Raw genomic sequence first — 57,671 nt, forward strand, 5'->3', positions numbered from 1 at the left:
AAACAGTTCATCGACATCAATTGCCTCAACAACAGACTTCTTACCATACCAATGCATAAATATCTGGCCTGGTAGAGTTCCGCCTTGATGACCATGTCGACCATCGTCTGTAGAACTAAAAGAAGCAAACAATGCGGGCCTATAGCCAAGTGCGCCCATTTTATCGGCAAAGAAATCCATCAACTCAGGCAACTGAGTGCTCATCTGATGTAGCAGCTTCTCTGGTAGAAGTTCATCGATCACACTAACAAAGTGATCACTCTGTATCGGTTCTCCATGACCAATATAGACCTTGCTGCCTTCATCAAAAGCCGTCCACCCAATACTCCCCTGATAGATCCTGCCATGCAAGATAATATTGTCAGACTCGGGAGCAACAATCGTCAAATACCACTTATTGAGGCTAGGTTGACAAGAATCTGCGCAGGCAAAAAATCTCCCCGTATGCAATAGATAACTTCCATCAGAAAACGGGGTGAAAGGGGCATATTCCTTGGGGAGGGCCGTATAAGTAGGGGTAAGATGAAAAGTAGCTTCTGTAAAGGCACTGCCGTCCTCACGCACTAAACTCTCTTCCTCATCAACAAACTCAAACTGATACCCGTTAGAAGTAAGAGCCCAACGCTTGCTTCTTGAGTTATCCGGAGAGCTTTTAAAGGTGAGCTTCTTTATTGGTTTTTCAGACACAAAGGTAACAAACCAGTTACCATTTCCCTTCTTTTCCAGCTTGGTGCTAATAGTATTTGCAACTGCTATAGAGCTGAATCCTAAACAGCTACATACCACAGCCATAGTAATTGCAAGGGCTATTGTACGAAACGATTTTTTTATTATCATTCTCAACCTTAATCACAAAAAGCTTGTACTCTGAGCGTTTGAATAAGCACTTAATATTTTTTTAGCATTATATCCGTGAATTACCTCTCCATTGATAAGCAAGACAGGAACACCTTTACCACCTAGGCGATCATACTGAGACCTGCCCTCCTGGGACTTCTCAATATCATACTCATAAAATGGTATATTGTACTCTCCCAGCAATTCACGTGACTTCTGGCAGTAGCCGCACCATTCGGTAGCGTAAAGAATAACCTTACCCGGCCGCAGAGAGGCGTAATCCGGAAGCGGATTGAAATACAGCTCTATCTTATCCCACTTTTGAAAAATCAACAGAACTACAGCCAAAATCAACACATTCCTCATGCAAAGCCCCTAAAACTCAAAGAATCAGGCAAATAACCTCTTAGCAACTCAACAGCTAGAAAGCAAATGAGAGGTCCGCAATATGTACCAACTTAGGTGGTTCAGTATTTTATCTATAAGGCTTACTAGGGTGGTTATGCAAGATGTTTACCTTCAACTTTCCATCCTCACTCATAACATCCTTACAAATATCAGCCCTTGAGCCATTCTTTTTTATTACATCCTCTTAACGTCCCCACCGACACACTATCAGGCGCACCAAGGGTTTCGTCTTTAATGTAGTGTTGAGCTGATGCTTTTGCTGTAATTAAGGTGATCACCCTGAGAGAATGAATTTGTCAGTAAAAATTAGCTCTTAGTTAATACAGAGGGAAGGGGAACCTGTAATTTTTCAGCCCAGGGCTGAAGATCCTTGATAATAGAGGGATATAACTCTACACCATCACGCAATTGCCGTGTTCGATTCGCCCAAGCACGCTGGCCAGGCACTCTTACAGGCTCATCGCTATCACTGCGGTTTTGCTCCCAGAGGTTACTTAAAGCAATGGTTTGACGAAGAAAGTCTGCTTTTGCCCCAAAAGCCTGGGGATCAATTATCTGTAAGAAAACCGAGTTGGCCTCTTTATCGCGCTTGGCTGAATCATCACCACGGCCATAGCCTCCAAGTGCCATCGACAACACCTCCAACATTGCACTTAGTGCCGCCCCCTTGTAACCGTGATCAGCACCACCAATCGGTAAAATACTGCCACCATTTTTGAACGCCGAGGGATCATCGGAAATCTTGCCATTATGATCTTTAAGGCAAGCTGAAGGCATTTTCCTACCCTCTCGCTTTGCACGTGACACATAGGCACCAGCTGTGATAGACATACTCACATCAAACAACAGAGGGTAATCTCCGGCCGGAGCCGCAAATGCCAGGGGATTCGCAGAGAACAATGGATCAATTCCCCCTTGAGGCGATACAGTATTTTCTCCCGGAGTTGAACAGGTTAGAATCACCACATAACCCGCTTCGATTACCTGAGGTAAATAGGCAGCTAGGCAGGCAATATGCTGGCTGCGGCGAATAGTAGCGGTAACGACACCCTGTTCAGATACTCGTGACAATGCCTGTTCAATGGCTTTGCTAAGCACCCAGGGGCCAGGTAAAAATTGTGCATCCCAGTTAAAACAGTTACCCCTATCGGACAACACTTTGGGTTCACCATTAAGCTTGGACTCACCACTTTGTAACCACTCTAAATTGCTCACAACCCGGTGCAAGCCATGGGTGGTAAAACCGAGCAAGTCTGCCTGCAAGAATACATTAGCGATTATGTCGGCCCTGTCCTTAGCGAGCCCCATACGCTGGAATAAAGCACTGGCAAAATTTCTTAATTCTGTGGAAGAGTAATAATCTTGCATCGTGACTCCATGTCATTCTTAGTTAGGACAATTAAGAACCGGCGCTTACTGTAAACCGGTTATAATTAATCCGCCTTACCACCTTAAATTTATTCTCTCTATGTAACAAACAAAAAATACATTCACATAGATTTAAACATTGCTGCGGCCCTACGGCTCACAGAAAACTTTTGCCCATCATCCATAATTACCGTAGCTGAGCCCGTCAGCCCTCGGTTAATCTTATCGATTCGCTTAATACAGACAATCGTTGATCGGTGTATCTGCCAAAAAAGATCAGGCTCCAACTGCGTCATCAATTCCTTAAGCGGTGTGCGTATAATATGCTGGCCCTGGTCTGAGTAAACAGTGGTGTACTTGTCCTCAGCGACAAAAGCCGAAATTTCATCACAGGAGATTAGGTGTACATCCTCTCCCTTACTAGCCCTGATCCAGCGTAGATATTCCGGCTTACCGACATTGAGTTGCTGCAATAAAGCCGCAATATTCGGACTCACTTGCGCCTGCTCTTCCACTCTACTTTCCAGACGCTTCTTGATACGTTCACAAGCTAGCTGAAGTCGCTCATCATCAATGGGCTTCAACAAATAATCTACGGCTTCCTGCTCAAAAGCATTTACTGCATATTCATCATAGGCAGTAATAAAGACCACTACGGGTTTGATTTCCAGCTTGTTAAGCGCGGAAGCAACCGCAATACCGTCCAAACCCGGCATACGGATATCGAGAAAAATGACATCAGGCTGTTCTTTCTGGCAAAGAGTTAATGCCTCCTGACCATCAGCTGCTTTACCAACTACCACAAGTTCCGGATAAACATCAGCCAACATTTTATCCAGATGATGACGCAACAAGGGTTCATCATCGGCAATTATTGCGCGCATGGAAACTCCAATCTAGCGGTAACCCCGCCCAGTTGATTACTACTTATCTGCAGCTTGCCTTTTTCCTGGTATAGAGTGGCAAGACGCTCCTTGATATTATTTAAAGCCAAACCATTGTGCTTGTTTGACGTTGACTTATTGGTTGCAGCCTGCAAACCAATTCCACTGTCCTCCACTTCTATGATCCACTGACTAGCTTTCGTAGCCACCCTGAGACAGACCAACCCTCCTTTCTGTGAAGGTTCAATACCATGGAAAATGGCATTTTCCACCAATGGCTGTATTAATAGGGGCGGAACTTCCGTTGAAGGGTTAACGGTTTCTGCCAGTTCGACCCTATACTGCAAGCGCTCACCCAGTCGGATTTGCTGAATAGCCAAATAGCTTTCAAGACTGCGAAGTTCATCTTTCAAGGACACATAGTCAGAACGCGATTTATTCAAACTAAAGCGCAAGAGATCGCTAAAATTGTCCAGTAATAGCTCTGCCTTCTGTGGGTCGTGCCTAATCAGCATCTTAAGATTGGCCAGTGTATTAAACAGAAAGTGAGGTTCTATTTGACTTTGTAATACTTTCAGCTGGCTTTGCACCAGAGTTTTTTGTTGCTGGGCCTGTAGTAACTCTGCTTCCTTGCGCTCAGTCTCCAGCTTGTGGGACTGTTCACGATTAAGATAAAACTGGTAGAGTAAAGTCGTCAAAAAGATAGCCAGAATTAGTGAGTAAATCAGGGCATTAACCGCAGGAAAAACTCCAAAGCCAGAGACCCACCACCAAACATTAATAGAACCCAGCACCGTCGTTGCCGAAATGGTTACTGCATACTTGAGTACATGTGGCCAGTTCGGTTTTAGGTGGAGCATAAGCTTGCGCGTAGAAAAAGCAACAAAGCCATAGGTTAGAGAAATACCAAAGTTGAGAGAGTAACTCCCTCCCCACACTTGTTTAGTGATTAGGGCCACAACAATACAAAGAATCAATATACGTAAATATTCACTGAGCAACTTCACCATGATTCCTTTTATATCTTCATGTTCGCAGTCAAAGTAACAAGGGTTTCATTAGGCAATTGTGTAAAATACGATTTTGTAGCGCCGCCAAAATACCTTACTGATGCACCCAGAGTCCAATCGCCCTTCATTTCATGGTTAATACCAGCAGTCAAAACCATGCCTCTATCGCCAGGGGAATATAAAATATCCAATTTGGGATTGTAATTGTGATTAGATAAGCTCCAGTGCATCATCAGGTTATGGCGATTGCGTGCTTCACTTAAAAAAGCTGCAGCAGAAGCATATCTGGTAGCATCCCATCCTTCCCCCTGTTCACTGTACCAGCTGGCATTGTCTGCAAGCCTTTGCCAATCGCGAGTATGCCACGCCCTGCTATCAAACCAGTATTCAGCGATGATCGTATGCCCTGCGGTATGGGTCCAGGTCATGCCCAACAGAGCCTGCCAGCCATCGCTCTGTTCTCCCTCTCGGGGTAAAGTGCCAGCTCCTGGAGAACCGGGCTTTAGCCATTGACGATAACGCTGTTGGTAACGGCCTTCGCTATGTAATTCCCATGACTCCCCATAGGTCGCAACCCAGCTGGCGCCGATATTCAAGCCACGCTGATCATCCAGATAACCGAGTAGTTGCCATTCACTCACACCTTTCAGCTGGTACCAACGTGCAGCCAAACCTCTCGGAAGCTCTTCATTAATAAGTTGACTAGCATTAGCATCTACCAACATCAGGCTCAGCTCTCCACTTTCTGTGAAGCGGCTGGCTGATACGACGGCAACTCCCTCATCAGCCCGCAGAGATACCGGGTTGCGCTCCATAGGCAGGAATAGATCCAAAGGTCTGTGAGCGTAGCTAACACCAAAATCCAGGCGACGCTTACCTGCAAGCAGGTCCCACCCGAACCTATCCCCCTGCCAAAATAACTCTTCCACAACAAGTTCTGATTCCTCACCAGCGCCACTACCTGCTTCATGCAGCATGGAAACCTGTCCTTCCCAGTCCGATACCTGCAGCGCACCTTGTAATTTAGCTTGGCGCTCATAACCTGACCCAGAATCGAAGATGGCACTTTTCGATTGATTCTTAGCGCTAACAGCCATTGCCAACTCCCACTGCTGAGTAAGTGACTGAGCATTGAGCTCACCCACCAAAGACAACATCAACAGCAGCCAAAAAGTATTCCTTTTCATCATCACCTCCAACTTGATAGAAGCAATTTAGCAACACGAGTTGTTGTCTCCAGTCCAAGTGATGAGTGGTCTCCATGATGGACAGGCCGTAGATGGTAGGGATAAATGGTGGATAGCGGCTAGTGCAGGCCAGCGAGTGACGAATAAAGCTGGCCAATTCACAGATCAGTAGTGAGGCCACCATCATCAATTCTGAACAGCAACCAAAGTGATCGGTGGGCCATAACGCTCTATATCTAAACGCTCTGTCACCCAGTGCAAAAGGTCTCTCACTTCAGGCTATCAGAAGTGTTCCTCTTGGAACCCTCCTGTGCTCACCAAACCACAAAACAGGCACATAAGAAGTGAAAATTTTTAGCTTCCCGCGACGAAATCAATAAAAAATACTCTTTAAATCACAATTGGTGGAACCGTACCAGTTGATAGGAGTCCATCTTTTAACTCATTAAACACCGGCTATGACCTTATAGAGATAAATTGGGGGAACAATGCCTGGTCCACTTAAAACGTTTAGCGCTCTCACATTAACCGTAATTCTGGCCGCTTGTAGTGGAGGCTCTGGAGGCAGTAATAATTCTGATAATAATCAGCCTAATAATGAAACAAATGGCGGATCTAACACCGGCACAGATGCCGATAACAACAATGATAATGATGGGGGCAACACCGATACTGGCGACTACAGATTCAATCCTAGCACTCCGCTAAGTACATTAGTGGTAGGAACTAGTGAATATGCACAGGGTACACTGCAATTAGAGGATACCGATAGTACCAGCCCCACCTTTCAGTCTGGGACTTATGCCGGAAAGTATGGTGACTTCAAACTATATGACAGCGGCAATTGGGAATACCAACTGAACAACAATGCCAACGATTTAAACAGCGGCGCCTCGGTAGAAGATACTATCGTTTTTTCTCTCAGTAACGGAGATCAGCTAAACATATCTTTTGCGATCCAAACGATTGAAGCCACCCAAAATAGTATCGTTTTTATATTGGTGAATTTTTCCGATGCCGCCGTAACGGATGATGTCAGCATCTCCCAGCTTGCGGATATGACATTCAACGCTACCGACTCCCTCGATAACACTTACAAAGAAAACTCACTGGGCCAGCTAAAGTTCCAGCGCCATCTCAGCAGCAATAATTCTCTAGCACAATATTGCTATGGTGAGGACAATAAAGAAGAAAGCTCTATTGACTGCTTTATATACAGCATCCCCGACAATCAAAACGGAGGGATTTTAAGTGTTCAAAATGCTCAGAACCGTGCCACAAGCTCTCAGGATGGGCAATATTCCGATGGAGGTTATACTTGGAGAGATAACGCAAGCCGCTGGGTAGAAAGCAATTTTGTCGATGCCAATAATCGCCCAGTAGACCTCAACGCATGGCGCCATCAAGTATTTATATTCCCAACCGCCGCTTACAATGCCGGGTTAGTTGGTACAGGGGTCGCGGCGGTCAATGGCCGCTGGAGTATCGTTACTGCAGATAGCGATCAACTAATTATGGGGCATGAACTGGGTCATAACATTGGTTTAGGCCATGCAGGCAATGATAACAACAACGATGGGGATACTAGCGACCGAGGGGAAAGCGAATATGGCGCTGCCGCAGCCTTCATGGGCAATAGCTGGCAGTCACGCTTATTTGGCAGCGCTCATAGGGACTTTATGGGTTGGTACAACAGCTTCCCTGGCTATTCCAAATCTGTTTCTAAAAGTATGGGGAATGCTTCAGAGGTTCAAATTCAGGCTATCGAACTTACCGCCGGCGAATTAAATAAAACAATGCCACAGATAATAAAAGTGGAGAGTAACGGTAGCAGCAATCGAGAAAATCACTATTTCGTGGAATATCATATTTCCCACCCCATCCTAAACCCTCGTTCACAGCAAGATAAGGCCGTAACTGTGCATTATCTGAAAGATGACACCGCCAACCAAGTGGCCACTCTTGAAGAGCCCGGCAGCAGCTTCACAGATTCGGCTGCTGGAGTCACCATAGAGTTTAAATCCAGAAGTGATGAAATGAATACTGCCACCATTTCAGTAAGCTATACAAATTAAAGAGAGAAATAGCAATGAGATACTTACTCACAATAATTTCGACCTTACTGTTAATTCCCACCGCCTCTGGTCAGGAAACTATAACGGGAGTACTGGAAGAAGAGGTTTCAGAAAATTTTAAAACAGGAAAAATTGATCATCGCTTTTCCATCAAAGATGAAAACACAGGGCAGTATTATTTTATAGATGCCAAGGAGATCAAAAAAAAGGGCATGAGATCTGGTGAACGAGTCAGAATACGAGGAGAAAAACAAGAGCGTCGTCGGCTTCATATCAAGGAAACCGAGAGAATCATTTACGAAGAATAAGCACGTAATATCCAGCCGCTCATAAATCTACGCCAGGGCATATACTTCATCAAAATAGCCCTGGCGACGTAAAAACCCACCGGATAGCACAACGCAATAAGCCGCCCTGTTTTTGCTATTATTTCACTGGTTATGTCTAGGAATTTGCCAACCCCTTTTGTTGGCGATACACATGCCAGGGAGTAACGGATGAAAACAGTTGTATCAATCGTTCTGGGTATCGCTCTATTTCAATCACTTTCAGCAAGTGCCGCCTGGACTGAACAGGCGCGCATTGACTATCTCAAAGTTCACAGCCAAGGAGTAGACGTTCGATTAAAAGGATTTGAAAATACCAGTGCTGAAGTGGCATGCTCTGACACTAGGACATTTGTACTAGTGAATGATGAATCTCAAATCTATGACACCAAAGTCTCTTTTTTATTGTCTGCTTTTATGTCAAAGACCCCAGTAAATCTGAGTTACTATGGATGCTATGAAGATAGAATCCGCTTGTATTCCGTCATAATCAGGGACTGAAGCGCCATCAAGCGATGTTTGGAATAACAATATTTTATCAGGAAGGATACATGGATGTATCCACTCAACTCTTAAAAAAGTATTTCACCAAATTTAATGTATAAGACCCGCCTAACATTTATGCGGATCTTATACAGGCCACTCTGACCTTAATTATAAACCTACGGCACTTAAATCACGGGATCAGAGATTATCGTGACATTTTCCAGGCCATAATACTCTACAACCCAAGAATAACTTTCATACACTTCATAGCGGTCTGGGAAAGCTTTACCCACCACATCCCAGCGTTTACGAGATTTAGAATAACTTGATCCTTTGATCACACCAGTGAAATTGAATTCGTCACCGTTATGGGGATTAGTCACAGTAGTGGTATAAGGGATTTCAACCTCGCTATTTTCTACCATCATACGTGCCACCAGTAGGCTATAAGCGGGTACACTCGCGGGCATCGCTTCCTTAACGGTTCTCTGATTACTAACCGTCGAAGTTTCTCCAACCGTAGTTGAGGCTGAAAAAGTTTCAGAAAAATTGAACGTGATCGAGCCACTATTTTCAACGGTACCCGGAACTCCAACCTTGTAACCCTCAGTCAAGCTCACGCCGGCAGTCACCGAGATGCCGAGTGTATTGGTCCAAGTATCAGTTTCGCTCTTGCCATCCGTATACCAAACTTCGGTACTATCACTCTGAGTTACGCTAGAAAAATTCTCTAACAATCTTTCACCAAAGAAGGTTTTTGTATTCTCAGGGGTTTCCACAATTTGATCCCAGTGTATTTCAACCCCACTCTCAACCAGATCAAAACGGTCAGCCACACAAGGGTAAATACTCCAAATCTTGCTATCTCCTGCGGTACCAGCAAAACCCACAACTGAACGGGTACCAATACTTAGCTGATACTCTTGCCACTTATGCCAACCATTATTACTGCCAAAAGTTATCTCTCTAGTAGAGTTATTTGACATATCTTTTAAGTAAACACGGATACGAGAAATATTGCCATCGCGTTTCTTATAAAAACGCCAACCCTGGATGTATTCCATATCTCCGAGGAGTTTGCGGAATCCTGAACCAGTCGTTTTACCCACCTCGTCATCATCAGCGTATAGATATTCAAGCTTCAAGCCTTTGATGCGTTCATCCCCGCTATAACTGGTAATAGCAGCTATTTTATCTCCCGGCACACGCTTAGTGGAATAGCTATCACACATGTCAAAGTCACTGCCATTACCACTCTTACCATAGGAGAATATTTCATCATATCGTAAGGTTCCGCCTTTATCTGCGGTATTAAAATAGAGATCCAATATATTGGTAGCTGCTAAAACTGGGGCAGAAAGAAAAAACCCGATCACCACTGTAAAGATATACCTCATGGCATTACCCTTTTATTAATTGTGCTATCAGTCCGTCATTGTTAGTTACCTCATTACCTCTACCACCTGAGTATTTTCTCTTTTCGCACCTCCTTTAATTGCTTATTAAGGGGTTCCATCCTGTGTGAGATTCTTTTAAATCAGTGAATAGCTTTTATCGGTTATATTCATTGGAACACAAACTCAACAATCACCAGAAACTGCCCACCACCAGGGCAGTAGTAATCAGCAGTAATACTGAAAGTACACGATAATTGCGCCATAGGGGCTCACTGCGCAGCGCCTCGGTTTCCGCATCAAAGTCTTTGCGAGACCAAACAAACTGCCTGGCTTCCTCACTAATCTTTGCCGGGCTTATCAAGCTGGAAGCCACCAACACCATGGAGCAGAAAACAAAGAGGATTGGCGCTATATAAAGGAAATGTAAATTAGTCCAACCCAGCACCTCATTAGCGAGGAATAGAGTTACTCCTCCGGCAGTGCCCAAAACCAAAGTGGTCATTGCACCCTTGGAGGTCGCTCCCTGCCAAAAAAAGCCAATTAGGAATAGAGCCAAAACAGGGGGTACGGCATAGGAAAGTACTTTTTGCAGATATTGGAACAGAGAACCAAAATTCTCTATCTGCGGCGCCCACAGCACAGCCAGAACCATAAAAATGAAGGTGACCAGTTGCCCCACGCGCATCAGCTGATGCTGGTTCAAAGAGGGAAAACGCTGTCGCACGAAATCCATCGTCACCAATGTAGATGCAGAGTTCAGCGTGGAGTCAATCTGAGACATAAGGGCTGCAACAAAACCAGCCAAGACCAATCCCAAAATGCCCACAGGTAACAATTCAAATAGTAAGGTTGGATAAACCATGTCTGCCCGTTCCAGCTCGGGGAACAGGACAATCGCCATAGTGCCGGGCAGGACCATAATAAACAGCACCGGCAATTTCAGAAGACCGGCAAACAACGCTCCCCAGCGCCCATGGTTAATATCTTTGGCGCTCAGCACCCGCTGTACCATGAATTGGTTGGTACACCAGAAATAGAAACCCAGTAGGGCCACTCCAGTGACCAGCCCCAGCCAAGGCACACTGGAATCTCCGATTGGACGGATCAAACTCAATTGATGGGGGGATACCTGGGAAACCACATTCTCCCAGCCACCAGCGCGATCCAGAGCGAAAATACTGATCAGAATTGAACCAAAAATTAGCAATAGAGCCTGGATAGTATCGGTGTAAATTACCGCGGCCAAACCGCCGGCAATCGTGTAAATACCTGCGATCACCGCCAAAATCGAAATGGTCACTGACATCGGCATTTCAGGAAAAATCAGCTTCATCACTAAGCCTCCGGCATAGAGGCTGCCGGCGGTATCTACCACGATATTCAGGAAAATTGTCAGACCGGAAAAGTAAGTCCTGGCGGTGCGATTAAAGCGCCGCTCCAGCATCTCGGGCATGGTGTAGATACGGGAGCGAAGTATTGTCGGCAGATAAAAAATCGCGAAAAACACCAGGATGACAGCAGCCATCCACTCATAGTTGAAGACCGCAATGCCGGTACTATAAGCATCGCCAGCCAAACCAATCAGGGTCGTGCTGGAGATATTCGAAGCGAACAGGGAAAGCCCTATCAGCGGCCAAACCATCTTTCGCCCAGCAAGGAAGTAGTCTTCAGCGGTGTCGTGGCGACGACTGAGATAGAGCCCCAGGCCAATTGTGAAAACGAAATAGACGACCAAAATGATCGCATCGATGGGGTGGAGACCAAAATCGACCGACATAACTTCCTCGTTCACCGCTAGTTGCGTATTTTTATGGTTTGCGGAACTTGCAAAAAATTAAATCACAGTGGTTTAATTAAGTAAAGCAAACCACCAAAATATAAATAAAACCTTTAAAATCAATAGATTAAGGAAACAACCGTTTATCTCACTTTCATTGCTTACGCTAGGCAAACGCAATAAAATCCTATATGGACGTATTTGTCACAAATAGTCTCAGACCAAACTCTCGGATACGCGTTTTCTACAAAAGGGGCACAGAGATGGGTAAGGGAAGTAATTCCAGCGGCCTGCGTCGCTATAACGAACGGGTTTTGCTAACCGCGCTGCGGAAAGCAGGTACTGCGTCCAAGTCTGACCTGGCGCGCCTCACCAACCTCACCCCCCAGGCCGTTACACGCATCGTGGATGAATTGGAGAGTACTGGCATGGTTATGCGTGAGGGGCGCAGGCTTGGCGGCAAAGGCCAGCCCTCCATCATGTACACCATCAACCCCACCGGTGCTTACTCCATAGGCATTAAAGTCGGGCGGCGTAATGTTGAATTATTGTTAATGGATTTTGGCGGCAATATTTTGAAGAAAATATGCCAGGAATTTGAATGCCCTGAGCCCGACTTTCTTCTCAGAAATATAGAATCGGGTATCGAAAATTTAAGTGCAGAATTAGTCAAAAAAGACCAATCCAAGCTCGTCGGCGTTGGTATCGCCATGCCCTGGTTTATCGGTGCCTGGACAAAAGAATTGGAAATGAGCGATACCCTGGCGAACGAATGGCGAGAAATTAACTTCGCAGAAGAGGTTTCCAAAGGCACCCACCTACCCGTCTTCTTTGAAAATGACTGCTCTGCTGCAGCAGTCGCCGAGCTGCAATTCGGTAAAGGCACTGAAGTTTCCGATTTTCTTTATATCTTCGTTGGCACTTTTATCGGCGGCGGCCTGGTGCTTAATAGCAGCCTGGAGACTGGTGTACATGGCAACTCAGGCAACCTGGCCACCATGCCAGTCCCTGCCTCCAAGCTCAGTAGCACCCCAGAACCCGAAGGGGCCTTCGAGACCTTACTTAATCGAGCCTCACTATTTGGCTTGCGCCGACACCTGCGCGCCAACCAAATTAATATCAATGACTCTGCTGATTTATTGTCGGTGATGGATCAGGCCCGCCCTCTCATACAGGAATGGCTGGACGACTGCGCTGATGCACTGGTTTACGCCATTCTCTCCGCAGTCAGCGTACTGGACCTTGAGGCCGTTGTTATCGATGCGCACCTCCCGCGATTCCTGCTGGAGGAGCTGGTGGAAATCATCTCCAGACGAATGCAGCAAGCAGCCCCGTCCGGAGTTTTCAAGCCCCAGATAATGAGCGGTAAGATCGGTATTGATGCCATCGCGATTGGCGGTGCCATCCTGCCCTTTTACTCCAATTTTGCACCAGATAAGACCGTGCTATTGAAGGGTGGAGTTCCTGAGCGGGTTCCGGTTTAACCTGAAATATAGCGGAAAATCAAGGCTCAACTAATTAGACATTAAAACCGTATTGGTTCGTTTTACATAATCATAACAGTGAGGTGACCAGCGAGATGGCATTTAACCTAAAAGACAAATGGGTTTGGGATTTTTGGTTCGCCGTTGATGGCGATCAATACCATATGTTTTATCTACAAGCGGATAAATCCCTCGGCGATCCAGAGCTACGCCATTGGCATGTCTCGATCGGTCACGCCATTTCCACCGACCTGATTCATTGGGCCCCAACGCAAGACGCGATAAAACCCTCCCAATATCAAGAGGGTGACATCGATGAGGCTGCAGACTCCTACACAACCTGGACCGGCTGCGTACATAAAGAGGGCGACACCTGGTACATGTTTTACACGGGTACCAAACACACAGAAAAAGGGCTTATTCAGCGGGTCTGCCTGGCTACCTCCAAAGATCTTTTAAACTGGCAAAAATGTCCGGAAAATCCTCTGGTGGAGTTAGACCCCAAGTTTTATGACGGTCTAAACCTGGAATACTGGCATGATGCCTCCTGGCGCGACCCTTGGATTGTCAAAGATCCCGATCAAGCCCTTTATCATATGTATGTCACTGCCCGTTGTAATCAAGGCAGTCCCGACGGGCGCGGCGCAGTGGGTTATGCCAGCTCCACCGACCTCCTGCACTGGAAAGTTGGAGAGCCCATACTGGCACCGGGCTGGTATGGAGAAATGGAAGTCCCGCAGATTGAAAAAATCCAGGGCCGCTACTATCTCTTCTGCTCTGTCTCCACTCAGTTTCACAGCCAAGCCCACCGCCAGTCTATGAGCGGAAAACCACTTACCGGCACCAAGTATTTTGTCTCCGATGCCCTAAATGGGCCATACACCGTTATTGGTGATGGATTCCTCAGTGCTGACGAGCAGGGCAGCCTATATTCCGGTCGGGTGATACAGGGGCCAGACCAACACTGGTATCTGCTCGCCTTTAACCGCAACGATGCACAAGGCAATTTTATCGGCGGGATTTGCGATCCCAAGAAGATCAAACTCCTTGCGGCTGGGCAACTCACATTGGCAGAGTAACGATAGATGGCCAACGGCATCTTGCGAAAGTACCGGTGCCGTGCCGCCTGCCAAATATCCACCAGGGCCGAAGACTTCACCTAACCTGTAAGCAATCAATAGCTGAAAACTTCCCACTGATTACAGTTTCTTTAGATATTTATCCCCAAGATCCCAGTAAAAACCCTTCCCTTTGCCCCACCCCCCACAATCCAAGCAAATTTTCTTCAGCACCCAAGCAGTACCCGGGCTCCCTCCACTGAAGAGTAACTCTCACTGATTGATTTAGTTAAGCTCTTAAAATCAACAAGTAAATTTTCCGAAAAATTCTATTGCCCACATTAAATCACAGTGGTTTAATAAATAAAAAATGGCCATCCCGCCATGCGAATCAAGAAAAAAGAAGAGCCCAACCTAAATGGGCCGCCAGCAAAAACTAATAACCATAAGTGATGATTGAGGAGAGCGTCGTGAAGGCAGAAGACTTTCAAGCCGATTGCAAATGGGTCAGAGGTTTTAAACCAAGTTCAATCGCCTTGGCGATAGCGGTGGCATCCAGTGTTAGCACTGCGGTAACCGCCCAAGAGCAGCTGGAGATTGAGGAAGTCATCATTACCGCTACGGCACGCCCCGTAACGAAAATGGAATCCAGCATTTCCGTCAGCGCCCTAGATACCGAAGAATTGTCTAACTACGCCCCCCGCTCAACCGCAGAAGTTTTTCGCAGCCTACCAGGTATACGCGCGGAATCTTCTGGTGGCGGTGGCAATGCCAATATCACGGTCAGGGGAATTCCGCTTGCCACTGGTGGCTCCAAGTACATGCAGATCCACGAGGATGGGCTGCCAGTACTCGAATACGGCGATATCAATTTCGGCAATACCGACAACTTTATTCGAGCTGATTCTTCCCTATCTCGAATTGAAAGTGTACGCGGCGGCTCCGCTTCCACCTTTGCCAGCAACTCCCCCGGCGGTGTGATCAATATGATCAGCAAGACTGGAGAAGAAGAAGGCGGGAATATAGGCCTCTCTTTTGGTGCAGATTACGATGAAACCCGCCTGAACTTCGGCTACGGGCACCACCTCAGCGATACCCTGCGGTTTTATGTAGGCGGCTTCCTGCGCGAGGGGGAAGGTGTTCGTGAAACCGGCTTTGATGGCGATTCCGGTGGCCAATTAAAGGCCAATCTCACCAAAGATTTTGACAACGGTTATGTGCGCCTTTACTACAAACACCTTGACAATCGGGTGACCACTTACCTACCCGGCCCGGTAACTTATAAAGGCAATGGAGAGTTCGGTACTGTAGCCAACTTCGATGCCAGCAGCCAGACCCTGCACTCCGACAATTACCGCAATATCTCCACTTTCGATGCCTATGGCAACCCGGTAAGTCGGGATCTCAGCGACGGTATTGAATCCCTGGTAGAAGCCTATGGATTTGAGAGTCAATTTGAATTTGAGAATGGCTGGACCATTACTGACAAGTTCAGAATTTCTGATATAAGCGGTAGCTTTATCTCTCCATTTACTGACACCTTTGGCAATTACGGCCCACAATCCGCACAAAGTATGGCAGACCTGATCTGTGCCAATGCCGTTAGCGGAGAGGGTTCTGCAGTGGACTGTAGTGCAGGAACCACTGTGACCTACGCCAATGGCGGAGAGGTCGATGAATTAGCCTATCTGAACTTATTGTTCGATACAGAAATCCATGACCTGGGGTTGATCGTCAACGATTTCAAAGTCGATAAACTCATTAATGACAATATTGTTGTTTCCGCAGGCTTTTATTACTCCAAGCAAAATATCAAGACCAGCTGGAATAGTTGGAATGCCCTAATCCAAAGCGTAGATGGCAGTGACTCCCAGAATCTAACCATCACAGCGAATGCCAACGGGGACCTACTAGTCGATGATGGCCTCTGGTCGGCAAGCTTCCTGTCCTATGCCTGGGATCTGGAATACGAGACCTACGCTCCTTATATGAACGTGTCTTTCGATGTTGGGGACTTCACCTTCGACGTCAGTGCACGCCACGATATGGTCAATGCAAAGGGCTCTCTGGTTTCCAGTTGCTGTGGTGGCGATACCGATTACGATATCAACGGAGATGGCATTATCAGCGATGTGGAAGATGCGAGCGCATCAGATGCCTTTGGTTTTACCGGTGGCATTATCACTCTGGCTAGCGGTAATACTCAGCTAGTCGACTATGATGCAGATAACACCTCCTTCTCCCTTGGCGGCAACTATGCAATCAATGACAGCATGGCGGTTTTTGCTCGTTACAGTGAAGGTGGCCGCGCAATTGCCGATCGCCTGCTGCAAATTAGCGGCGCTTTAAATAGTGATGGCAGCCTCAGCAACACCACCGATGGCTTTGATTCTGTTGACCAGCTGGAGATCGGTTACAAGTTTAGCGCTGGTGATTTTGATATTTTTGCCACCTATTTCAATACCATCACCGAAGAAACCAATGCGGAAATCACCAGCGGCCTAACTTTCGTACGCGAGTATGATGCACAAGGTATAGAGCTGGAAGGCTCCTATATTTATGGCGATTTCTCGGTTAACGGCAACCTGACCTGGACGGATGCCGAAATCAGCAAAGATGCGAATAACCCATCGGTAGTCGGCAATACTCCCCGCCGTCAGGCAGATATTATTTACACCATTACCCCTCAGTATAATTTTGGTGACAGCCTAACCTTCGGCGCCAGCCTGCAGGGCTCCACTGAATACTACGTTTCAGATTCCAACCAGCTGAAACAAGATGGTTATGTGTTGGTAAATCTGTTCGGCTCTTATTATGTTACTGAGGATCTCACCGTCTCCTTTAATGTAAACAACCTTACTGATGAATTTGTTGTAACTGAGGTTGAAGAGTCTTACGCAGAAGCTGGAGATATTGTTCGCGGCAGGGCCATCAGCGGCCGCTCCACCAGTGTCAGCTTCAATTACGCTTTTTGATCGTTGTCCTCCCTACTCCAGTAAGTCGTTTGCAGCCCGCTTAGGGCCGCTTGCAAACACCGGGTGTCCAGCCTCCCCGTTGGCACCCGGACTTTTTCTTTGACGAGAAACTTACTGCAGTCACTCCTCCAGTGGAGTAGCCTGTTAAAATAAACCGACCAAATATTTCTTTAAATAGAATACCCAGCCAGTGGAGCAAATTAGGATGGAAGTGCAAGGCAACGCAGTAAATACCTTGCTTGGAGGCATAGAAGCCGGCGGCACAAAATTTAATTGTGCAATTGCCGCAAATCCCGATGATGTCTGGGAGAGGGCTAGCTTCCCAACCACCACACCGGAAGAAACCCTCGGTCAGGTCATTGAATTTTTCCAGGCCGGCGCCCAACGCCATGGCCCTATTTCCACACTGGGTGTCGCAAGTTTCGGTCCGGTAGATTTGAACCCGCAATCGAGCCAGTACGGGTTTATCACTAACACCCCTAAAAATGGATGGTCCAATACCAACCTGGCCGGTCAGTTACAGGGGGCTCTCTCTATTCCCGTAGCTTTCGACACTGATGTCAATGGCGCAGCGCTGGGAGAACACCTGTGCGGCGCCGCTGTAGGTGTAAAGAATTTTGTCTACGTCACCATCGGCACCGGTATCGGCGCCGGGGTAATGGTAGATAGCAAACTGGTCAACGGCGCCATGCACCCGGAAATCGGCCATATGTTGATGCCACAGGATCGACGAAGAGACCCCTACCCAGGCCACTGCCCATTCCATGGCAATTGTCTGGAAGGCCTTGCCTGCGGCCCCGCTATTGAAGACCGCTGGGGCCTGCGCGGCCAGAGTATGGACAGTGACCATCCAGCCTGGGATCTACAGGCGGAATACCTAGCCACCATGTGTATAAACCTGACCAGCTGCTACTCACCGGAACGAATTATTCTCGGTGGCGGCGTTATGGAACAAACACACCTGTTCCCACGCATTCGCCACAAGTTTCTCGACCTGGCAGGTGGTTATTTCCCCCAGGTATCCCAAGGCAACATCCGCTCATTTATAGTCCCACCAAAACTCGCCGGCCGCTCCGGAGAGGTGGGCTCTCTGCGTATGGCCCAGGCACTTTGCTCCAACTATTAGATAACCAAATCCTCCCTCACAGGATGTGGAAGCGCCAGGGGAATATTCCTGGCGCCACTCCACCCGCCAAACTGCGCCCCACAACTCCCTTTCCAACTTATATACTCATCTTTGCGACTGTTGGCACAGCGCAAGGTAGCTAGTCTCGTATCCGATCTGATAGGCTTGTCAGTCTTGACCGCCCACTGACGCGGCTGAGCACACTTAAGCGTGGCTCATTAAGGGATAAAGATGAAAATAATTAAAATATTGTTTATAGGCTTAATGGTTTTGGCCACTCAGTTTGTGCAAGCCGGCACCGCTGAACCCACAACATTTACCCGCCAGGGCATTCTCTCTTACAACTTTCATTCCGACTTACTGGGGCGTGGATTTGTAATTGATGTGCTACTGCCGCTCTCCTTTAACCCGGAAGACAATACCCGGTATCCGGTCATATATATGACCGACGGGTATATGAATTTCCCTATGGTGGCACCGAACCTGATCCACGAACAGGTACCCGATGAGCAAGGCAATACCAAACTACCACCAGTGATTTTGGTGGGCATCTCACACCCCCTGGACAGTTCTAACTTCACCTTACGTTTAACAGATTTTACTCCAGTACCTGGAGAGATTAGGGGGAATACTCTGGGTGGTGGCGCCAACCAATTTCTGGCGTTTTTGGAGAACGAGCTCAAGCCTTTTATCAATAATTCTTTCAAGGGAGATGAAAGTGACGAAACACTGGCTGGCCACTCCCTCGGCGGGCTCTTAGCCCTGCACGCCCTCTTCAATCACACCGATAACTTCGACCGCTATGTGATCGGCAGCCCCAGCATCTGGTGGGCGGATAAGCAAATTCTAGAAAGTGAACTCGCTTATGCCGAACGCCAGACTGACTTACCGAAAAGCGTGTATATGTTTATTGGTGGGGAGGAAATCTGCTTAGAAGAAGGAGAGGTTTGCGGCGTTCAAGATTTTAGGGACCTAGCCCAGCGACTCAAGTCCCGAAATTATGAAAATTTGACTCTGCGCAAGCGAGTCATCAAGGGTGAAAACCACGATACCGTAGTTAATCCAGGTTACGATAAAGGGATAGAACAGGTTTTTAAAAGCAAAGTGCTACCACGAAAGTATTCGTTTTAATCGAACCTGCCGGCCCTAGAGCAGAGAAACGCTACAGGGCCCTGACACTACTCGCCTGGCTTGCTATCCATTACTCATACGCGCCACTAATACACTCCTCGGCCTCTAAAAAGACTAACATAGTCTTCTCCAGACTTTCTGCTGCGTCCATAAAAGGCAAGTGATGGCTATCTTTTAGTACTGAGAAACATTTACTCCCTTTATACCTTTTATAATCTGCCTTTACCTGTAAAGGCGTGGTAATGGAATCATTCTCACCGACAACGAATAGCGCTGGTATCTGTAAATGATCGATACCTCCATTAACGCTCATCGCCTGAAGCTCATCGTTCATCTTGTCAGCCAGGCTTCCACGCCGCTCCTGCCACCCAGGGAACTCTTCATCAATTTTTTCAGCGGCTAAAAAACCTCGAATATCAACTCCGTTCGCGACACCACCATTCGCTCGACTCGCCCACTTGGATAGCAGCAAATAATGCTCAGAGGGAGAGTCTTGATATTTTTGTAACTCCTGTATGGCTAATTGGTTGCCTTCCCTTTCCGCCCATTTCAGAGTTACTTCTAAGCTGGTTTCTGCCTGCTTCTGCGCATCCTGGAAGGAAGAGATAAACACCAACCTCTCCAATGTCTCAGGATGCTCACTCGCATAGAGAGCTGCAAGCCCCCCACCCCAAGAGTGACCAACTAAGGTAACCTTATCTTTCTTATAGTGCGCTTTTAAAAAAGAAATCACATTGTGCACATCTTGAATATTGTTCTTTATCGTTAATGTGTCTTCGCTCACCTCAAGAGACTTGCCTGCCCCTCTTTGATGAAGATAAGCCACTAAATACCTTTCTTCGAGCGCCCGCCCAACAGTTACCTGAAATGGAACCAACCCCAACTCCACATCTCCCGGGCCGCCATGTAGAAATAGGATTAATGGTTTAGATAGGTCACGACCTGACACCTCTAGATGCAGCTTTGCACCATCACTATCCACTACTCCTTTATAAACGACCTCTCCCGCAAAGGTGTGCCCGGCAAATAAAGCAAGAGAAGTCCTTACAAGGAAAACATTCAACCACTTCAAATTTAACATATCTTCACCAAAATAAAGTTATAAAAGAGCTTAGGATTTTCAGTGCCCAACTAACAAGATATAAGACAACAATACGATGCTCTGACTTCAAAGAATTTTTATTATAAAAAACCATACAAAACATCAACTTTGAGGTGAGACGAGAATAAAATCAGGTAAAGCAGGAGCCCGCTGAAAAATCTAAAAGCCCACATTCTTAATGGTTAAGAGATACACCAAATCCAAGACCTATTAATAGGAATATGCAGCTCGTGCCACCAGGGTTTAAGTGGCATATTTTTTTAAAATCAGTGCGACCACCAGCTGAATCAAAGTTTATTGCTTCACAGATCACAAATAGCCGACCTTCATCGTCCCAAGCATTTAAGCACCAAGAGAAATTCAAGAATTTCATGGGTATACTACGAACTACCCAAGCAACAATTCACAAAGATGATAAATTTTAATCCCGCTCCAAAAGTTGGCCGACATTGTGCTCCTTGTTAGCTACCTTTAGAGCCCCCCCAAAAATCAAAATAGAAGAACTCATTGATCTCGGTGATAGCGCCTTCAAGTTTTTCACTGAAATCTCCTCAACGTCGGAGAAAGGTGCAAAAAGTGAAACCTCTTCTAATATATCTAAATCACTACTATAAGATTTTAGCGGAGATACTCTCAAAATATCGCCAGGTATATTTGGGATGTGTACATCAAGGCAAAAACCGTTAATAAAAGCAATTTTAGAAAGAATAAATGGCCATGGCGAAAACAACCGATACTCCAACCCCCAACAAGGCTCAGCATCTCGATGCCTTAATACCTTTGGAGACAAAAGTTCACTTATAGCCGCCTCCATCTCATGAATATTCCCTTCGCACAGAGCAATATAAAATCGGCAGTCAATAGCGTAAAGCTTGTATTTTTTAGGAGACCCTGACAAAAAGGCCTCAGCTCTACTTTTCAACAAGCCCCAATCACCGGCAAGCGCCAGCCTAAGTTGCAGAGCATGGAATTCAGGATTGTTTATATTATCGCAAACATATTTACCCTGACTTTTCCTTAGTAAAGGAATGAAATATTGCTTGCCCCAATGGATTAATTCCGGACTATCTGATATCAATGGATACAGGAGCTGACTATCTGGACTCTTCCCCATATCAGCAGGATAAAAGTGTGAGTATAAAGCTAGCACCCTACCAACATCAAATGCAGATTTTTTCGCCTGTTCGATATCACCCTGCTTAAATAAAGCCTGTAAAGTCTGCGCTACAAGAGCATCCATTAACATGAGCAAAGGCCCACTTACTTTACCTCCTTCACTCAGGAAGCGCTTAAAGTTACTTTCACAGCGCTCTATTCTTCCGGGCTTATCAGAAATTTCCAGCCGCTTTAACCCATCCAAGAAAACTTGATCACTCATCTATAAACAACTTATTAAAAATTAACACTAAAGCCCTTAAGGCTAATAATTACAAAATATTTTCATAGCCACCGGGCATACAACATAGAAATTCAAACTCCTCAGACGATCTTTTGGACCAAGGTGAACGAGATAATCTCTATAAGGTTTTAGATTGAATAGATATATACAAACCCACAAGTCCACCAGATCCCTATGACTAGGCGACATTGAATCAACGATAACCACCTTCACTAATAAACTTATCGTCCATGCGCCTCTAGAAAGTCAACCCACTGCTCGACCAGATCTTTAAACTCCACTGTTGACAGCTCTAGGTCAGGAGAACCCAGACCGCTTATAAACTTCGTGTTCTGGTGCTCGATATAAGCCAACCCAAAAATCTCGGCACCGAGCTCAGTATATTTTTTCTCCCCAGACAAAACTGAATCTATTTCCGGCAACACATCCTCTTTAATTTCTTGAGAGGCTGCCCACACCTGAAAAAAACCTTCCAAGACCTCCTCTTCATCCAGCTTAGGATACAAGCTATAGCTATCATATATTTTGACTATGTCTATTCTTCTGTCTGCAGTCCTTAGCTCGCCCACCACAGAAAAAGGAGCGTAGATTTTCATCGATTGTATCCCCACAAAAAAATTCCACTTGACATCAAAGACAAGCCGTACCGAAGCAACGATACTCCCTCATTAAACTTATTGGCCATGTATCTCTAGAAAGTCAACCCACTGTTTGATTAGCTCTCTAAACTCCATTGTTGGCAATTCCAGGTCAGGAGCAATACCCCCTATAAGCTTCGTAACCTGAGGCTTGATATAAGCCACGCCAAAAATATCAGCATCGATATCAGTAAACTCTACATCACCAGATAAAACTGAAATTACTTCCGGCAACAAACACTCCTTAATATCTTGAGAAGAGTCCCAAGCTTGAAGAAAATCATACAAAATCACGTCTTCATCTAGCTCTGAATACAGAAAATAGGTGCCACTCTTTTTGATTATATCTATTCTTCTATCTGCGACCTTTAGCTCGCCCACCACAAAGAAAGGAGGATAAATTTTCAACGACCATATTCCCAAAAAAAACTCACCTAAGCTCAAGCGCTAAGCTGTGTTGAAGTAACAGCTTTTAGCAAGTACAAGCAATCGCAGCCCACCCCGCAATCTAATTACGCTGATTGATGGTACGGTTTGAGCTGAGGCGGCCGTACATCACGAACCCCACCTAAAAAACAGTTAAACAACCAGCCGTTTTACCCAGCGGTAAGGTGAGAGTGAAGTTCAGTAGGCACCAAAGACTGCAACCATTGCCTTTTTACTCAGTTTTTTTCTAGTGACCTAATTGGCCATCAATAGATAAACCAGGTAACGAATTACCAGTGCCGTGTGTGGCTACACTTACCAGCCTGTTGTCACAATAGCAGGGACAAGGCCACCCATCTCTACATCATTTTACTTGCAAATATTTACTGCCAATATATCGCCCACCAATAATGCAGGGAATATATATTATTAATGCATAAACAATGGCCCACCCGGAAGAATTCATAAAAGCAATAAAGGTAACCAGCAAATAGGGGACCGCCGCAACAGCCAATACAATTTTGGCATTCATTGAGGCAGTATCCTCACTTGTACGCGCCGCCATAGCGCCACCCATTAACAATATCAGGGGTAATGAGATAATACTCACCAGCAAGTACAGGGAATGGAAAGGAATAGCAGATAATAGATACAACCAAGAGGCCAAACCGGCAGTAACGGTAAAGAATGCTATACCACATGCCGCCGGGCTTTGCGGTATATTCTTACTGGTTGCTGCACGGTAAAGTGCAATCAATATAGCAACAGCCCCAACTATTAACAAAACATTCATATTATACCTCAATTCTGTTATCAACAGCCGTACAACAAAAGTCCAGAAAAAACTGAACAAAAATATTTCACACCAAAGAATAACAACCAACTACAAAAATAGGGCTGACCCAGCCTTACAACTAATCTTTAAGAGAAATAATTAAAAATTTTACCAACAAGCTCTAAATCCTGATAACCCTTAGGATCAATTTCTTTGCGAAGTACCCTTTTTATATAGTCGATATCTCCCAGCAACCCTTTCACTACACAATAATAAGCACAGCCAAAACCACGTGTTTCCTCTGGAACACTTTCATAAAAGCCCTCCCTAGACTCAAAGTTATACTGATTAGTTAAATAATCTTTACCCACAGTAAAAATACAATCCATTCTGTGTAAAACTTCAGCAACGGCCTCATCTTGACCCCCAAAATCTTGAACATAAATCCTACGACTATGAGTCTTATCTAACGCTTGATGATCCAAATCAATATAGAACATCAACCGTCTCACTGGTATACAATCATCTAACTCGCTGTAAATTTTATCAACCTCTGGAATATAGGTTCCGGCTGCTGGCTGTAAAAGAATTGATGAGGGGGACCCATGAAAACTCCACTCTGGATCAATAATTACTTCACAATACTTTTCCGGTCGGATGTAATATTTATTATTAATAAATTTCCAGCCGTAATATTTGGCCGCCCTAGTTTTGACGGCCTTTAATATCTCGGATTTAAAAGTCATGCCAATCTCATGCAATAGGATAAACTTTACTTATTCTTATCTTATATTTTGTCAATTTGTCGATTTTTGTATAACTAATTTTGCAGCTCCACCCAATCCCCATGGCTAGGCGGCGTTGAAGTAACAATAAAAACCAAATCCATAGAGGCCTTATTGAACATCTGATGAGGAATCCCAGCGGCTATATGCAAACCCTGGCCGGGAGAGAGGGAATACTCTTCGCCACCACATTCAATCGTGGCCGTGCCCTTTAGTACAAAGAAAAACTGTTCAGATTGCCGGTGCAGGTGTCGAACTTCTGAGCAACCAGGAGGCACTCTCTCCTGAATCACACTGAGAGAATCGGTTCGTACCAAGTGCCAGCCATCGCAGCCCTCCCCCCAGGAGTAGTGCTCAGCATTCTCTTTTGAGACGACTGGCATCACTCCTCCCCCCGCAATCTCCGCAAATACTCCTCGCGGGATTTACGCATATTGATAACATGACTTGAGCTGAGGCGGTCGTGCATCAGGTTTCCACCTAAGAAGCAGTTAATCAACCAACCGATCTTTCCCAGCGGTAGGGTGAGAGTGAAGCTCAGTAGCCGCCAGAGGCCGTGGCCATAGCCTATTCGCTCAAATTTTTTGTTGGTGACTTTGTAGCCCATCAAATATTTACCCGGCGTCGCCTGAAAGCGGGAGCTCTCTGCAATCCAGGCCATCAGCAGATAGGCCAGGCAACAGATTCCCAACGCCATGGTTATGGCGGCGCCTTCTGGCATATCGTATACCTTCATCATCACAATCGAGGCGATAAAGCCAACCACGACGTACAACAACAATACATCCAGTAAGACCGCAACGCCTCGGGCCAGCAAGTGGCCAAAGTAGTATTGATCGTAGGTTTCTTCCGGCTGAGTTATTTTCTGCCGGATCAGCTTGCGCCCACCTCGGAGCCCTTGGGCGGGGTCCACAGTAACTTCTTCGCTATGCAGCGAATTAAAAATGCAATCACAAAGGGACTCGTCCAAGGCGCCGTATAAATAGGAGGCATTACCATTCCAGTCGAACAAGCTATTGCAGTACTGAAGAATATTGTTAGAAATCTGAGCTTGTTTTTTACCTTTAGAGGTAACTTCACTAGCCTGCAAATTTATTCTGGCAAAACGTTCGAAGATTGAAAGGCCCAGATTCCAATTATATTCCTCATCGAGCATATAAGGTGTATCGGTGAGAAAACGCCAATTCTCTTTTACATTGAATTTACTGGGCGCTTGCAGCAGCCTATCCACTTGCTCCAACACCCGATGGTACTCGGCAATTCGCAGTGCTCGCTGTGGGTCTTGTTCAGTGTCATCCTCTTCAATAGGATTTTCTTGCACATTATCTTCTTGTGCATTCTTAACTTCAGGATGCTGCTCTTCAGCATGTTTCTCTGTAGAGGCCCCCTGCTGTCTCTCACCCCCAGTTTCCTGATCCTGGGCTTGATTCAGGTCAAGAGTGTCTTTTGATGGAGCTTGCTCAATAGCTTCTGAAGAGACTGGGGAGTGGTCTTGATGATTTGGCTCACTATTTTGTTGCACCTGGGGCTCTACTTGACCCTGTAATTGCACGGCCTCAGGGGAAAGTGCAGCCCGCTCAGCACTTGCAACTTCCGCAAGCACCTCGGTACTTTGCGGTTCCTCACTTTCCTTTTTCTCTTCTTTAAGCTCCTCAGCGGCTTTCAGGGCCCATTTATAGGCGCTGTGTAACTGCTGAAACTCTTCAGGCTTTTCATCCGGGCGGGTTTGCTTCAGTTTTTTTGCGTAGGCGCGCTTGATCGCCCGCGCATCATCGCAGGGTGCTAGCTCGAGTATCTCCCAGGGGCTCATTAAATCCAGTCCTCACCGTCGAGCTTATCGAAAATCTCCGTGAGTTCGGTACGCGCCTTGCCAATCTCCACCAAGTTTTGTTTATCCAAAACCCGATCGAAGCTGGCGAGCAATTTAGCTATATAATCGCGCTGCTCGCCGAGGCTCGCTTCATACAAGCGTTCACCACGGGCGAGTAGCGCCCGGTTTTCCTCATCTTCACGGGGATGAAATTTGAGCTTGGCCAGTTTTCCCAACGCTTGGGCTTTATCCTGTTCATTCAGGGCGCCCGGCGTAAATTCCACTAACTTATTATATGTTTTACCGGTTGAAACGACGGTGACATCCACTTCCAGCAAACCGTTCATATCATAGCTATAGCGCACTTCCACCACTTCCTCGCCCCGGGGTTTCTTGGGTACCGGCACCGTGAGCTCGCCCAGATAAACATTTTTCTTTACCAGGCGATTTTCCCCCTGGTAAATATCGATACAAACTTCGTTCTGATCATCGCGGGCAGTGCAGACGCTACGCACAATACTGACAGGTACCACGGTGTTGCGCTCAATAATCGGCAGGAAGTAATTGCCCAGCTGCGGGCTGTCTTCATTCACGATGCCGGTACCCAGGGTGTAGGGGCATACATCGGTGAGGACGATATCATCCAGCGCAGAATTTTTTTCCTTGAGACCAGCTTGGATAGCCGCCCCCATGGCGACAACGGTATCCGGGTCCAGGTGGCAGGAAGGCAAGCGGCCAAACATGCGCCCCACCATAGAGCGGAACAGGGCCAAGCGGGTGGAGCCACCCACCAATACCACTTCGTCAATTTTAGCGGGTGGCAAGTCGGCATCGCGCATGGCGCGCTCAATCGGGCGCTTGGCTCGCAGCAGCAACGGAGTGCTGAGTTTCTCAAACCATTCGGGAGTCGCTTTCCATTCGAGTTCGCGCCCACCGAGGTTTAATTTAAGTAACTGCTCTGCCTGCTGGCTAATACGGCGCTTGGCCGTTTCCATCTGCATATATAGGTTCTGCAGTTCGCGCGGTTTCAGAGAAGTTTTTTTCAGCTGCAATTCTTCCAGAACGCTGTCGATCATTGCCTCGACAAAATCTTCACCGCCCAGATAGTTATCCCCGGCACTGGCATGTACTTCCATAATGCCATCGAAGAATTCCAGGATGGAGACATCGAAAGTACCACCGCCCAGGTCTAGCACCAGGAAATTCCCCTCCCGCTTATCGTGCAGGCCGTAGGCAATTGCCGCAGCGGTAGGCTCGTTGATCAGGCGCTCTACCTTGAGGCCTGCCAGCTCTCCAGCCAATTTTGTCGCCTGGCGCTGGTTATCGTTAAAGTAGGCGGGCACACTGATTACCGCTTCGCTGACCTCTTCCCCCAGGAAGGCCTCTGCATCCTCTTTGAGAGAGCGCAGTACCAAGGCGGAAAGTTCGGTAGCGGTAAATTGCTGGCGACCCAGTTTGACTTGATGATCGGTGCCCATCAGGCGCTTAAAGGCGGCAACGGTGGTATCACTGTGATTGATCAGGCGCTCTTTTGCGGTTTTCCCCACCACTAGCTTGCCAGTGTCATCCAAACCAACCACCGATGGGGTCAAGGCCTCTCCCAGGCGATTGGGAATCAGCTTCACGCCATCTTCCGTTAAAACCCCACAGGCGCTATTGGTGGTACCCAGGTCAATACCAATAATGGCCATAAATCCCCCTACCTATTTTTCTCAAAACTTGATCAAGCACAGTCGTACCAACGGGTTTTTATACCGTATTTCCCGCAATCTGGTTGGCGCGATATTCTAAGCGCCCCTGCACAAAAATAGCCAGAGAGTGCAAGCACACGAAAGGCAGGTGCAGAAAAACCACACGAATAGACTGGCCGTAGAACAATCCTCCTTCTGGCAGTTCCACATAACTGCCATATCCTTAGAGTCATTCGAAATCCACGAAGAGGCGCGGCCTTGTTGACGGGTAGATTTGAGGGAGTGAACCTCAAAGGGGATCTCTTTGGTGGAGTTACCACAGCCGTGGTTTCGCTACCCATGGCACTGGCGTTTGGGGTTGCTTCCGGGGCAGGAGCCAGTGCGGGGCTGTGGGGGGCGATTCTGATCGGGCTATTTGCCTCCCTCTTTGGGGGTACCCGAACCTTAATCTCTGAGCCTACCGGTGCCATGACAGTAGTAATGGCTGCGGTGATCACCACCATGATGGCAGAGCACCCCAACCAGGGACTGGCAATGGCCTTTACCGTGGTCATCATGGCGGGCATTTTTCAAATTGCTTTGGGGGCGTTAAAGCTCGGCAAATATATTGTCTTGATGCCCTACAGCGTGGTCTCAGGATTTATGTCCGGGGTGGGTATTATTCTGGTAATTTTGCAGATTGGTCCGTTACTCGGCCAACCCACGCCCGCTGGCGGGCCGATGGAAACCGTGCAGGAATTGCCGGAGCTAGTCAGAAATACCCACTATGGGGAACTCTTCCTCGGTTTGCTCACCCTCGGAATGCTGTTTTTTTTACCAAAGAAACTCAAACAGCTGGTTCCCCCCCAACTGGTGGCACTAGTCGCCATTACCTTGCTTTCCATGGTGTTGTTCGACAACGAAGAGATCCGGCGTATCGGCGAAATTCCCAGCGGCTTGCCTTCCCTGATTTTGCCCAACATCACCTTTGATATGTTGTCCACCATGCTGATTGAGGCGTTGGTGCTCGGCACTCTGGGCTGTCTCGATACCCTATTAACTGCGGTAATAGCAGATAGCCTGACACGCAGGGAGCACAACCCCAGCCGGGAATTGATCGGCCAGGGCATCGCTAACACCGTATCCGGTTTGTTTGGCGGGCTGCCCGGCGCGGGTTCCACTATGGGGACCGTGGTGAATATTCAGGTAGGGGCGCGTTCTCCTCTGGCCGGTATAGTGCGTGCGCTGATCCTACTGCTGGTGGTGCTCTGGTTTGCCCCCCTGACGCAACCAATTCCTATGGCGGTATTAGCCGGTATCGCGGTATTCGTCGGCATTAATATTCTCGACTGGAGTTATATCCGACGCGTTCACCATCACCAGGTGGCAATATTCCCAACCTTTATTATGTACAGCGTTCTGTTGATGACCGTGTTTGTGGGCTTGATTTACGCCGTGGCCATTGGTGTATTCCTCGTCAATATCATCACCATTGAGCGGCTCAGCCGTATTCAGGAAAAAAGTGTTAAAGCGATTTCCGGTGTCGAGGAAGGCGATCCTCTCAACCGGCGGGAACGGGAGATGCTGCGGCAGTCAAAAGGACAGATCCTGTTTTTCTTTTTATCGGGCCCAATGTTGTTTGGGGTATCCAAGGCCATTACTCGCCAGCAAGCCGCAGTGGGTAAATTTAAAGTCATCATTATGGATTTGAGCACAGTGCCCATGATTGATACCACCGCGGCATTGGCACTGGAAAACACCATGCGTGATGCCATTAGTTTGGGCTGCAAAGTCTATCTGTACTGCCCCAATGAGCCAACACTGGACAGGTTGGAGAAATTACATATCCGGGATTGGATGGACGAGGATTGTTTTGTAGAAAGCCGGGTTGAGGCTCTCATCAAAGGCTTGGACTTTCTCAATCGCGAAGGCGAAAAAAGGCCTGATCCGCCCTACTAATAAATGCAGTGTTTCTAGAATAAAACATCTATTTAACCTGCAGCCTTAAAATGACATTTTAATGGGTAAGCTTTTTTAATTTGGCAAACATTCATTACCCTTTTCTATTTTGCCTGAATGTAAAATGATAAAAAATCAAAGCAAAAAGCGGAGTCATAACCCCGCTCAAATTTTCCACGCCACACTTTAGCTAAAATTCTGCGGCCATTAGGGAGACAGACGATCCAGCGTCCACAAACCGCTATCATCGGCGCGGTAAATAAAGCGGTCGTGCAGGCGATTGGCACCACCCTGCCAAAACTCCACCGCGTGTGGCACTACCCGATAACCGCCCCAAAAATCTGGCAGCGGCACTTGTCCATCTGCAAAGCGCGCCTTTTCTTGGTCAAACTGTTTTTGCAGTTCCTCACGGGATGACAGTGGCTGGCTCTGGCGCGAGGCCCAGGAGGCCAGCTGGCTTTCCAGGGGCCGGGACTGGAAATACTGCTCGGCATCCTCACGCGTCACCGACTCCACATTGCCGCTAACAATGACCTGGCGCTCCAGGCTGTGCCAGGGGAACAGCAGGGATACCTGCGGGTTCCTCTCCATATCATGTGCTTTTTTGCTCTGCAGGTTTGTGTAAAAAACAAAGCCGCGCTCGTCAAAACCTTTTAGCAATACAATGCGCTGGGTGGGCTGGCCGCTGCTATCGGCCGTGGCCAGACACATGGCACTAGGGTCAGAAAGTTTGGCCGCCAGAGCCTCCTCAAGCCATTCGCGAAACTGCTCCACCGGGGTGGCTTTTAACTCCGAACGGCGCAAACCGCCAAGCAGATATTCACGACGCCATTGATCGATTTCCATGGTGCTACTTCCTAAGTTATTCAAGCTCAAAATATATCCAGCCAGCTGAAGCAAAGCGATTTTTATTCCAGCTACGCGACAAATCTTCTTGTATCGCAACTCCCTTTACACAAGGAATCTTGCGGCTCGGGCGCCAAGTTTCCTGTCGCGATACGGGACGAATCTCAATTTTCCTGCGTATTTCCCCTCGCAGGTGCAGACTCTGCGGGCGCTTGCGTGCTTTTTAGTGGGCCGCTAGGCTCACGGCATTTTTACACAAATAAGGAAAATGGTGGCTATGTCCTCTGCGCCCACATGCGCCCAGGTGCTCATGCGCCTGCTGCGCGACTACCAGGTGGAAAAAGTCTTCGGCATCCCCGGTGTCCACACCATCGAACTGTACCGAGGTCTGCCCGGCAGTGACCTGATGCATATCACTCCGCGCCACGAACAGGGTGCCGCCTTTATGGCGGATGGCTATGCCCGTGCCAGTGGCAAGATTGGTGTCTGCTTCCTGATCACCGGCCCCGGTCTCACCAACGCCGCCACCGCCATGGCGCAAGCCTATTCCGATTCGATTCCCATGCTGGTGATCTCCGCAATCAATCGCCGCGAAGACCTGGGCATGGGCCGCGGCCGCCTGCATGAACTGCCGCAACAGAGTGATGCCAGCCGCGGCTTCTGTATCTGGCAGCACACGCTCAGCCAGGCTGAGCAATTACCAGAGGTGATGGCACGGGCATTCCAGCTGCTACAGTCCAGCCGCCCGGGGCCTGTGCATATCGAAATCCCCATCGACCTGTTCCCGGCTCCCATGCCCGGCCAGCTGGAAGACTACAAAGCTGCACCAGCCGCTATGGCCCCGGCGGCAAATAGCGCTGCTATCACCACGGCCGCCGAATGGCTGCAATCCGCCCAGCGCCCGGTCATCCTCCTCGGCGGCGGTGCCCAGAGCGCCGGCGAAGCGGCTACCCAAATTGCTGAAAAAATTGCTGCCCCGGTATTTCTGTCTCTGGCCGCCAAAGGCGTTGTAGATGAACGCCATCCACTGTGTGGCGGTGCCAACCTGAGTTTCGATTGTGTACGCAACCGCGTGGAGAATGCGGATGTGGTGCTGGCCGCGGGCACCGAACTCTCTGAAACCGATCGCAACCTGGTGCGGGACGATTACGCCTTCTCCGGCAAACTGATTCGTATCGATATAGATGCTGCACAGCTGGTATGCAACGCCCAACCGGATCTGGCGATCTGTGCTGACGCCAAAGAGAGCTTGCAACAATTGGAAGCCGCCCTGAACCAACGCGATGCAACAGCAGGCGAACATTCTGAAAAAGAGGTTGCCCAGTTGCTGAAAGACTGCCGCAAAGAGTGGTGGGATGGCTCCGAACAACGCTTCCCCTGGGTTGAGGCCCTGCGCGAAGCCCTGCCGGAAAACGGTATCCTGGTGACAGACTCCACCCAGCTGGCCTATAACACTAACCACGCCCTGCCCCTATATCATCCGCGTAGCCATGTGACCTGCACTACCGGTTATGGCACCCTGGGCTTCGCCCTGCCTGCGGCAGTTGGCGCCAAGCTCTCTAGCGAGCGGGATGTGATCGCCCTGATCGGCGATGGCGGCCTGATGTTTACCCTGGGCGAATTGGCGGTGGCTGTTGAGCAACGTTTACCTCTGCCCATCCTGGTATGGAATAACGCCGGCTACGGCGAAATCCGCGACTTTATGGATGCGGCGGAAGTGCCGCAGGAAGGTGTAAACCTGAGCACCCCGGATTTTGTTGCCCTGGCCAAGGCCTTTGGCGCCGAGGGCTGTCGTATCGACCAGCCCGGCCAATTGGCGCAAGCAGTAGCCGATGCCCTGGGCCGCCAGACCCCAACCCTGATCGAAATCAGCGCGCCTTCAGGCGCAGAACAAATGGAAGCGTGACATGACAGATCTCAGCAAACTGCCCACGGGCAAGCTGTTTATTAACGGCGAATGGCGCGAGCCTCTGGGTACCGGGACTCACCCGGTGATCAACCCGGCCACCGAAGAATTAATCTGCCAAGTGGCCGAAGGCTCGGCCGAAGATGTGGATCTCGCCGTGGAAGCCGCGCGCCAAGCCTTCCACAGCTGGCGCAACAGCACCGCACAGATGCGCCGCGAACTGCTCAACGCCATTGCCGACGGTATGGAAAAACGCAAGGAAGATCTGGTTCAGGCCGTGTCCCAGACACTCGGCTGCCCCGAACATATCACCCGCTGGTTGCATGTGGATGGCCCTATCTATGCCATGCGCTACTACGCCGAGCGCACCGCAGAAATGGAAAAAACAGAGAAGGCCGGCCATTCCGTACTGTTCCGCGAGCCCGTGGGCGTGTGTGGTTTTATCACTCCCTGGAACTACCCACTGCACCAGTTTGTGGGCAAAGTGGCCCCGGCCCTGGCCGCCGGCTGCACCATGATCACCAAACCCGCCGAGATCACGCCGCTGCAAGATTTTGTGATGGCGGAAATTATTGAAGAGGCAGGAGTCCCCGCCGGCGTCTTCAACTTGGTACCCGGTGCCGGCTCCGAAGTGGGTGCGGCACTCTCTGCCCATCCCGGTATCGATATGGTCTCCTTCACCGGTTCCACTCGCGCCGGTGTGGAAGTGGCCAAGGCCGCTGCGCCCACGGTGAAGCGCGTAACCCAGGAATTAGGTGGTAAGTCCCCTCTGATTATCACCCCCGATGCAGATCTGGAAGCCGCCGTGCGTTGGGGCTGTGAAGATGTGTTTATCAACAGTGGCCAGACCTGTACCGCCCTCACCCGTATGCTGGTACCTGCCGAACGCTATGACGAAGCGGTAGAAATCGCCCGCCAGGTAGCCGAAGACATCGCCATGGGCACCAATGAAAATGCCTTTATGGGCCCACTCTCTTCCGCGCGCCAGCGCGAGATAGTGCGCGGCTATATCCAGAAGGGTATCGACGAGGGTGCACGCCTGGTCACTGGCGGCGCCGAGGTGCCCTCTGGGCTGGAGAAGGGCTTTTATGTGAAGCCCACAGTATTTGCCGATGTACACAACGATATGAACATCGCCCGAGAAGAGATCTTTGGCCCTGTGACCTGCCTGATCCCTTACAAGGATATGGATGAGGCAATTACCATCGCTAATGACACCGAATACGGCCTATCCAGCGGTGTTTGGGCAAAAGATGCAGAGAGCGCCATGCCTCTGGTGCGCCGCATCGAGGCAGGCCTATGTTTCGTCAATGGCGGCGAGTTTAATTACGACGCACCCTTTGGCGGCTACAAGCGCTCTGGCAACGGGCGCGAATTTGGCGAGGCCGGCCTCGGCGAGTTTATCGAACTGAAATCCGTGCAACTGCCGGCATAAACTTCTGCACCGCCTGCAATCGTGGGCGGTGCAGTTGACTGCCAATCCCCTCCCCGCTATCTTTGCTCGCACATCACGAGAGTGGCTGACGCCAACGCCAACCTGCCGACCGGGGCAAGGTGGTTCTCTCTCTGCTGGCACACCAAAGCCTGCGGGGAGGATGGGGCTCTACAAGAGCAATCCAACCGGATTAGCGAATACCCTTTCGCCGCTTCCACGTCAGCCCTCCAAAGTTTTACCCTTGGAGGGACCATGTCCGAATCACCGTTATCCAGTAAAGACGTTATAGAAATTCAAATTGCCAACCAACGCAGCCGCACCGCGGTGAGAGCCGTGAGACGGGCCGATCGGCAATTGTTGTGGCAACTACTGTTCGACACCGCGGAAGAAGCTTTAAAATTCGCCACCAGCTGCCGTGCCAGTGAGCAGCCAATCACTGCCCACAAGGCCTGCGAGCTGGCGGGATAAACGAGAATCCAGTGGCGCCATTTTGATTCGCGCCAGATACCTAGTGCCACGAGCACCCGACAGGAGCTAAAAACAATATCATGTCCAAGCCAGAACAATTCTTTGAGCACCTGCGCAACGAGCTAAAACAAATTGAAGCCGACGGCCTCTATAAGCGGGAGCGGATCATTACCTCCCAGCAGGCCGCCGAGATACAGGTGAACAACGACACCCAGGTACTGAACTTCTGTGCCAATAACTACCTGGGCCTGGCCGATCACCCGGACCTGATCAAAGCCGCCAAAGAAGGCCTGGACCAGTACGGTTTCGGTATGGCCTCAGTGCGCTTTATCTGTGGTACCCAGGACATCCACAAGGCACTGGAATCGCGCCTGTCAGAATTCCTACACACCGAAGACACCATCCTCTACACCTCCTGTTTTGATGCCAATGGTGGCCTTTTCGAAACCCTGCTGGGTCCAGAGGATGCAATAATCTCCGATGCCCTGAACCACGCTTCAATTATTGACGGCGTTCGTCTGTGTAAGGCCAAGCGCTACCGCTACGCCAACAACAATATGGCGGAGTTGGAGAAACAACTACAGGCAGCTGACGCCGAAGGCGCCAAAACCAAGCTGATCGCCACCGATGGTGTCTTCTCCATGGATGGTGTGATCGCCGACCTAAAAGCGATTTGCGATCTGGCTGACCGCTACAATGCCCTGGTGATGGTCGACGACTCCCACGCGGTAGGCTTCCTCGGTGAACACGGCCGCGGCACCCACGAATACTGTGACGTCATCAATCGTATCGATATTATTACTGGCACTCTGGGCAAGGCCCTGGGCGGTGCTTCCGGCGGTTTCACCTCTGGCCGCAAGGAAATTATCGATCTGCTGCGCCAGCGCTCTCGCCCCTACCTGTTCTCCAACTCAGTAGCCCCAGCTATTGTCACTGCCTCCCTGAAAGTGCTCGATATGCTAATGGAAGGTGGTGAACTGCGGGAGCGGTTACGCGAAAACTCTGCGTATTTCCGCAAGCGCATGTCCGAAGCTGGCTTCACCCTGGCCGGTGCCGACCATCCAATTATTCCGGTCATGATCGGCGATGCCGCTCTGGCTCAAAAAATGGCAGACAAGATGCTGGAGCGCGGCATTTATGTAGTGGGCTTCTTCTACCCTGTAGTACCTAAAGGCCAAGCCCGTATTCGCACCCAGATGTCTGCGGCGCACACTCAAGAGCAACTCGATCAGTGCATTGATGCCTTCATTGAAGTGGGCCGCGAGCTGAAAATTATTTAATTCCCAAATAATCGCGGCGCTGTCTAACAACGGATCAATCCTATTGCCAGATGGTGCTGCGCCTTTCTTTTTGTAGTTTTAATGACAATGAAAGCACTTTCTAAACTGAAGTCTGAAGTGGGTATTTGGCTTACCGATGTGGAAATCCCCGAGCCGGGCCATAACGACCTGCTGATCAAAATTCACAAAACCGCCATCTGCGGCACCGACATGCATATTTATAACTGGGATGAGTGGTCGCAAAAGACCATCCCAGTGCCCATGGTAGTGGGGCACGAATATGTGGGTGAAGTAGTTGGTATGGGCCAGGAAGTTGCCGGTTTTGAAGTGGGCGACCGCGTTTCCGGCGAAGGGCATATCACCTGTGGCCACTGCCGTAACTGCCGCGCCGGCCGCCGCCACCTTTGCCGTAACACTTACGGTGTTGGTGTGGACCGCCAGGGCGCTTTTGCCGAATACTTGGTAATCCCGGCATTAAACGCTTTTAAAATTCCAGACAACATCTCCGATGAGCTGGCTTCCATTTTTGACCCCCTCGGTAACGCCGTACACACCGCCCTCTCTTTCGATCTGGTGGGCGAAGATGTATTGATCACCGGCGCCGGTCCTATCGGCATTATGGCCGCAGCAGTCGCCAAACATGTTGGCGCACGCCATGTGGTCATCACTGATATCAACGAATATCGCCTGGATCTGGCCCGCAAGATGGGGGCCACCCGTGCCGTGAATGTCTCCAAGGAAAACCTTAAAGATGTGATGACAGAATTGGGCATGAGCGAAGGCTTCGATGTGGGCTTGGAAATGTCCGGGGTTCCCGTTGCCTTCCGCGATATGCTCGAGGCAATGAACCACGGTGGCAAGATCGCCATGCTCGGTATTCCCGCCGGAGAAATGGCTATTGACTGGAGCCAGGTCATCTTCAAAGGTTTGATCATAAAAGGGATCTACGGCCGCGAAATGTTCGAAACCTGGTACAAGATGGCCAGCCTGATTCAATCCGGTCTGGACCTGACCCCGATTATTACCCACCAGTTCCCAATCGACGATTTCCAGAAAGGCTTCGACACCATGGGCTCTGGTGAGTCCGGCAAAGTGATCCTCAACTGGCAATAACTATTGCTCTTGGCCGTGGATAACTCCACGGCCTTACCTCCCGCTTTCCCCTCTACTAATAGATTTTTTGCCCAGCTCTTCCTCTTTTTGTATCTTGTAATGCTCGCAGCTGAAACAGCTGTATTGATAAATAAGATCTGATGAATTAGACCTATAGATGCAAAAGGAATTTTCGGCGATTTGGCGTAGCCCAAAACACAGTGGCATAGAACTATTTCATGCACACTTTCGCAGTTTTGCCTTTAATAAACATTGGCACGATGAATTAGCCATTGGCATTATCCAGGCAGGCGCGGAGAAATTAGATTATCGCGGGCAAAGTAATATCATCCCCCAGGGGAACATTGTCGCCATTAACCCCGGTGAAATACATACAGGTTACAGCGGTAGCGAGCAAGGCTGGCATTACCGGATGTTTTATTTTGATACAAAGCTGGTTACACAAATATTGCAGCAACATAGTAGCCCTGGTAAAACCCCGATGCCTTTCCTTAAGGGCCCTATTATTCATGATCCTGAGCTTTTCAAGCTACTCTTTCAACTTCACTGCAGCCTGAATGGTACTCACTTACCGCTTGCCGTAGATAGCCTTTTAACGTTGGCGCTTACCAAGCTATTCGCCAATCATGGCGACCAGAACATCAGCCTTCGAAGTACAAAAGATATCTCAGCCGCAATAAAAATCCGCAACTATTTGTGTGATCACTGGCAATACAACGTAACCCTTGAGCAACTATGTCAGCTCACGGAAATGAGCCAATACCAATTAATCCGCTGCTTTAGCAAGCACTATGGTATAGCTCCCCATCAATTTTTGGTTCTTTACAAAATTCATCAGGTCCGCCTTTTGCTACAGCAAGGGCTAAATGCTGCCACAGCAGCAACTGAGTGTGGTTTCTTTGATCAAAGCCATATGAGTAGAAACTTCAAGAAGACTTTTGGTATTACGCCTGGGCGTTATCTAAAATCGATATAGCGCAATTTTATACAAGATAGTAATAGCTCCTCTCTATAGACTCATCCCTCACCGCCAGTAAAGCTGTTTCCACAACCCTCAACTGGTAACTTCTGAATGTTTGGCATAGGTACGTCTTATGAGTATGAAATTTGTTCTCGCGTGGATGGCTGTTATGTTTCCACTTATCTTTAGCCCTGGTCCTGCCAATATCACCTTCGCTGCAGCCGGCGCAAGCTTGGGTATCCGCAGGTCACTGCCACTAATGGCCGGAATAGATTTTATTTTTATTGTGAAAGGGTTCTTAGTTGGCTTTGGCTTAATGACTTGGTTAACCAGCTACCCTTTTGCCTTAAGAGCACTTCAAGTTGGCGGTGTAATCTATCTAATCTATCTCGCTTATCATTTCGCCAAACCTAAGTCGCCACTGAGCCAGGGAGAAGCGCCGAAGATTTCAATATGGAATGGAATGTTGATTCAAATTCTAAACGTTAAAGGCTGGATTATAACATTTACCATGTTTTCTATCTTTGCGCCTAACCTTCAGTACGAACCCACCACAACCATCCTATTACTAATCGCACTAATGACTATCCTTAATCTATCAACACACCTCTGCTGGATTGTATTCGGAAGTGCACTCGCAAAATTCGCCACTAATGATAGAAGCCAAAGAGTACAGGGAATGCTATTTTCTTTGAGCTTGCTCTCAGTGGCGTTATGGATAGCATTAGACAATCCAATTATGTTGATCTAAAAAAGAGTGATTGGCAATTAAATGCTTTAGACACGAAAAACAACACTGGCTGGCAATGGCAACCTAGCAATATGCTCATAGCATATCTATTGAACCCGGCATCCTTTCTCTGCAAGTTAGCAGAAATCCAACATCTTCTCTTGAGGAAATATTATGTGCCAAAATAGGTCCATATCATACATTCCAATTTGATAGCCTTTACAGCCCTGTTAGTATTGAAGGATTATACAAACTTCAAACAACTAAATCGTTGACTCAAAATTTATAACCAATGTGGATATCAATCAAATGGGCTGATCAATGAATGATCAATATCCTACTGAGCAACATCGATTTTTCAGTTAAGTAATTATAACCACTACAACCAATACAATGAATTTAACTTCCATTACCCATACACTTTTCACGCTTGGAACTTTTGCTGAAAGAAAAATATCGGGCCTAAAGCTCAAAAAAATTGAAATTGAAGAGGGGGAAATTAGTTACTTGCAGGGTGGGTCAGGTACACCGCTCGTTCTCTTACATGGTTTCGGGGCTGACAAAGATAATTGGGTTCGCTTAGCCAGATATTTAACCCCACACTTTCAGATCATTGCACCCGATTTACCTGGATTTGGAGAGAGCTTTAAAGATCCAGACTTAAACTATGATGTCCTACCCCAAACTCAACGCCTGAACAGCTTTGTGAATGCAATGGGTTTAGAGCACTTTCACCTTGCAGGCAATTCAATGGGTGGATACATAGCTGGAAACTATGCTGTAGAGTTTCCAGAAAAGATAAATAGCTTATGGCTTTTAAACCCTCTTGGAGTGGAAAGTTCACCCAGCAGTCCAATGTTTGAGCAAATTTTACGCGATGAATTACCTGTTATTCTGTCCAAGAACAGAGAGGAGTATGAATCGCTATTAGATAATGTTTTCCACAAAAGACCTTTTATACCAGGCTTTGCAATATCAGAGCTATCAAAAATAGCTGAAAATAACTTTTCACTGTACCAAAAGATATTTAAAGATATTCATCAGATAAAAGATGGAAGTATCAAATTTTCATCTCCACTAGAGGGAAGATTAAAGGGGTTTTCCAAGCCTACTTTAATCACCTGGGGCGATAAGGATAGAATACTTCATCCTGGCGCAGGCACAATCTTATCGAGAGAAATTATTAACTCCCAACTACAGCTGATCAAAGACATTGGGCATTTACCAATGCTTGAGTCCCCAAAAACTACAGCCAACCAGTTTATCTCATTCAAATCATCCCTACCTGAAGCAGGCTCTTACTAAAAACCGCCTTAACGTAAATAGAAAAGCACAACAGGAAACGATAAACCTTAAATCACAACGCAATTAAGCAGAAATATCAATAACATCTCTCGAACTTTATTCCCAGATTACTCCTGCCCATAATCAAACAGAAAAAACCCAGTAGTTAAGCTTTAGATATCCAGCTTTCTTATTAAACGCCCGCTGGTAGTTCCTTGCACCAGCAAGGAAAAAAGTACTACACCAAAAACCATAGATTGGATAGTCCACCAGTAGGGCAATTCAACGGGAAGGGAAAGTACCAGGGCTACAGCAATCACTCCACGCAAGCCACCCCAACTCATCAGCAGTCGCCAAGACTTTGGAATTGGCGGACCCACGAAGCGCGTTAATGGTGCTACCAGCACCACCGACAGGGCCCGAGCGCCCAGTGCTGCGGCCGTGGCAATTAACATCGCCAACCATTGATGGGTAAACATTTCGAAAGTAATGACCAACCCCATGATCACAAAAATAATTGAAGTAAAGAGAAGCCCCAACCACTCCCAAGTGGTTTCTGCATCTACCAGATAGGTTTTCCTTTGTTTTCGCAAGCAGGCTCTAGCCACTATGGCACAGGTCATAACAGAAATAATACCAGATACATGCAAAATGCTTTCCGCAAGGTAAAAGCTACCAAAAGCCACAATCACTAGAGTCATTAATGCTGCACTTGGTGTTCGTAGGAACAAAATAACCAGTGTTGTCAGCAACCCCAAAATCAAGCCTACGGCAACGCCACCAAAGAATATCATGCAGAAATACAGCGTTACTGAACTAACACTCAGCGATGGAGCCTCAGCGCTTACTCCGGTCCCCTGTACAATTGAGTAAGTGGCCAACCCTAGGACCAGAGAATAAAGGACTACCGCTGCGGCATCATTAAATAAGCTTTCCCCTTCAACAAGAGAAAGTAAATCTTCCCCAGTTTTTTCTTGTCGCAACTTATTCACTACCGCTACAGGATCGGTAGCCGCCAGAATAGCACCAGTCAACAATGCCGCTATCCAGGGAAATCCCGCCGGATGGCCAATTCCATAATAAGTAATTGCTGCGATCAGGAAGGCACAAATGACTAACCCTAGAGTCGAAAATAATAGAATCGGACCAATCCAGCGCTTTAAAATCCTTGGCTCCAGCTGCCAAGCAGACTCAAAAATTAGAACGGGCAAAATCACAAAAAAAACCAATTCCCTTAAGCTGGTTGCCCTCAACCCTGTATCATAATCGATTACCGGTAACAGAAAAGCAGCCAATACACCAGCCAATAAGCATCCTAGTGTATTATCAATTCTTAATATCCGGGAAATACCCAAACCAATAATTGCTGCCACAGACAAATAGAGCCCTTGCCCTACAATGACAACCACATCATTCACAAGTTTACTCTCCAGTGGAATGTACTATCACCCATCTCCTCAGAAGGATACAACCTTGTGCCATCATCTGTATAAAGCACTATGAAATTAACTCTTTCCCGCCAGCTAATTAATAAACTCCTAAATAACCACAAGGCCTTAGCTACATATGATTTGATGACTTTGATCAACTTGTAAAAATTCCTAGCAATCACAATTTATTAGGGTCGATAACTCATCAAAAATGCCGATAAAGTTCATGACTAATATTCATCCAACCGAACCACATCACAAGGATCTCTCACCCTGACGAACAACATTACTCAATAGAAAGTCAGCACTAGTACTGCTCAGAGGTTTGATGCTCCCCCGCTTAGAAAGTGAAATTTGACCCCCGAAATCCGACCTAACAGTCACCCTCTTAGAGTTAGTATCTTGGGAATGCCGCTCGAGAAAAAATGGCTCTAAGTGCATGTTTGAGCCCTATATTGGTGGAAGTTGTCGTATAGAAAGGCTACACAATCAGTATTCAGTATAGGAGAAAGGGGGGAAATGAACGGCAATATATCAATTTAAAAATTGAACAAACAAGGGTTCATCAGTTCAGACCTCATGAGGAACAAACAAGCTCTTGCAATAACTCCATATACTGATCAGCCATAGCTTTCGCACTATTTTTACTAATAAGTGGCTCACAATACCCAAAAACAAATACCCCATTTTGATTGGTAGTATAGGCAATCACCATCATAGGGTAGTGACCATGATTTTGAACAAGCATACCAGCAGCTATATCAAAATGTTTCAATTCACCACACAATCCTCTCATACTGCCTAAATTCGAAACACAAATGCCCGCTGGAAATGACTCTCTTTTATGGGAGTATTCATTTGCAGCTTGCATGATATCTTTTAGCCTGCAACTAGACTCAAAAATCAAGCCTTTCAACTCGCCGGGATTAAATCTTTCATTCAAATTATTTTGTATTTCTCTGGCCAAGTCCAAAACTCCCACACCAGAATTGTGCGGTGAAACTTCCACAGTTGTTATCGCGGTAAAGGCCCCAATAACATTTAAACCTATCTTTGGTTTACACAGACCACGTACATCCATTGGCAATACGATCTCTGTCCAGGATCGATGATTGGCCAACTGCTGAGATGAAATAACTGCCAAAGCACTGAACAGCGCAGTAAAACCTATTTTTTTCTCTTTGATTATTAAGGCTAATTTTTCTACATCATCGAAACATAGAGTACGCAGGATTGCTCTACTTTGACGCCTGGCCAAGTCTGCGGTTTGCTCGACCGGCCATGCAAGATAGTCCTTACCTGGTAGAAGCAGATGATCACCACCACTGTACCCCGCTTCCTTGAGATATTCCTCTATAGGCTTACATAATGGCAGCGGCTCTAGCTCTAGGTTTCCACCTTTATTCAAATATAAATCTAGATAAAAGAACAAGACCATTATTGATCTACCGTCAATAGCCGCATGATTTGCAACTAAGGAAATCCATTCCACACACTGGTTATTACCAATGTAAAGTGTAATCATATAAGTATACTTTTCTATATCTATAATTTTTTTAGACTGCCTCACATACTCCAACTCAAAATTGAAACCATGATCAAGCACATAAATTTCTAAAGGGATTGAGCTAAAGTCCACATTACAATGCCATTCGAAATTCGCCCCCAATTTAACCCTTGCTCTCAACATAGGATGCAAATGGTGCACCCAGGCCAGCCCGTCTTGCAAAGTCTTCACATTTAATGGTTGAAGTACCTTAATAAAGGAGACAATTTGAGTCCCACCATGACACTCCCTGGCAAACTCGACCATCAAGGCCTCGACCGCACCTAACTCTCGTGAATATGGCTCTGATTGCATAGCTTCAGTCCTGCACAGATGTACATCACAGGTTAAGATGACTATTTAATTAGTATAGAAAAATAAATAGATTACTTAATATCGACACACCCAAACGTATTTTCATTTAAAATTCTTTAAACAAAAAGAGACCGATATCCAAGGTGCAGTCAATATACCTGTAAACCCTTAAATCTATTCATCTACAATCAATAGCCTATCTAACCTCTACTGTCGGCAATCACCGCAAACTTGAGAAACCTTATACTCTGGAAACAACTCAAATGAGAGTAAAAAACTGGGGGATTCAGGAATGCATCTATTAACTATAAACTTAGGAAGAACTGCTATACTTTTAAAGCAGCTTTATTCAACAGCATAATCATTGGAAATATCGGTAATTAACTCCATGTAAGTTTTCACATATTTAAGCGCACTCTCCTTACTGATAAGTGGCTCACAATAACCAAAAACAAAAACACCTTCCCCACCTAGAGCGTAAGTCACCAGCATTATTGGGTGCGCCCCATGAGTTTGAACAGTCATAACCAAACCAAAATCAAAGAATTCCAATAAACCCGTATACCCAAACACATCCCCCACATTAGAAACACAAAGACCTGACGGGAAATAGTTTTTTTTAGAAGCATAATACTCAGCCAGATCTTCTATCTCCACGAGCCTATAATCGAGCTTCACAGGAGGCTCAAAAAAACTATTACGCCTTAAACATAAACGAACTTTTTTTTGTATTAGCCGTGCAAGACTCAACAAATCGAGGCTGGTATCTTTTGCGGATAAGGATAAAGTTATCGTAGTCGTACACTCTCCTACAACATCTTGTTCTATTTGAGATTTACACAAGTATTGGGCATTAATAGGTAACATTAATTCTGTCATGGGATGGAAGCTTGGTAACGATCTTGCAGCGAGGACAGCAATAGCACTATAGATTGAAGTCGTTTGAACATTCTCCTGTTTTGCAAGCAAACAAAAATGATCGTACAGCTTTTTAGGGAGAAGCCGATAAATAGAGCACCCACTCCGAGAGGAAGCATGTTCAGCCTTTTCAACCGGCCATTTTACGGTTTTACAATTATTGTTGTAAACGGATAATTGTGGCTTTTTAAGCCTCTGCCTTGAGCTAATATATTCCACCATAGATTTATCCATTATGGAGGCGGAAAACTGGTTTTTTTGCTGCCCCCTCAAGAACCTATCCAAATCACGAATCAAAATTAATGCTGAACGTCCATCAATGGCAGCATGACTTACAACAAGAGCAACCCACATGACACATCCATGCTTATCGGTGTAAATCGTCAAGCGATAACTATATTTATCTAACTCAAGAATTTCATTTCCCAATCGGTTAAACTCTGCTTGATAATCAAAAGAAGATGTATCGCTCTTAATCTCAGTAGGAATATCTCGGAATCCTACATCACAGAACCATTGAGCATAAGATTTTTTTTCCACACGAGAACGGAGCATTAGATGACGATTATGTAGGTATTCCATCCCCTCCATTAACTCTTCAACACCTATAGACTTGCATGCTCTGAAGAAGACAACCAGTTGTACTGCACCCTTAGACCTCTCGGTCAACTCTACAAAGAGAGCCTCCTGAGCCCCAAGCTTACGAAAAGGTTTTGTTTTTTCCATAGCAGACTCGCCCCTAAAGGGAGGTTACTGCCAATTAGTATAGAAAAGAAATAATATAAGGCTTAATCAAAAATCAATATTCCCTCCCGGCTTCCCTATGTCATTGCGAACATCAATCTCACAGGGTTAGAAACTACAATGAATGAATATATGTAACGATATGGTCGCAAGAGATCCGGCTCACCAGTCGAGCCAAGCACCTTAGCTGTAAGGCGCTATTTTTCAAGAAATTGACTGTATAGCAGATAGATTGCGGAAGTTGCTAACAACGCCCCCATCACTCTATTAAATATTTTAATTCTCACTTCAGTCCCTAACACCAGCCTGATTCTATCCCCCATAAGTGCCCAGGCGGTTAATGACAAATAACAGACAAAAAAATAAATCCCCACAAAATAAAATAAACTGTTACTCTGTGGGCTTGAAAACAAGGCAACACCAGATACACAGGCAATCCATGCCTTTGGATTTAACCATTGCAGAAGAAACCCCTCATGGAAGCGCGGCAGGGTACGTTCAGAAACAGCTATCTCTTCCGTGGGCCCGCTGGCAACCTTGTACCCCAGATAGATGACATAGAGTGATCCAGCGATAGCAAGATACTGCAACACCTGTGGATAACGCTCCAATACCTGGTAAAGTCCAAAGCCGATCATGGCAAGCAGTAAGGTAAATCCTATTGTCGCCCCAGATACAAATGGAATGGTACGAGCAAAACCATACTGCACTCCAGATGAGACGATTACCATGTTTACAGGCCCTGGCGTAATCGACATAGTGAGAGAAAACCCAAACATCGCTAAGAACAAGGACATATTTACACTCGAATATTATTTAATTTATCATCTTAAAAGAATGATTATTATTGGGACGCAATCAAGATAAATAAGCGCTACTGAGAATGGCGAACCCTAAGAGAGTTACCCCAATTTAACTAAAGGAAATCAAGTTGAAAAGAATTATTCTCCTAGCAACCTTGCTCATGTGTACCAGCTTTCAATCACTCGCAGAGCCCACAGTCGAAGAACATATCACAGACTTCATTAATGAATTTTCTTCGAACAACATAAAAGGCTCCGCATCTCACTTCTTCACAGAATCACCTCACTTTATCTTTGGCCCACACATTTTAACCCCACAAGATTCAGCACAAGTAGAAGAAGTACTATCTAAAATACGTGATGGTCTAGCCAAGCGAGGCTATAAAAATTCCGAGATCCTTGAATTCAAGACATTCTTTCAGGGTGAGAATATGTCCGTTACAACAATACTGCTTAAACGCTACAGCTCAGAAAGACAGGTTCTGGATCATCAATGCAGCACTTATACATTGGCCAAGACTGAAGAAGGGTGGAAAATCTTATCCTGGCTCCCTTCCGAGCCAGAAAGTAATACAAAATGTTTTACAGGTAAAAGTTAAACAATAAAACAGTAGTAGCCCCTAAAAAACCTAGAGGGATTTAGAAATGAGATCTCATAGTGAAATCAGAGTGCTTCTTACAGAATTGTATCAAGTGATTTCTGGCCCAGAAGGATTCAAGCGCGACTGGAAAAAACAATTATCGCTATTCACACCTTACGCTAAAGTCATTCGAACCTCTTTAGATGGTGAAGGTAATCCCCAGGCGCTGGTCATGAATATCCAGGATTACCCTGAAAATTTTCAGAGGGTGGTTGGAGATGCCGCTTTTTATGAGGTAGAAATTCACAATATTATTGAGTCTTTCGGCAATATCGCTCACGCATTCAGTAGTTACGAAGCCTGGAGAGATAGTGATAAAACCCAGTTTATCAAGCGGGGGATAAACAGCATTCAGCTTTATCACGATGGGCGTTCATGGAAAATAGTCAATATGATTTGGGATGATGAGCGACCCGGACTAACCATGCCACCTAAATATAACCCCGAGACCGAAAGTGTCTCGTAATCCCAAATTGGCCCCAGAATAATTGATATCTCGGCAATTAGATTCATTAAGCTCAATAAAACCCTTTCGTATTGGAAACTGAGGAAATAATCTGTAGCCAATTAGTAGAGAAACTCTACCAATTTTTGATATGACCAAGTGATGCCAGTTTCTGTCTGCGTAACACTGAGGCTCTTATCAATGGATGAGAACTTTATGGGGGGCCGGCTCTCGCCTTGAAGGGTGAGGGCTATCTTAATGGGGAGAAGTTACCAGCTTCTACTGCAAGCTTCTCTTCCAGGCCCTTATTTCCTCGACATATAATTCGGGCTGTTCAAAAGCCGAAAAGTGCCCTCCCCGTTTCAAATGATTCCAATAACAAATGTTCTTATAACGCCCCTCAGCCCAAGAACGGGGTATTCTTACCATCTCCCCAGGATAAATACTGACTCCAGTAGGCAATTGCACTACCTTTTCCTGATCGGGGCCATAGGGGGCATCGAAGCTTTCCCAAAATAGTCGCGCAGAAGAGGCCGCTGTATTTGTCAGCCAATAAAGCATGATATTGTCTAGTAATTCATTCCTGGTAAAAATACTCTCCAAAGTTCCCTGGCAATTGCTCCATAAATGAAACTTCTCTAATATCCAGGCAGCCTGTCCTATGGGAGAATCCGCAAGACTATACCCCAGTGTTTGAGGGCGGGTACTCTGTTCCTTGGCAAAACCGGAATCCCAACAATTGAAGAATCGTATTCCAGCCAGAGCCTCCTTCTCTTCCTCGCTGGGCCACTGCAAGGCTTCAGCGGTTGGCTCTTCCTTGGGATTATTGATATGAATAGCCCTGCACGCGCCCAGATTCTGTATGCCAATTTCAGTGGTCACCGACCGGCCCCAATCTCCCCCTTGAGCCAAGTACGATTGATACCCTAGGCGATGCATTAGGGTATCCCAGGCAGCGGCAATTCTTGGGATACCCCACCCCGTCGTTGCAGGCTTACCCGAAAAAGCGAAACCAGGGAGCGATGGGCATACCACATGGAAAGCCTCCTCAGCACTCCCCCCATATTGAGTCGGCTCAGTCAGGGGCCCTATCACTTTGAGAAATTCCACAAAAGAACTGGGCCAACCATGGGTTATTACGATTGGCGTGGCGCTTCTATGACTGCTTTTGACATGAATTAGATGAATTTCCAGGCCGTGAATGCTTGTTATGAACTGGTCATATTGATTCAGCCTCTGCTGAGTGGAATACCAGTCATAGTCATTTAGCCAATAATCACAGAAATCCTTAAGATAATTCAAAGGGATTCCCTGCGCCCATCCATCTACGGTTTCTGCCTCAGGCCAACGTGCCTCCCGTATCCTTCGGTGCATATCAGCCAGCTGAGATTCTTGTATATCAATCCTGAAAGGTTGGACCTGAGCCATTCGTAGATTCCATCTCCTAAGTGAGCTGACTAAGTAGCCGCGGATAGACAATTACAAAGATTGATTGGCTATTGCTTTGTACTGAACCAAAACCGTAAACTGTACAAACATACAGCACCCTAGTTCCGATGAAAAAAATAGAATCAAACAATCCTCAGCCCTTACATAAAGGGCGCGGAGCCGCCAGTAATATCACTGGTCGTTTTGCCGAGCACATCAGTACACGGGAAAGCGATGGTTGGCAAACCGAGGCTGAGCCTCTGGAGCGACTACTGACTACCGCCATTGAAGAGAAGGCCAAGTCGATTATCGCCACCAATCAATCGCCCGACATCCCCTTTACTCAGTCTATCAATCCTTACCGTGGCTGTGAGCATGGTTGTGTCTATTGCTACGCGAGACCAGCTCATGCCTATATGGATCTTTCCCCAGGGCTCGACTTCGAAAGCAAGATCTTTTTTAAGGCTAACGCGCCCGTATTGTTGGAGCAGACGCTGCGCAAACCAAGCTACACCTGTAGTCCCATAGCACTAGGCGCGAATACAGACCCATATCAGCCTCTGGAGAAAGAGAAAGGCATAACCCAGGCATTGCTAACAGTAATGCAGCAGTTTCGACAACCGGTCACCATTGTCACCAAGAGCCAGCTGATTTTACGGGATCTTCCCATCTTGGCTGAGATGGCACAGGACAACCTTGCTCAGGTGGCAATTAGTGTGACTACTCTGGAGAGGGATTTAAAAAGGAAATTGGAACCCCGCACAGCGGGGCCTTCTGCCCGCCTGCGTACTATCGAACAATTGAGCAAGGCTGGGATACCCACGGCCGTACTTGCAGCTCCAATGATCCCCGCACTTAATGACTGTGAGCTGGAAGCTATTTTGAAGTCCGGGCGGGATTCAGGTGCCGAGAGGGCGGCCTATATCCTCCTGCGGCTACCCCATGAGGTGGCGCCACTTTTCCGTGAGTGGCTATCACTACATTACCCACAAAGGGCCGACCATGTAATGAGTCTGATACAACAGAGCCGCGGTGGGCGGGACTATCAAAGTGACTTTTCCCAACGCAGAACCGGTACAGGGGTTTTCGCTCAGTTACTGCGGCAGCGGTTTATTGTCGCCATTAGGAAATTGGGGTTAAATCACCGGCGCCTATCCTTGGATAGCAGCCAATTTAATGCACCACCCCTAGCCGGCGAGCAGCAGTCTCTTTTTTAACTGAGCTATGCGTTTTAACCTACAAGAAACTGAGAAAAACCCCTTGCGGACAAGATTTTAATGGATGCCTGGTTTTTGTATTTAATCCGCACTTCCAGCGGTACCCTCTATACGGGAATAACTAAAGATATTCAACGACGCTTTGCCGAGCACTGTGGTGGCGGGGCCAAAGCGGCCAAGGCCCTTCGCGGTAAAGGGCCTCTCACACTTGAATATCAGGTAAAAACTCAGGATAAATCTTCTGCACTGAAATTGGAAATCGCCATCAAGAGGTGGCCCAAGCATAAAAAAGAAGCGCTTATTGCCGGCACAATGGCATTGCCTGATTTACCCAGCTAACCATCATTGTGCCCTCGCGAGCCCTAAGCGACTAGCGCCTGGTAAGCAGCCAAGCCACCTCCCTCGCTGGCACTAGCCCTTTTAAGCCACCTGGCACATCCCTGGAGGCCAGCATCTTCAGGTGGTAATTCGCATTGTAACGCTCAAAAATCTCCTGAGAGCTGATGGAGAAGGGGGGACCCGCTAACTCAGACTGCTCATACTCAAAAGATATCAGTAACTGAGGGGCCACTTTTGTCATCGCCATCAGGTGCTGGGCATACACTGGGCGAATGTCTTGTGGCAACGCCACCAATGCGGCACGATCATAGATACCATCAACTTCCTGTAGTATTTCCTTATCCAGGTCGAAAATATCCCCTACATAAATATCAATATTACTGGCCTTATAGCGCTTAAGGTTGGCAATTTGCTCGACTTCTGGGGTTATATCCATCTCTTGAAATAGTTGCTCTACCGCCATTTCACTCAGCTCGGCACCGACGACTCGATAACCTCCAGAGAGCAACCAGGCGATATCACGGGTTTTGCCACATAGTGGAACAAATACCCTATCGCCTTTAGAGAGAGAAAGCTGTGAAAAGAACTCCGACAGTAAGGAATTTCCAGAGGCTTCGTGGAAAGCTATATTATTTTTCTTCCACTTCTCATGCCAATATGTCGCTTCCATGTTGCACCCCCATGTGCATTCTAACGGTTATTTCTGATAACTCTGACGGATAATTCAGAGATCCTTCACACTCACTAAACCTAATATAAAAGGTATTCCAGTTCAGACTCTGCTTCAGGACCGGAAGCCTCGGGCTCAGTGAAAGCCAGTGCAGTTAAAAAAACAAAGGCTCCTGTAAATACGATGCTCTTCAACATTATCGATACCTCAGAACAATTCTTTCACAGATTTAGTGGGAGTCCGGAGTACTCTCTCTTTCTTCAACAGCCACAAGTTATTTGCTTTTCGTCGATCCAGAGATAAAGAGTTTTCCCGGCCAGATAAAATCAACCAACCCCGCGACTATCGCGCCAAGTACAGCAGCAGTAATAAGCAGGAAATAACCATCTAAAGAGATCGGTTGCTGAGCTGTGAAAGCGATCAAGATACCAACCCCATAACTAATAATATTGCCAACCCCAGTAACCAAACCCATTGCCCAGGCCCCAATGGCCGATAATAATAAGGCCATAGGTAAAGCTAACCATGGTTGTTCCAGTTGCCACCCTGCAGTTCCCACAATTGCGACCAATCCTAGCCCAAGCCCTGTAACTGCACAGGCCAGGTTATAGCCACCGGAACGCAAGCTGCCGCCTCTGGCAAAATAGGTAACAGCACCCAGGGCCGCCACCCAGCTGGGCACACCAACAAGCTGGGCTGCCACAATCGCCAAAGAGGCACTCAGAAAAATCCGCAACCCAGTAAAAAGACGTTCCTGAGATTGCCCGTTACTATGTTCGAGACTTTCAGTTACGCTATTCATTACTTTCTCTCAATCTCCGCTGCACGCATTAATGACTGGCAATTCCTTGCCTAAATGCTTTCTACGCCACGCTGACTACTGATAACAATAAGTGGAGGAGCTATAGTCATCCCTCCATTAAGTGTATTTTCTCGCGTCTTTTGAATTTGCGGGTAGCAGACTTCTTCCGCATCCTTGCCCAATCTTGCAATCGGTACAAACATGCGGCAAATTCAGGGAGTGGTTCTACCTACCCAAAGGGCGTTTTCTTAGTAGGTGATCAACTGAGGCCAATTGAGGAGATATGGGGATTACCAGGGGATTTCACTGCCATCATAATTATAAAATCGTCCACTCTTACCCTGACCCGCTTGCGTAAGCAGTTTCTTCAGGGCAGCCACACTTTGTGCCGTTGAAATCAGGGCACCGGGACCTCCCATCGCAGTTTTCACCCAGCCCGGGTGCAGGGCCATAACTGTGATTCCGCGATCATGGAGATCAATCGACAAGCTTTTAACGATCTGGTTGAGTGCTGTTTTGGAGCTTCGATAAATATAACCACCGCCAGAGCGGTTATCGGCGATACTGCCCACCTTGCTACTCATCATGGCTATCAGCTTGTAGTCGCTGGCCGCCACGTTATCGCAAAAAGTTTCCGCCATCATGTATGGCGCAATAGTGTTGGACTCCAATACGCGGCGCCATTCTTCCCGGTCCACTTTGCCAAAACCTGTGCCTTTCGGGCCGTAATATCCCGCATTATTGAGCAAGATATCGATAGGCTCCCCTTTCAAGGCCTTACTGAGAGCAATCATTTGCTCATAGTCGGTTACATCCAACTGGATGGGCTCTATCAGTGGGTATTTAGCCTGTAAGGCGTTAAGTTCATCGGCCTTTTTCAGATCTCTACAACAGGCGAATACACGCCATCCATCCTTGGCAAACTGGGCAGTCAACTCCAGACCTATGCCTCTATTACAGCCGGTGATCATTATGGTGCCAGACATCGCCTCTCCTTCAGTGTTATTCTTGCGGATCGCGATCATAGCAACTGTAGAACAATGTACTACTCACCCGACAATCTACTTTGGTTATTACTATTAGCTACCGTGGCTTGGTATATCTGGGCCAATATGGCAGCAAAAGAACATGTCAGGCGCGCTGCGGCCAATCACTGCAAACAACTGGGAGTGCAACTTCTCGACGATACGGTTGTGCTGGTACGCATCCGCTTAAAACGTGACCGTCGAGGCCAGATCAGCCTGCAACGCAGTTATGAGTTTGAATTTACTTCCACTGGAGAGCACCGCTATTCCGGTGTGGCAATTCTCCACGGCCGCCGAATTGAGCAGCTACAGCTGTCTCCACACCATTTGAGTTAACTTGGTATTTGTTGATGAAACCCGGCCTTTATCGCCACTACAAAGGAAATCTTTACGAAGTCCTACACACAGCTATCCATAGCGAAACAGAAGAGCTCCTGGTGATCTATCGCGCTCTCTACGGAAACTATATTGTTTCGGCTAGGCCTTACGCTATGTTTAGCGACACAGTCTCAGAGGATGGAAAAACATTCCCCCGCTTTAAACTCGAAAAAGCCTTCGAAATGATGGATAACACCCACGTAAAAAAAGCGCCAGAATAAATAAATCCAATCAGTCTCCAATCCCTGTCTTGCGCCATTTAATGCCAGAGGGATAACCTCTCGTGTCAGACAGAAGCCGATATTAATCGATAAAATTTGGCGCCTGACAAACAAGCTGGATCCTCTCGGACAACCCGCTCTCGAACCCACAAGGAAAACTGGTGAACAATAAGAATATTATGATCTATGGCGCCTATGGTTACACTGGTGAGCTGATTGCCCGCCAAGCTGTAGCGCTGGGTTATCGCCCCATTCTAGCTGGTCGCAATGCTCAAAAATTACAGCCTCTGGCAGAAGCCCTTAATCTCCCGGCCATGGCCATCGACTTGACTAATACGGAAGTCTTGGAACGCAGCTTGCGGGACGTTTATCTGGTTATCCACTGCGCCGGTCCATTTTCTGCTACCGCTGAATCCATGATGAGGGCCTGCCTCAACACCCGTACCCACTACCAGGATATCACTGGTGAAATTTCCGTTTATGAGACGGCATACCGTCTTGATGATGAAGCCAAAGCCAAGGGCGTCGTACTTTGCCCTGGTGCGGGATTCGATGTCATTCCTACTGATTGCCTCGCTGCCGCATTACACAAGGCTCTACCGTCAGCCACGCACCTGGCGCTTGGCTTCGACTCGGAGTCGAGTTTAAGCCCCGGTACAGCCAAGACCTCTATCGAAAGCCTCGGAATGGGAGGCGCCATTCGGCGCAATGGCAAAATCGAAACCATTGGCCATGGGCAGCTTACCCGCACCATCGATTTTGGCCGAGGTGAAAAGTTTGCTGTCGCAATTCCCTGGGGCGATATCTCCACTGCCTTCCACTCAACCGGTATTCAAAACATTGAGGCCTACATCCCCATGAGCCCTGCAAGGGCAAAGAAGCTAAAGCGCCTGAATGGATTTCGTTGGCTGCTTCGTACCCAGTGGCTACAAAACTGGCTGAAAGCAAAAGTGAGCAAGTCTGTTCGAGGCCCCAGTGAAGAGCGTCGTGCCGGCCAGAAAACCTGGGTTTGGGGAGAAGTGCGCAATGACCGTCGCGGTGAGCGTAAAGTTGGCCGACTCACCACCGCCAACGGCTACGATGTTACCGTCTCTGGTTCCCTGGCAATCATGCAATATCTCCTCGACTATCAGAGCGAAGGGGGCTATTTCACGCCATCAAAACTCTGCGGCCATAAGCTGGTGGAGAATCTACACGGCTCTGGAACGATAGAAATCAAATCGGCCTAGCCACTGTTCTCAAAACCTTTCTGCTTTTTTCTAAGGGCAAATCATGGAGCCGCGGACAGCTGCTCCGACTCTCTTTCCAGCCATTCCTTTCTTAGCGCCTTGTTCACCTATCCTGGATCAATTTTCTGCCACGCTTTTAAAAGCGGTATGTAGGCGTAAATAACATCTATTTTGAGATTTCACTATTACGACATCATTTGGTCAACTCCGTGCAATAATCAATTTTTAAGTTTGCGGCATGCGAGACTTATCCATGAATTTGAAGAGTATTGATGTGTCCCTAGTTCTGTATCTCACGGAACGGGCGTCACGTCCCACTTCACGCAGACGGTACCTTTGGCTATCCAAATCTGGAGATGGCTGGCTCACCGTCGCCGTACTCCTCAGTTATATTATTTCCAACGCCGCCACTCAGCTTTTTATTGCCGCATGCTCTGGCTTGGCGGTAGAGCGCTCTCTCTATTGGACAATCAAAAACACGACCCGCCGCAGGCGTCCACCCCAGGCTATCCCCGGTATGCGCCCGATTATTATCGCCCATGACCGTTTCAGCCTGCCCTCGGGACATACCTCTGCAGCCTTTCTTTTTATTACATTTATGACTCAACAAGTCAGCCCAATGTGGGGATTAGGCTATATCTGGGCGACCGGGGTGGGCGCCGCCCGTGTAGGCCTGGGGGTACATTTCCCTTCTGATATTTTCGCCGGTGCCCTTCTCGGTTCATGTGTCGCATTAGCCACTGGCGCCGTTCTTTTATGAAAATACTCTATGGCGTACAGGCCACCGGCAATGGACATATTGCCCGTTCACGCACATTGGCAAAGGCATTGCAACAATACCCAGAACTTGAAATCCAATGGCTGTTTTCAGGTCGACCAAAGGAAAACCTGTTTGGCATGGAATTGTTTGGCGACTATTGGTGGCGGGAGGGAATGACCATTGTCCACAGTGAGGGGCGCCTGAGAAGCTTGGCCACGGTTGCCCAGGCTAAATTGCGCAAATTAATCCAGGATGTCCGCAAACTGCCAGTTAGCGAATACGACCTAATCATCAGTGACTATGAACCTGTCACCGCCTGGGCGGCGAAAATGCGCAAAAAGCCCAGTGTGGGTATCGGTCACCAATACGCTTTTTTACACTCGATTCCCATGCCCAGGTATAACTGGCCTTTTCATACCGTTTTACGTATCTTTGCTCCCACAAAAAAAAGCCTGGGTTTGCACTGGCATCACTTTGGCAACCCCATATTACCGCCCATAGTCCCCCCTCAACCCAAACCCGAGAGTGACACAGAAGATTACATTCTGGTCTACTTGCCCTTTGAACACCCAATACCCATGCTGGAGGAACTGGCCAAAGTAGAACGGCAGTTTATTGTTTACGGTGTGCCAGAAAATCTGCCCACGGCAAACAATATCCAGATAAAGTCGCCGTCCACACTAGGATTCCAACAGGACTTGGTCAATGCCCGTGCAGTAATCTGTAACAGTGGTTTTGAATTACTGGCAGAGACCCTGGCTCAAGGCAAACCCATCCTAAGCCGACCATTGGCCTATCAATTTGAACAGGAAGCCAATGCCCAAGCACTGGAACAACTAAAGCTGGCGAAGATCGTACGCTCCATAGATGCCAATAGTATTCACACCTGGTTGCAGGAGGGGCCAAAATCTGTACGTATCCAATGGCCAGATGTCGCACAAGCTATTGCTGCCTGGATAGCACAGGGCTGCAAGCGAGACCCCGCAGATCTTGCCCGCAGCTTATGGCGACAAGTGACCCCCCGCCCCACCGAAGGGTCTGCACCCACTTACCAGAACGCTACTGACTAGTCCTTCTTTTTTTGCGATATGCACAATTGTAAAGACCACTGCCAGTCTATGGCCCACGGCCTTCTACCACCATATCGCCAAGCGCATTCACACAAAAAGTCATTGCCCAATTTTGAGCCTCAGCGTTTACTTATCTGCCATTCAATCACCAACTAGACATTTATTTATCCAGCACTCAAAAAAATATTTGATCAGCACGGCACGAGAGTCTATCTCCAGCAATAGTGCAGTGGATTTGAAATTTTTGTAGTCGGACTAATATGTACATTTGCTCCATAAAAAAAATAATGAGGTAAGCATGACTAATTCATTGCTCAACGACCGTGATACCGAATTTCTACTCTATGAATTTCTCGATACCGAAGCGCTGCTACAGCGACCACGTTACAAGGAGCATTCCAGGGAAGTTTTCGATGCAACACTGAAAACCGCACGCACTATTGCCGAAAAATTTTTCGCCAACCACAATGCCAAGGGCGATGCCAATGAGCCCAACTTTGACGGCGAAAAAATACAGATGATCGCAGAGACCAAGCAATCTTGGGATGCCTTCTCCGAGGCCGGTTTTCTCGCGGGGCATTGCAATTTTGATGAAGGCGGTATGCAGCTGCCCAAAGCGATAATCAGCACGGCCCTTGGCTATGTTAGTGCCGCAAATATTGCCAGTGCTTGCTACCCCTTCCTGACTATTGCCGCCGCCAACCTACTGCGCTCATTTGCCAGTGACAGCCTAAAGGCACAGTTTTTGCCGCAGATGCTCGATGGCCGCTTCGCCGGCACTATGGCCCTCACAGAGCCCGATCAGGGCTCAGCTCTGGCCGATATCCGCACCAGTGCCGAACAGGCTGAAGATGGCAGCTACCGTATTCGCGGACAAAAGATGTATATCTCCGGCGGCGACCAGTCTCTGACAGAAAATATCGTTCATCTGGTATTGGCAAAAATCAAGGGTGCTCCCGCCGGCGTTAAGGGAATATCCCTATTTTTAGTGCCTAAAATGCTCCTTGATGAAAACGGCCAGGTAGCCCAGCCCAACGATGTAAAACTGGCGGGATTGCTGCATAAAATGGGCTTTCGCAACACGACTTCTACAGTATTGAGCTTTGGTGAGGATCAGGGCGCAGTGGGCTACCTGATCGGTGAGCCTCATCAGGGGCTCAAATATATGTTCCAGATGATGAATGAGGCTCGGATCAGTGTCGGCGCAGGGGCCTCTATTCTGGGTTATCAGGGCTATGCCTACTCCTTGCAGTATGCCAAGGACCGCCCCCAGGGACGCCTGCCTTCCAACCAGGACCCCAGCGCCAAGCAAGTACCCATTATTCAACATGCAGACATTCGCCGTATGCTGCTGATGCAAAAGGCCTATGCCGAGGGTGGCCTGGGCTTAAGTATGTACGCCACTTCTCTTTATGAAGACCAGCACAGCGCACCCACGGAAGAAGAGAGCCAGCTGGCAGCCACTCTGTTAGACCTAATTACTCCGGTAGTGAAATCCTGGCCCTCCAAATACTGCCTGAAAGCCAATGAACTGGCCATCCAGGTACTCGGCGGCGCCGGTTATATTCGGGAAT

Annotated in this window: 54 protein-coding genes and 1 riboswitch (2 of these 55 only partly in view); of the genes, 27 read left to right on the top strand and 27 right to left on the bottom strand. The window is 47.5% G+C overall.

The window, feature by feature from the left end:
* From ACJJI0_RS08665 to ACJJI0_RS08690, 6 genes are all read right to left on the bottom strand, one after another.
* Positions 1 to 837 carry the 5' portion of a gluzincin family metallopeptidase gene (locus ACJJI0_RS08665; RefSeq protein ID WP_444885535.1) on the bottom strand. 492 nt of this gene lie to the left of the window's left edge, so only the first 837 of its 1,329 coding nucleotides appear in the window; the start codon lies at positions 835 to 837; its stop codon lies beyond the left edge, outside the window.
* 12 nt (positions 838 to 849) lie between these two features.
* The gene (locus tag ACJJI0_RS08670; RefSeq protein WP_444885536.1) at positions 850 to 1,203 is read right to left on the bottom strand and encodes a glutaredoxin family protein; all 354 of its coding nucleotides are present in this window, start codon (positions 1,201 to 1,203) and stop codon (positions 850 to 852) included.
* Between the two features lie 348 nt (positions 1,204 to 1,551).
* Entirely contained in the window at positions 1,552 to 2,613 is a 1,062-nt protein-coding gene (locus tag ACJJI0_RS08675) for an Ldh family oxidoreductase (RefSeq protein WP_444885537.1), read from the bottom strand.
* Between the two features lie 122 nt (positions 2,614 to 2,735).
* The gene (locus tag ACJJI0_RS08680; RefSeq protein WP_444885538.1) at positions 2,736 to 3,497 is read right to left on the bottom strand and encodes a LytR/AlgR family response regulator transcription factor; all 762 of its coding nucleotides are present in this window, start codon (positions 3,495 to 3,497) and stop codon (positions 2,736 to 2,738) included.
* On the bottom strand, positions 3,485 to 4,504 hold the full coding sequence (locus ACJJI0_RS08685) for a sensor histidine kinase (protein ID WP_444885539.1): 1,020 nt from the start codon (positions 4,502 to 4,504) through the stop codon (positions 3,485 to 3,487). Before ACJJI0_RS08685 ends, ACJJI0_RS08680 begins: the two co-directional genes overlap by 13 nt.
* An 11-nt stretch (positions 4,505 to 4,515) precedes the next feature.
* Positions 4,516 to 5,694 carry a TonB-dependent receptor gene (locus ACJJI0_RS08690; protein WP_444885540.1) on the bottom strand — a complete coding sequence of 393 codons (1,179 nt, stop codon included), beginning with the start codon at positions 5,692 to 5,694 and terminating at the stop codon, positions 4,516 to 4,518.
* Between the two features lie 488 nt (positions 5,695 to 6,182).
* Between ACJJI0_RS08690 and ACJJI0_RS08695 the strand changes: the two genes are divergently transcribed.
* The 3 genes from ACJJI0_RS08695 to ACJJI0_RS08705 all read left to right on the top strand — a co-directional run bounded on the left by ACJJI0_RS08695 (position 6,183) and on the right by ACJJI0_RS08705 (position 8,596).
* Positions 6,183 to 7,769 (top strand): VCBS domain-containing protein, encoded by a 1,587-nt coding sequence (locus ACJJI0_RS08695; RefSeq protein WP_444885541.1) that lies wholly within the window; start codon positions 6,183 to 6,185, stop codon positions 7,767 to 7,769.
* A 14-nt stretch (positions 7,770 to 7,783) separates the two neighbouring features.
* Positions 7,784 to 8,077: a hypothetical protein gene (locus tag ACJJI0_RS08700; RefSeq protein WP_444885542.1), complete on the top strand. Its 294-nt coding sequence runs from the start codon at positions 7,784 to 7,786 to the stop codon at positions 8,075 to 8,077.
* 189 nt (positions 8,078 to 8,266) lie between these two features.
* Entirely contained in the window at positions 8,267 to 8,596 is a 330-nt protein-coding gene (locus tag ACJJI0_RS08705; RefSeq protein ID WP_444885543.1) for a hypothetical protein, read from the top strand.
* Between the two features lie 170 nt (positions 8,597 to 8,766).
* Here ACJJI0_RS08705 and ACJJI0_RS08710 read toward each other — a convergent pair whose 3' ends face one another.
* Together ACJJI0_RS08710 and ACJJI0_RS08715 are read right to left on the bottom strand one after the other, a co-directional pair.
* Positions 8,767 to 9,960 carry a hypothetical protein gene (locus ACJJI0_RS08710; protein WP_444885544.1) on the bottom strand — a complete coding sequence of 398 codons (1,194 nt, stop codon included), beginning with the start codon at positions 9,958 to 9,960 and terminating at the stop codon, positions 8,767 to 8,769.
* A 208-nt stretch (positions 9,961 to 10,168) separates the two neighbouring features.
* A complete protein-coding gene (locus ACJJI0_RS08715) occupies positions 10,169 to 11,755 on the bottom strand; it encodes a sodium:solute symporter (RefSeq protein WP_444885545.1) in 1,587 nt (528 codons plus the stop codon).
* Between the two features lie 263 nt (positions 11,756 to 12,018).
* Here ACJJI0_RS08715 and ACJJI0_RS08720 point away from each other — a divergent pair, with 263 nt between their 5' ends.
* From ACJJI0_RS08720 to ACJJI0_RS08740, 5 genes are all read left to right on the top strand, one after another.
* A complete protein-coding gene (locus tag ACJJI0_RS08720; RefSeq protein ID WP_444885546.1) occupies positions 12,019 to 13,239 on the top strand; it encodes an ROK family transcriptional regulator in 1,221 nt (406 codons plus the stop codon).
* 95 nt (positions 13,240 to 13,334) lie between these two features.
* Positions 13,335 to 14,318, top strand: coding sequence for a glycoside hydrolase family protein (locus ACJJI0_RS08725; RefSeq protein ID WP_444885547.1), 984 nt, complete (start codon positions 13,335 to 13,337; stop codon positions 14,316 to 14,318).
* A gap of 449 nt (positions 14,319 to 14,767) precedes the next feature.
* The gene (locus ACJJI0_RS08730) at positions 14,768 to 17,272 is read left to right on the top strand and encodes a TonB-dependent siderophore receptor (protein ID WP_444885548.1); all 2,505 of its coding nucleotides are present in this window, start codon (positions 14,768 to 14,770) and stop codon (positions 17,270 to 17,272) included.
* A 205-nt stretch (positions 17,273 to 17,477) separates the two neighbouring features.
* A complete protein-coding gene (locus ACJJI0_RS08735; protein WP_444885549.1) occupies positions 17,478 to 18,398 on the top strand; it encodes an ROK family protein in 921 nt (306 codons plus the stop codon).
* 231 nt (positions 18,399 to 18,629) lie between these two features.
* Positions 18,630 to 19,529, top strand: a complete 900-nt coding sequence (locus ACJJI0_RS08740; protein WP_444885550.1) for an alpha/beta hydrolase — start codon at positions 18,630 to 18,632, stop codon at positions 19,527 to 19,529.
* Between the two features lie 70 nt (positions 19,530 to 19,599).
* On the opposite strand, the gene ACJJI0_RS08745 is transcribed toward ACJJI0_RS08740, so the two are convergent.
* The 10 genes from ACJJI0_RS08745 to ACJJI0_RS08790 form a co-directional block, all read right to left on the bottom strand.
* On the bottom strand, positions 19,600 to 20,610 hold the full coding sequence (locus ACJJI0_RS08745; RefSeq protein ID WP_444885551.1) for an alpha/beta fold hydrolase: 1,011 nt from the start codon (positions 20,608 to 20,610) through the stop codon (positions 19,600 to 19,602).
* 442 nt (positions 20,611 to 21,052) lie between these two features.
* Positions 21,053 to 22,009: a hypothetical protein gene (locus ACJJI0_RS08750; RefSeq protein ID WP_444885552.1), complete on the bottom strand. Its 957-nt coding sequence runs from the start codon at positions 22,007 to 22,009 to the stop codon at positions 21,053 to 21,055.
* 242 nt (positions 22,010 to 22,251) lie between these two features.
* Complete coding sequence (locus ACJJI0_RS08755; protein ID WP_444885553.1) at positions 22,252 to 22,626, bottom strand: hypothetical protein; 375 nt, start codon at positions 22,624 to 22,626, stop codon at positions 22,252 to 22,254.
* 78 nt (positions 22,627 to 22,704) lie between these two features.
* Positions 22,705 to 23,076, bottom strand: a complete 372-nt coding sequence (locus tag ACJJI0_RS08760) for a hypothetical protein (protein WP_444885554.1) — start codon at positions 23,074 to 23,076, stop codon at positions 22,705 to 22,707.
* Between the two features lie 382 nt (positions 23,077 to 23,458).
* The gene (locus ACJJI0_RS08765; protein ID WP_444885555.1) at positions 23,459 to 23,887 is read right to left on the bottom strand and encodes a hypothetical protein; all 429 of its coding nucleotides are present in this window, start codon (positions 23,885 to 23,887) and stop codon (positions 23,459 to 23,461) included.
* Between the two features lie 128 nt (positions 23,888 to 24,015).
* Positions 24,016 to 24,615: a hypothetical protein gene (locus tag ACJJI0_RS08770; RefSeq protein WP_444885556.1), complete on the bottom strand. Its 600-nt coding sequence runs from the start codon at positions 24,613 to 24,615 to the stop codon at positions 24,016 to 24,018.
* A 74-nt stretch (positions 24,616 to 24,689) separates the two neighbouring features.
* Positions 24,690 to 25,037, bottom strand: coding sequence for a cupin domain-containing protein (locus tag ACJJI0_RS08775; protein WP_444885557.1), 348 nt, complete (start codon positions 25,035 to 25,037; stop codon positions 24,690 to 24,692).
* The gene (locus ACJJI0_RS08780) at positions 25,037 to 26,464 is read right to left on the bottom strand and encodes an RDD family protein (RefSeq protein WP_444885558.1); all 1,428 of its coding nucleotides are present in this window, start codon (positions 26,462 to 26,464) and stop codon (positions 25,037 to 25,039) included. The genes ACJJI0_RS08775 and ACJJI0_RS08780 overlap by 1 nt, the downstream gene beginning before the upstream one ends.
* Positions 26,464 to 28,155: an Hsp70 family protein gene (locus ACJJI0_RS08785; protein ID WP_444885559.1), complete on the bottom strand. Its 1,692-nt coding sequence runs from the start codon at positions 28,153 to 28,155 to the stop codon at positions 26,464 to 26,466. The genes ACJJI0_RS08780 and ACJJI0_RS08785 overlap by 1 nt, the downstream gene beginning before the upstream one ends.
* 58 nt (positions 28,156 to 28,213) lie before the next feature.
* Positions 28,214 to 28,363 carry a hypothetical protein gene (locus tag ACJJI0_RS08790; RefSeq protein ID WP_444885560.1) on the bottom strand — a complete coding sequence of 50 codons (150 nt, stop codon included), beginning with the start codon at positions 28,361 to 28,363 and terminating at the stop codon, positions 28,214 to 28,216.
* A 53-nt stretch (positions 28,364 to 28,416) separates the two neighbouring features.
* On the opposite strand from ACJJI0_RS08790, the gene ACJJI0_RS08795 reads away from it, so the two are divergent.
* Complete coding sequence (locus ACJJI0_RS08795) at positions 28,417 to 30,093, top strand: SulP family inorganic anion transporter (RefSeq protein WP_444885561.1); 1,677 nt, start codon at positions 28,417 to 28,419, stop codon at positions 30,091 to 30,093.
* Between the two features lie 207 nt (positions 30,094 to 30,300).
* On the opposite strand, the gene pdxH is transcribed toward ACJJI0_RS08795, so the two are convergent.
* The gene (pdxH, locus tag ACJJI0_RS08800) at positions 30,301 to 30,939 is read right to left on the bottom strand and encodes a pyridoxamine 5'-phosphate oxidase (RefSeq protein ID WP_444885562.1); all 639 of its coding nucleotides are present in this window, start codon (positions 30,937 to 30,939) and stop codon (positions 30,301 to 30,303) included.
* Between the two features lie 277 nt (positions 30,940 to 31,216).
* On the opposite strand from pdxH, the gene ACJJI0_RS08805 reads away from it, so the two are divergent.
* The 8 genes from ACJJI0_RS08805 (at position 31,217) to ACJJI0_RS08840 (ending at position 40,137) form a co-directional block, all read left to right on the top strand.
* Positions 31,217 to 32,845 (top strand): 5-guanidino-2-oxopentanoate decarboxylase, encoded by a 1,629-nt coding sequence (locus ACJJI0_RS08805; RefSeq protein WP_444885563.1) that lies wholly within the window; start codon positions 31,217 to 31,219, stop codon positions 32,843 to 32,845.
* 1 nt (position 32,846) lies between these two features.
* Positions 32,847 to 34,280, top strand: a complete 1,434-nt coding sequence (locus ACJJI0_RS08810; RefSeq protein WP_444885564.1) for an aldehyde dehydrogenase family protein — start codon at positions 32,847 to 32,849, stop codon at positions 34,278 to 34,280.
* A 65-nt stretch (positions 34,281 to 34,345) separates the two neighbouring features.
* A riboswitch (SAM-I-IV-variant riboswitch) is annotated at positions 34,346 to 34,474 on the top strand.
* A 58-nt stretch (positions 34,475 to 34,532) separates the two neighbouring features.
* Complete coding sequence (locus ACJJI0_RS08815) at positions 34,533 to 34,748, top strand: hypothetical protein (protein WP_152454298.1); 216 nt, start codon at positions 34,533 to 34,535, stop codon at positions 34,746 to 34,748.
* Between the two features lie 80 nt (positions 34,749 to 34,828).
* Positions 34,829 to 36,028 (top strand): glycine C-acetyltransferase, encoded by a 1,200-nt coding sequence (locus tag ACJJI0_RS08820; protein WP_444885565.1) that lies wholly within the window; start codon positions 34,829 to 34,831, stop codon positions 36,026 to 36,028.
* A gap of 87 nt (positions 36,029 to 36,115) precedes the next feature.
* Complete coding sequence (gene tdh / locus ACJJI0_RS08825; RefSeq protein WP_444885566.1) at positions 36,116 to 37,141, top strand: L-threonine 3-dehydrogenase, zinc-binding type; 1,026 nt, start codon at positions 36,116 to 36,118, stop codon at positions 37,139 to 37,141.
* A 157-nt stretch (positions 37,142 to 37,298) separates the two neighbouring features.
* Complete coding sequence (locus tag ACJJI0_RS08830; protein WP_444885567.1) at positions 37,299 to 38,117, top strand: AraC family transcriptional regulator; 819 nt, start codon at positions 37,299 to 37,301, stop codon at positions 38,115 to 38,117.
* 118 nt (positions 38,118 to 38,235) lie between these two features.
* Positions 38,236 to 38,853 carry a LysE family translocator gene (locus ACJJI0_RS08835; protein ID WP_444885568.1) on the top strand — a complete coding sequence of 206 codons (618 nt, stop codon included), beginning with the start codon at positions 38,236 to 38,238 and terminating at the stop codon, positions 38,851 to 38,853.
* A 372-nt stretch (positions 38,854 to 39,225) separates the two neighbouring features.
* Positions 39,226 to 40,137, top strand: coding sequence for an alpha/beta fold hydrolase (locus ACJJI0_RS08840; protein WP_444885569.1), 912 nt, complete (start codon positions 39,226 to 39,228; stop codon positions 40,135 to 40,137).
* Between the two features lie 152 nt (positions 40,138 to 40,289).
* Here the strand turns inward: ACJJI0_RS08840 and ACJJI0_RS08845 are convergent, their stop codons facing one another.
* The 4 genes from ACJJI0_RS08845 to ACJJI0_RS08860 form a co-directional block, all read right to left on the bottom strand.
* On the bottom strand, positions 40,290 to 41,534 hold the full coding sequence (locus tag ACJJI0_RS08845; RefSeq protein WP_444885570.1) for a cation:proton antiporter: 1,245 nt from the start codon (positions 41,532 to 41,534) through the stop codon (positions 40,290 to 40,292).
* A gap of 589 nt (positions 41,535 to 42,123) precedes the next feature.
* On the bottom strand, positions 42,124 to 43,407 hold the full coding sequence (locus ACJJI0_RS08850) for a hypothetical protein (protein WP_444885571.1): 1,284 nt from the start codon (positions 43,405 to 43,407) through the stop codon (positions 42,124 to 42,126).
* Between the two features lie 345 nt (positions 43,408 to 43,752).
* Positions 43,753 to 45,051: a condensation domain-containing protein gene (locus ACJJI0_RS08855; protein ID WP_444885572.1), complete on the bottom strand. Its 1,299-nt coding sequence runs from the start codon at positions 45,049 to 45,051 to the stop codon at positions 43,753 to 43,755.
* A 215-nt stretch (positions 45,052 to 45,266) separates the two neighbouring features.
* On the bottom strand, positions 45,267 to 45,866 hold the full coding sequence (locus tag ACJJI0_RS08860) for a LysE family translocator (RefSeq protein ID WP_444885573.1): 600 nt from the start codon (positions 45,864 to 45,866) through the stop codon (positions 45,267 to 45,269).
* A 134-nt stretch (positions 45,867 to 46,000) separates the two neighbouring features.
* Here ACJJI0_RS08860 and ACJJI0_RS08865 point away from each other — a divergent pair, with 134 nt between their 5' ends.
* A complete protein-coding gene (locus ACJJI0_RS08865; protein ID WP_444885574.1) occupies positions 46,001 to 46,471 on the top strand; it encodes a DUF6841 family protein in 471 nt (156 codons plus the stop codon).
* 46 nt (positions 46,472 to 46,517) lie between these two features.
* Positions 46,518 to 46,979: a hypothetical protein gene (locus ACJJI0_RS08870; protein WP_444885575.1), complete on the top strand. Its 462-nt coding sequence runs from the start codon at positions 46,518 to 46,520 to the stop codon at positions 46,977 to 46,979.
* 258 nt (positions 46,980 to 47,237) lie between these two features.
* Here the strand turns inward: ACJJI0_RS08870 and ACJJI0_RS08875 are convergent, their stop codons facing one another.
* On the bottom strand, positions 47,238 to 48,386 hold the full coding sequence (locus ACJJI0_RS08875; protein ID WP_444885576.1) for an epoxide hydrolase family protein: 1,149 nt from the start codon (positions 48,384 to 48,386) through the stop codon (positions 47,238 to 47,240).
* A gap of 128 nt (positions 48,387 to 48,514) precedes the next feature.
* Here ACJJI0_RS08875 and ACJJI0_RS08880 point away from each other — a divergent pair, with 128 nt between their 5' ends.
* The gene (locus ACJJI0_RS08880) at positions 48,515 to 49,603 is read left to right on the top strand and encodes a PA0069 family radical SAM protein (RefSeq protein ID WP_444885577.1); all 1,089 of its coding nucleotides are present in this window, start codon (positions 48,515 to 48,517) and stop codon (positions 49,601 to 49,603) included.
* A gap of 60 nt (positions 49,604 to 49,663) precedes the next feature.
* The gene (locus ACJJI0_RS08885) at positions 49,664 to 49,942 is read left to right on the top strand and encodes a GIY-YIG nuclease family protein (protein ID WP_444885578.1); all 279 of its coding nucleotides are present in this window, start codon (positions 49,664 to 49,666) and stop codon (positions 49,940 to 49,942) included.
* 31 nt (positions 49,943 to 49,973) lie between these two features.
* Here the strand turns inward: ACJJI0_RS08885 and tmpT are convergent, their stop codons facing one another.
* The 3 genes from tmpT to ACJJI0_RS08900 all read right to left on the bottom strand — a co-directional run bounded on the left by tmpT (position 49,974) and on the right by ACJJI0_RS08900 (position 52,400).
* Positions 49,974 to 50,612, bottom strand: a complete 639-nt coding sequence (gene tmpT, locus ACJJI0_RS08890; RefSeq protein WP_444885579.1) for a thiopurine S-methyltransferase — start codon at positions 50,610 to 50,612, stop codon at positions 49,974 to 49,976.
* Between the two features lie 274 nt (positions 50,613 to 50,886).
* The gene (locus ACJJI0_RS08895) at positions 50,887 to 51,414 is read right to left on the bottom strand and encodes a DUF1097 domain-containing protein (protein WP_444885580.1); all 528 of its coding nucleotides are present in this window, start codon (positions 51,412 to 51,414) and stop codon (positions 50,887 to 50,889) included.
* 290 nt (positions 51,415 to 51,704) lie between these two features.
* Positions 51,705 to 52,400 carry an SDR family oxidoreductase gene (locus tag ACJJI0_RS08900; RefSeq protein WP_444885581.1) on the bottom strand — a complete coding sequence of 232 codons (696 nt, stop codon included), beginning with the start codon at positions 52,398 to 52,400 and terminating at the stop codon, positions 51,705 to 51,707.
* 54 nt (positions 52,401 to 52,454) lie between these two features.
* On the opposite strand from ACJJI0_RS08900, the gene ACJJI0_RS08905 reads away from it, so the two are divergent.
* From ACJJI0_RS08905 to ACJJI0_RS08930, 6 genes are all read left to right on the top strand, one after another.
* Complete coding sequence (locus ACJJI0_RS08905; RefSeq protein ID WP_444885582.1) at positions 52,455 to 52,775, top strand: DUF3301 domain-containing protein; 321 nt, start codon at positions 52,455 to 52,457, stop codon at positions 52,773 to 52,775.
* A 14-nt stretch (positions 52,776 to 52,789) separates the two neighbouring features.
* Positions 52,790 to 53,038, top strand: coding sequence for a DUF1653 domain-containing protein (locus ACJJI0_RS08910; RefSeq protein WP_252085197.1), 249 nt, complete (start codon positions 52,790 to 52,792; stop codon positions 53,036 to 53,038).
* A gap of 161 nt (positions 53,039 to 53,199) precedes the next feature.
* Complete coding sequence (locus ACJJI0_RS08915) at positions 53,200 to 54,267, top strand: saccharopine dehydrogenase family protein (RefSeq protein WP_444885583.1); 1,068 nt, start codon at positions 53,200 to 53,202, stop codon at positions 54,265 to 54,267.
* Positions 54,268 to 54,541: 274 nt separating this feature from the next.
* Complete coding sequence (locus tag ACJJI0_RS08920) at positions 54,542 to 55,027, top strand: phosphatase PAP2 family protein (protein ID WP_444885584.1); 486 nt, start codon at positions 54,542 to 54,544, stop codon at positions 55,025 to 55,027.
* Positions 55,024 to 56,097, top strand: coding sequence for an MJ1255/VC2487 family glycosyltransferase (locus ACJJI0_RS08925; RefSeq protein WP_444885585.1), 1,074 nt, complete (start codon positions 55,024 to 55,026; stop codon positions 56,095 to 56,097). Before ACJJI0_RS08920 ends, ACJJI0_RS08925 begins: the two co-directional genes overlap by 4 nt.
* 298 nt (positions 56,098 to 56,395) lie before the next feature.
* Positions 56,396 to 57,671, top strand: the 5' portion of a protein-coding gene (locus tag ACJJI0_RS08930) for an acyl-CoA dehydrogenase (protein WP_444885586.1). 527 nt of this gene lie beyond the right edge of the window; the window shows 1,276 of its 1,803 coding nt (coding positions 1–1,276); it begins with the start codon at positions 56,396 to 56,398; its stop codon lies off the right edge, out of view.

This window comes from Microbulbifer mixtoriginis (SeqCode), from assembly GCF_052466695.1.

What these genes read in the sequence shown, in the direction of transcription:
- ACJJI0_RS08830 (WP_444885567.1), top strand. Translation starts at nt 37,299, where the DNA reads ATGCAAAAGGAATTTTCGGCGATTTGGCGTAGCCCAAAACACAGTGGC.
- ACJJI0_RS08670 (WP_444885536.1), bottom strand. Translation starts at nt 1,203, where the DNA reads ATGAGGAATGTGTTGATTTTGGCTGTAGTTCTGTTGATTTTTCAAAAG.
- ACJJI0_RS08905 (WP_444885582.1), top strand. Translation starts at nt 52,455, where the DNA reads ATGTACTACTCACCCGACAATCTACTTTGGTTATTACTATTAGCTACC.
- ACJJI0_RS08895 (WP_444885580.1), bottom strand. Translation starts at nt 51,414, where the DNA reads ATGAATAGCGTAACTGAAAGTCTCGAACATAGTAACGGGCAATCTCAG.
- ACJJI0_RS08750 (WP_444885552.1), bottom strand. Translation starts at nt 22,009, where the DNA reads ATGAGTGATCAAGTTTTCTTGGATGGGTTAAAGCGGCTGGAAATTTCT.
- ACJJI0_RS08695 (WP_444885541.1), top strand. Translation starts at nt 6,183, where the DNA reads ATGCCTGGTCCACTTAAAACGTTTAGCGCTCTCACATTAACCGTAATT.
- ACJJI0_RS08680 (WP_444885538.1), bottom strand. Translation starts at nt 3,497, where the DNA reads ATGCGCGCAATAATTGCCGATGATGAACCCTTGTTGCGTCATCATCTG.
- ACJJI0_RS08850 (WP_444885571.1), bottom strand. Translation starts at nt 43,407, where the DNA reads ATGCAATCAGAGCCATATTCACGAGAGTTAGGTGCGGTCGAGGCCTTG.
- ACJJI0_RS08925 (WP_444885585.1), top strand. Translation starts at nt 55,024, where the DNA reads ATGAAAATACTCTATGGCGTACAGGCCACCGGCAATGGACATATTGCC.
- pdxH (WP_444885562.1), bottom strand. Translation starts at nt 30,939, where the DNA reads ATGGAAATCGATCAATGGCGTCGTGAATATCTGCTTGGCGGTTTGCGC.
- ACJJI0_RS08875 (WP_444885576.1), bottom strand. Translation starts at nt 48,386, where the DNA reads ATGGCTCAGGTCCAACCTTTCAGGATTGATATACAAGAATCTCAGCTG.
- ACJJI0_RS08740 (WP_444885550.1), top strand. Translation starts at nt 18,630, where the DNA reads ATGAAAATAATTAAAATATTGTTTATAGGCTTAATGGTTTTGGCCACT.
- ACJJI0_RS08715 (WP_444885545.1), bottom strand. Translation starts at nt 11,755, where the DNA reads ATGTCGGTCGATTTTGGTCTCCACCCCATCGATGCGATCATTTTGGTC.
- ACJJI0_RS08810 (WP_444885564.1), top strand. Translation starts at nt 32,847, where the DNA reads ATGACAGATCTCAGCAAACTGCCCACGGGCAAGCTGTTTATTAACGGC.
- ACJJI0_RS08885 (WP_444885578.1), top strand. Translation starts at nt 49,664, where the DNA reads ATGGATGCCTGGTTTTTGTATTTAATCCGCACTTCCAGCGGTACCCTC.
- ACJJI0_RS08840 (WP_444885569.1), top strand. Translation starts at nt 39,226, where the DNA reads ATGAATTTAACTTCCATTACCCATACACTTTTCACGCTTGGAACTTTT.
- ACJJI0_RS08725 (WP_444885547.1), top strand. Translation starts at nt 13,335, where the DNA reads ATGGCATTTAACCTAAAAGACAAATGGGTTTGGGATTTTTGGTTCGCC.
- ACJJI0_RS08775 (WP_444885557.1), bottom strand. Translation starts at nt 25,037, where the DNA reads ATGCCAGTCGTCTCAAAAGAGAATGCTGAGCACTACTCCTGGGGGGAG.
- ACJJI0_RS08835 (WP_444885568.1), top strand. Translation starts at nt 38,236, where the DNA reads ATGAGTATGAAATTTGTTCTCGCGTGGATGGCTGTTATGTTTCCACTT.
- ACJJI0_RS08820 (WP_444885565.1), top strand. Translation starts at nt 34,829, where the DNA reads ATGTCCAAGCCAGAACAATTCTTTGAGCACCTGCGCAACGAGCTAAAA.
- ACJJI0_RS08785 (WP_444885559.1), bottom strand. Translation starts at nt 28,155, where the DNA reads ATGGCCATTATTGGTATTGACCTGGGTACCACCAATAGCGCCTGTGGG.
- ACJJI0_RS08675 (WP_444885537.1), bottom strand. Translation starts at nt 2,613, where the DNA reads ATGCAAGATTATTACTCTTCCACAGAATTAAGAAATTTTGCCAGTGCT.
- ACJJI0_RS08880 (WP_444885577.1), top strand. Translation starts at nt 48,515, where the DNA reads ATGAAAAAAATAGAATCAAACAATCCTCAGCCCTTACATAAAGGGCGC.
- ACJJI0_RS08700 (WP_444885542.1), top strand. Translation starts at nt 7,784, where the DNA reads ATGAGATACTTACTCACAATAATTTCGACCTTACTGTTAATTCCCACC.
- ACJJI0_RS08870 (WP_444885575.1), top strand. Translation starts at nt 46,518, where the DNA reads ATGAGATCTCATAGTGAAATCAGAGTGCTTCTTACAGAATTGTATCAA.
- ACJJI0_RS08765 (WP_444885555.1), bottom strand. Translation starts at nt 23,887, where the DNA reads ATGAATGTTTTGTTAATAGTTGGGGCTGTTGCTATATTGATTGCACTT.
- ACJJI0_RS08900 (WP_444885581.1), bottom strand. Translation starts at nt 52,400, where the DNA reads ATGTCTGGCACCATAATGATCACCGGCTGTAATAGAGGCATAGGTCTG.
- tmpT (WP_444885579.1), bottom strand. Translation starts at nt 50,612, where the DNA reads ATGGAAGCGACATATTGGCATGAGAAGTGGAAGAAAAATAATATAGCT.
- ACJJI0_RS08805 (WP_444885563.1), top strand. Translation starts at nt 31,217, where the DNA reads ATGTCCTCTGCGCCCACATGCGCCCAGGTGCTCATGCGCCTGCTGCGC.
- ACJJI0_RS08855 (WP_444885572.1), bottom strand. Translation starts at nt 45,051, where the DNA reads ATGGAAAAAACAAAACCTTTTCGTAAGCTTGGGGCTCAGGAGGCTCTC.
- ACJJI0_RS08755 (WP_444885553.1), bottom strand. Translation starts at nt 22,626, where the DNA reads ATGAAAATCTACGCTCCTTTTTCTGTGGTGGGCGAGCTAAGGACTGCA.
- tdh (WP_444885566.1), top strand. Translation starts at nt 36,116, where the DNA reads ATGAAAGCACTTTCTAAACTGAAGTCTGAAGTGGGTATTTGGCTTACC.
- ACJJI0_RS08860 (WP_444885573.1), bottom strand. Translation starts at nt 45,866, where the DNA reads ATGTCCTTGTTCTTAGCGATGTTTGGGTTTTCTCTCACTATGTCGATT.
- ACJJI0_RS08720 (WP_444885546.1), top strand. Translation starts at nt 12,019, where the DNA reads ATGGGTAAGGGAAGTAATTCCAGCGGCCTGCGTCGCTATAACGAACGG.
- ACJJI0_RS08745 (WP_444885551.1), bottom strand. Translation starts at nt 20,610, where the DNA reads ATGTTAAATTTGAAGTGGTTGAATGTTTTCCTTGTAAGGACTTCTCTT.
- ACJJI0_RS08705 (WP_444885543.1), top strand. Translation starts at nt 8,267, where the DNA reads ATGAAAACAGTTGTATCAATCGTTCTGGGTATCGCTCTATTTCAATCA.
- ACJJI0_RS08770 (WP_444885556.1), bottom strand. Translation starts at nt 24,615, where the DNA reads ATGACTTTTAAATCCGAGATATTAAAGGCCGTCAAAACTAGGGCGGCC.
- ACJJI0_RS08780 (WP_444885558.1), bottom strand. Translation starts at nt 26,464, where the DNA reads ATGAGCCCCTGGGAGATACTCGAGCTAGCACCCTGCGATGATGCGCGG.
- ACJJI0_RS08910 (WP_252085197.1), top strand. Translation starts at nt 52,790, where the DNA reads ATGAAACCCGGCCTTTATCGCCACTACAAAGGAAATCTTTACGAAGTC.
- ACJJI0_RS08690 (WP_444885540.1), bottom strand. Translation starts at nt 5,694, where the DNA reads ATGAAAAGGAATACTTTTTGGCTGCTGTTGATGTTGTCTTTGGTGGGT.
- ACJJI0_RS08815 (WP_152454298.1), top strand. Translation starts at nt 34,533, where the DNA reads ATGTCCGAATCACCGTTATCCAGTAAAGACGTTATAGAAATTCAAATT.
- ACJJI0_RS08735 (WP_444885549.1), top strand. Translation starts at nt 17,478, where the DNA reads ATGGAAGTGCAAGGCAACGCAGTAAATACCTTGCTTGGAGGCATAGAA.